The sequence below is a fragment of the Streptomyces hyderabadensis genome (genome assembly GCF_020404845.1).
GTDB classification, from domain to species: Bacteria; Actinomycetota; Actinomycetes; order Streptomycetales; family Streptomycetaceae; genus Streptomyces; species Streptomyces hyderabadensis.
In genome coordinates, this window is sequence record NZ_JAIOJZ010000005.1 from 168,385 (window position 1) to 210,750 (window position 42,366).

28 protein-coding genes (1 of these 28 only partly in view) are annotated in these 42,366 nt (G+C 70.2%); 11 read left to right on the forward strand and 17 right to left on the reverse strand.

Annotated features, from left to right (window positions below):
- Positions 1 to 963: the 5' portion of a uroporphyrinogen decarboxylase gene (gene hemE, locus K7854_RS06610; protein WP_226025413.1), read on the reverse strand. The gene continues 105 nt to the left of window position 1, outside the view; 963 of the gene's 1,068 nt are visible here — the first part of the coding sequence; its start codon is at positions 961 to 963; its stop codon lies beyond the left edge, outside the window.
- Between the two features lie 151 nt (positions 964 to 1,114).
- On the opposite strand from hemE, the gene K7854_RS06615 reads away from it, so the two are divergent.
- The 5 genes from K7854_RS06615 (at position 1,115) to K7854_RS06635 (ending at position 7,817) form a co-directional block, all read left to right on the forward strand.
- Positions 1,115 to 1,831 (forward strand): DUF3000 domain-containing protein, encoded by a 717-nt coding sequence (locus K7854_RS06615; RefSeq protein ID WP_226025414.1) that lies wholly within the window; start codon positions 1,115 to 1,117, stop codon positions 1,829 to 1,831.
- A gap of 290 nt (positions 1,832 to 2,121) precedes the next feature.
- Entirely contained in the window at positions 2,122 to 2,784 is a 663-nt protein-coding gene (locus tag K7854_RS06620) for a response regulator transcription factor (protein ID WP_003972894.1), read from the forward strand.
- A 155-nt stretch (positions 2,785 to 2,939) separates the two neighbouring features.
- On the forward strand, positions 2,940 to 4,226 hold the full coding sequence (locus tag K7854_RS06625; RefSeq protein ID WP_226025415.1) for a ribonuclease D: 1,287 nt from the start codon (positions 2,940 to 2,942) through the stop codon (positions 4,224 to 4,226).
- A gap of 247 nt (positions 4,227 to 4,473) precedes the next feature.
- Positions 4,474 to 5,691, forward strand: coding sequence for a thiolase family protein (locus tag K7854_RS06630; RefSeq protein ID WP_226025416.1), 1,218 nt, complete (start codon positions 4,474 to 4,476; stop codon positions 5,689 to 5,691).
- Positions 5,688 to 7,817 carry a 3-hydroxyacyl-CoA dehydrogenase NAD-binding domain-containing protein gene (locus tag K7854_RS06635; protein ID WP_226025417.1) on the forward strand — a complete coding sequence of 710 codons (2,130 nt, stop codon included), beginning with the start codon at positions 5,688 to 5,690 and terminating at the stop codon, positions 7,815 to 7,817. The genes K7854_RS06630 and K7854_RS06635 overlap by 4 nt, the downstream gene beginning before the upstream one ends.
- Positions 7,818 to 7,898: 81 nt before the next feature.
- On the opposite strand, the gene K7854_RS06640 is transcribed toward K7854_RS06635, so the two are convergent.
- From K7854_RS06640 to K7854_RS06660, 5 genes are read right to left on the reverse strand one after another with little or no spacing between them, the layout of a single operon-like run.
- Positions 7,899 to 9,293: a GDSL-type esterase/lipase family protein gene (locus K7854_RS06640; RefSeq protein ID WP_226025418.1), complete on the reverse strand. Its 1,395-nt coding sequence runs from the start codon at positions 9,291 to 9,293 to the stop codon at positions 7,899 to 7,901.
- A gap of 13 nt (positions 9,294 to 9,306) precedes the next feature.
- Positions 9,307 to 11,400 (reverse strand): glycosyltransferase family 4 protein, encoded by a 2,094-nt coding sequence (locus K7854_RS06645; protein ID WP_226025419.1) that lies wholly within the window; start codon positions 11,398 to 11,400, stop codon positions 9,307 to 9,309.
- Entirely contained in the window at positions 11,397 to 13,157 is a 1,761-nt protein-coding gene (locus tag K7854_RS06650; protein ID WP_226025420.1) for a stealth family protein, read from the reverse strand. Before K7854_RS06650 ends, K7854_RS06645 begins: the two co-directional genes overlap by 4 nt.
- Positions 13,154 to 14,776, reverse strand: coding sequence for a sugar phosphotransferase (locus K7854_RS06655; RefSeq protein WP_226025421.1), 1,623 nt, complete (start codon positions 14,774 to 14,776; stop codon positions 13,154 to 13,156). Before K7854_RS06655 ends, K7854_RS06650 begins: the two co-directional genes overlap by 4 nt.
- Positions 14,777 to 14,791: 15 nt before the next feature.
- Positions 14,792 to 16,435 carry a stealth family protein gene (locus tag K7854_RS06660; RefSeq protein ID WP_264086981.1) on the reverse strand — a complete coding sequence of 548 codons (1,644 nt, stop codon included), beginning with the start codon at positions 16,433 to 16,435 and terminating at the stop codon, positions 14,792 to 14,794.
- 432 nt (positions 16,436 to 16,867) lie between these two features.
- On the opposite strand from K7854_RS06660, the gene K7854_RS06665 reads away from it, so the two are divergent.
- The gene (locus K7854_RS06665; protein WP_226025423.1) at positions 16,868 to 17,968 is read left to right on the forward strand and encodes an LCP family protein; all 1,101 of its coding nucleotides are present in this window, start codon (positions 16,868 to 16,870) and stop codon (positions 17,966 to 17,968) included.
- Between the two features lie 82 nt (positions 17,969 to 18,050).
- Here K7854_RS06665 and K7854_RS06670 read toward each other — a convergent pair whose 3' ends face one another.
- Both K7854_RS06670 and K7854_RS06675 read right to left on the reverse strand, forming a co-directional pair.
- Positions 18,051 to 19,172 (reverse strand): PLL family lectin, encoded by a 1,122-nt coding sequence (locus tag K7854_RS06670; protein WP_226025424.1) that lies wholly within the window; start codon positions 19,170 to 19,172, stop codon positions 18,051 to 18,053.
- Between the two features lie 225 nt (positions 19,173 to 19,397).
- Positions 19,398 to 20,423, reverse strand: coding sequence for a PLL family lectin (locus K7854_RS06675; RefSeq protein WP_226025425.1), 1,026 nt, complete (start codon positions 20,421 to 20,423; stop codon positions 19,398 to 19,400).
- Between the two features lie 98 nt (positions 20,424 to 20,521).
- On the opposite strand from K7854_RS06675, the gene K7854_RS06680 reads away from it, so the two are divergent.
- Positions 20,522 to 20,899, forward strand: coding sequence for a PIN domain-containing protein (locus tag K7854_RS06680; RefSeq protein ID WP_226025426.1), 378 nt, complete (start codon positions 20,522 to 20,524; stop codon positions 20,897 to 20,899).
- Positions 20,900 to 20,972: 73 nt separating this feature from the next.
- Here K7854_RS06680 and K7854_RS06685 read toward each other — a convergent pair whose 3' ends face one another.
- A complete protein-coding gene (locus K7854_RS06685; protein WP_226025427.1) occupies positions 20,973 to 22,484 on the reverse strand; it encodes an amino acid permease in 1,512 nt (503 codons plus the stop codon).
- A 244-nt stretch (positions 22,485 to 22,728) separates the two neighbouring features.
- Positions 22,729 to 24,657, reverse strand: coding sequence for a 1-deoxy-D-xylulose-5-phosphate synthase (dxs, locus tag K7854_RS06690; protein ID WP_226025428.1), 1,929 nt, complete (start codon positions 24,655 to 24,657; stop codon positions 22,729 to 22,731).
- Between the two features lie 383 nt (positions 24,658 to 25,040).
- Between dxs and K7854_RS06695 the strand changes: the two genes are divergently transcribed.
- A complete protein-coding gene (locus K7854_RS06695; protein ID WP_226025429.1) occupies positions 25,041 to 26,564 on the forward strand; it encodes a glycosyl hydrolase family 18 protein in 1,524 nt (507 codons plus the stop codon).
- Between the two features lie 129 nt (positions 26,565 to 26,693).
- Here K7854_RS06695 and K7854_RS06700 read toward each other — a convergent pair whose 3' ends face one another.
- The 7 genes from K7854_RS06700 to ngcE form a co-directional block, all read right to left on the reverse strand.
- Complete coding sequence (locus tag K7854_RS06700; protein WP_226025430.1) at positions 26,694 to 27,986, reverse strand: sugar ABC transporter permease; 1,293 nt, start codon at positions 27,984 to 27,986, stop codon at positions 26,694 to 26,696.
- Positions 27,983 to 28,774 carry an ATP-binding cassette domain-containing protein gene (locus K7854_RS06705; protein ID WP_059298203.1) on the reverse strand — a complete coding sequence of 264 codons (792 nt, stop codon included), beginning with the start codon at positions 28,772 to 28,774 and terminating at the stop codon, positions 27,983 to 27,985. The genes K7854_RS06700 and K7854_RS06705 overlap by 4 nt, the downstream gene beginning before the upstream one ends.
- Positions 28,775 to 28,931: 157 nt before the next feature.
- A complete protein-coding gene (locus K7854_RS06710; protein WP_226025445.1) occupies positions 28,932 to 30,035 on the reverse strand; it encodes an ABC transporter substrate-binding protein in 1,104 nt (367 codons plus the stop codon).
- A 133-nt stretch (positions 30,036 to 30,168) separates the two neighbouring features.
- Positions 30,169 to 31,380 carry an ROK family transcriptional regulator gene (locus tag K7854_RS06715; protein WP_226025431.1) on the reverse strand — a complete coding sequence of 404 codons (1,212 nt, stop codon included), beginning with the start codon at positions 31,378 to 31,380 and terminating at the stop codon, positions 30,169 to 30,171.
- A gap of 233 nt (positions 31,381 to 31,613) precedes the next feature.
- A complete protein-coding gene (locus K7854_RS06720; protein ID WP_226025432.1) occupies positions 31,614 to 32,522 on the reverse strand; it encodes a carbohydrate ABC transporter permease in 909 nt (302 codons plus the stop codon).
- Complete coding sequence (locus tag K7854_RS06725; protein ID WP_264086982.1) at positions 32,519 to 33,580, reverse strand: carbohydrate ABC transporter permease; 1,062 nt, start codon at positions 33,578 to 33,580, stop codon at positions 32,519 to 32,521. Before K7854_RS06725 ends, K7854_RS06720 begins: the two co-directional genes overlap by 4 nt.
- Positions 33,581 to 33,587: 7 nt before the next feature.
- The gene (gene ngcE, locus K7854_RS06730) at positions 33,588 to 34,931 is read right to left on the reverse strand and encodes an N-acetylglucosamine/diacetylchitobiose ABC transporter substrate-binding protein (RefSeq protein ID WP_308112528.1); all 1,344 of its coding nucleotides are present in this window, start codon (positions 34,929 to 34,931) and stop codon (positions 33,588 to 33,590) included.
- 678 nt (positions 34,932 to 35,609) lie between these two features.
- Between ngcE and K7854_RS06735 the strand changes: the two genes are divergently transcribed.
- The 3 genes from K7854_RS06735 to K7854_RS06745 all read left to right on the forward strand — a co-directional run.
- The gene (locus K7854_RS06735; protein ID WP_226025435.1) at positions 35,610 to 39,416 is read left to right on the forward strand and encodes a GH92 family glycosyl hydrolase; all 3,807 of its coding nucleotides are present in this window, start codon (positions 35,610 to 35,612) and stop codon (positions 39,414 to 39,416) included.
- A gap of 288 nt (positions 39,417 to 39,704) precedes the next feature.
- Positions 39,705 to 40,514 carry a hypothetical protein gene (locus tag K7854_RS06740; RefSeq protein WP_226025436.1) on the forward strand — a complete coding sequence of 270 codons (810 nt, stop codon included), beginning with the start codon at positions 39,705 to 39,707 and terminating at the stop codon, positions 40,512 to 40,514.
- Positions 40,515 to 40,552: 38 nt separating this feature from the next.
- Positions 40,553 to 42,366: non-ribosomal peptide synthetase (locus tag K7854_RS06745; protein ID WP_226025437.1), on the forward strand; the 1,814-nt coding region annotated here is incomplete at its 3' end.

Below are 42,366 nucleotides of genomic sequence, written 5' to 3' on the forward strand. Positions count from 1 at the left end.
GCCCGCCGCCGTGTCCAGGATCTCGCGGGCCTTGCTCTCGACCGCCTCCCGGCCGGCGAAGAGGACGGCCGGGTCCAGGTTGCCCTGGAGCGCCTTGCCGGGGCCGACGCGGCGGGCCGCCTCGTCCAGCGGGACGCGCCAGTCGACGCCGACGACGTCCGCGCCGGCCTCGCCGAGCAGGCCGAGCAGCTCGCCGGTGCCGACGCCGAAGTGGATGCGCGGCACGCCGTACCCGGAGACGGCCTCGAACACCTTGCGGGAGGCGGGCAGCACCGAGCGGCGGTAGTCCGCCGGGGCCAGCGCGCCGACCCAGGAGTCGAAGAGCTGGACGGCGCTCGCCCCCGCCTCGATCTGCACCCTGAGGAAGGCGGCCGTGATGTCGGCGAGGCGGTCCAGCAGGTCGGCCCACAGCTGCGGGTCGCCGTACATCAGGGCCTTGGTGTGCTCGTGGTTGCGGGACGGGCCGCCCTCCACGAGGTAGCTCGCGAGGGTGAACGGCGCACCGGCGAAACCGATCAGCGGGGTGGCGCCCAGCTCGCGGGTGAGCAGGCCGAAGGCCTCCGTGACGTAGGTGACGTCCTCGGGGGTGAGGTCGCGCAGCCGGGCCAGGTCCGCGCGGCTGCGGATCGGGTTCGCGATGACCGGGCCGACACCTGGCTTGATGTCGAGGTCGATGCCGATGGCCTTGAGCGGGACCACGATGTCGCTGAAGTAGATCGCCGCGTCCACGCCGTGCCGGCGCACCGGCTGGAGGGTGATCTCGGCGACGAGTTCCGGACGCGTGCAGGACTCCAGCATCGGGATGCCCTCGCGCACCTTCAGGTACTCCGGCAGTGAGCGCCCGGCCTGCCGCATGAACCAGACGGGGGTGTGCGGCACCGGCTCACGCCTGCACGCCCTGAGGAACGCGGAGTCGTACGTGGCGGTCGGCTGCTGGCCCGCGGGGCTCTGGTTGGCACTCACACCGGCAAGTCTCGCATGCCCCCCGGACGGCACCGGACCACGGGTGGGGCGGCTCCCGCGCGCCCCCGCGAGGCCGCGTGATCCGGACATCGCGCCCGCACGCGGGTGTCCCTCCCTGCGCCGGGCCGCCGTTCCGCTTAATGTTCCCCGCATGGCTGCGGCTCAGGGACGACTGTCGGACGGCGCTGGCGGAATGGACGACGCGAAGGGGACCGAGGAAGAGGCCCGGCACAAGGGGAGTCACCACGGAAGTGGCGGAAGCGGCGGGAACGGCGGAAGCACGGCACCGCCGGCCTTCGCGGCCGCCGTGGAGGCGCTGCGGGCCGCGCGGCTTCGGCCGCAGGTCGAGGTGGAGGCGACCCGCGCACCGCAGCGGCTCGCCCCGCACGCGTTCGCGCTGGAGGCCGCGGTCGTCGACGGCGACGAGGACCTGGCGGACGGGCGGCTGGTGCTGCTGCACGACCCGGCCGGGCACGACGCCTGGCACGGGACCTTCCGCCTGGTGACGCTGGTGCGGGCCGAGCTGGAACCGGAGATGGCGGCGGATCCGCTGCTGCCGGACGTGTGCTGGTCCTGGCTGACCGGCGCCCTCCAGGCCCGCGGGCTGGCGTACGGCGAGCCCAGCGGCACGGTCACGCGTGCGAGTTCCCACTACTTCGGAGGGCTCTCGGCGCGCCCGTCCGCCTCGCAGATCGAGATCCGGGCGTCCTGGACACCGCGCGAGGGCCTGGGCGGCGTCCCGGACACCGCGGCGCACCTGTCCTCGTGGTGCGACCTGCTGGCCCAGGTCGCGGGCCTGCCCCCGGCGGCCCCGGGTGACGCCTCGGTCGTGACGCTGCCCCAGCGGCGCGGCCCGCAGTCGCGCTGATCCCACCAGCGGTCGTTCCTCGTTCCGGGCATGGGGCCCCGCACGCCCGGACGGGGTTCCGTCACTTTGTCGACACGACAACTTTCGGGCTCGTATCGACAAAGTGCGAAACCGTTCGATCTTCGAATGATCGACAGCGTGTCCGAATTGCTCGGATTGTTACTCACCAGATCGTGATCATTCTCTAAAGGCGGACGCCTTCGGTGCCGAAGACGACTGTGACCTTGAAAGCACGGTTCGTCCCGGCTTCCCCCATGAGCCGGCCCCGTCCCCGCACCCCAGGAGGCCTGGTGTCCGTTCTCCTCGAGCAGCCTGCAAGCCTGGTCGCCTACCGCCCGAACAAGCCGACCGCCATGGTGGTCGTGGCCGACCCGCGCGTCCGATCCACCGTCACTCGCCATCTGTGGGCGCTCGGTGTGCGCGACGTCATCGAGGCCTCGTCCGTCGCGGAGGCTCGTCCCCGCATCGGCAACCCCCGCGACATCTGCGTCGCCGACGTCCACCTCCCCGACGGCTCCGGCCTGACCCTGCTGTCGGAGACCCGCGCCGCGGGCTGGCCCAACGGCCTCGCCCTGTCCGCCGCCGACGACATCGGCGCCGTGCGCAACGCCCTGGCCGGCGGCGTCAAGGGCTACGTCGTCACCGGCACCCGCACCAACGTCGGGCTCCCCACCCGGCCGGGCGCCGCCCCCATCGGCGCTGCCGCCGCCCGCCTGCACCGCCGTCCCCCGGGCGCCCCGAGCCACCCGGGCGGCTACCGCGAACTGTCCGGCCGCGAGGTCGAGGTGCTGCGGCTGGTCGCGGAGGGTCAGTCGAACAAGGCGATCGGCGTCTCGATGGGCCTGTCCGCCCTCACCGTCAAGAGCCACCTGGCCCGTATCGCCCGCAAGCTCGGCACGGGCGACCGCGCCGGGATGGTGGCGGTGGCCCTGCGCACGGGCATCATCCACTGACCGCCCCGACTCCCGCTCCCTACTCCCCCGCACTCCCCTGCCGCCGCTCACATGACACCGAACTTTCACTGACCTGACTGGTTTACGACCCCCCGAAGCCCGCCGACGGAACGTTCCGTCGGCGGGCTCGGTCGATCCACCGATACCCTTGACAGGTGACCGACGCCCACGAAACCGCAGCAGACCGTCCACTGCGCACCACCGGAGGCGCCCCTCCGGACGACGCCGGATCTTCTGCGAGTCAGGCGCCGACCCCCTTGCTCGAACCGCGCGAGGGCATTCCGCCGGTGATCGCCGACGCGGACGCCCTCGCCGAGGTGACCGCCGCCTTCGCCGCCGGGAGCGGCCCCGTCGCCGTCGACGCCGAGCGCGCCTCCGGGTACCGCTACGGCCAGCGCGCGTACCTGGTGCAGCTGCGCCGCGCCGGCGCGGGCACGGCGCTGATCGACCCGGTGGCCTGTCCCGACCTCTCCGGCCTCGGCGCCGCGATCGCCGACGCGGAGTGGGTGCTGCACGCGGCCACCCAGGACCTGCCGTGCCTGCGGGAAATAGGGATGATCCCCGCCCGCATCTTCGACACCGAGCTGGCCGGACGGCTCGCCGGGTTCCCGCGCGTCGGCCTCGGCGCCATGGTGGAGAACGTCCTGGGCTTCGTCCTGGAGAAGGGCCACTCGGCCGTCGACTGGTCGACCCGCCCGCTGCCCGAGCCCTGGCTGCGCTACGCCGCGCTCGACGTCGAGCTGCTGGTCGACCTGCGGGACGCCCTGGAGAAGGAGCTGGACCGCCAGGGCAAGCTCGAGTGGGCCCGGCAGGAGTTCCACGCGATCGCGTCGGCCCCGCCGCCCGAGCCGCGCAAGGACCCCTGGCGTCGTACGTCCGGCATGCACAAGGTGCGCCGGCGCCGCCAGCTCGCCGTGGTGCGGGAGCTGTGGCAGGCCCGGGACCGGATCGCGCAGCGCCGGGACGTCTCTCCTGGCAAGGTGCTCGGGGACGCGGCCATCGTCGAGGCCGCGCTCGCGCTGCCGCCCAACGCGCACGCGCTGGCCGCGCTGAACGGCTTCGGGCGGGTGAACCGCCGGCAGCTGGAGCAGTGGCAGCTGTCGGTCGACCGGGCCAGGGCGCTGTCCGAGTCGCAGCTGCCGCAGCCCGGCCAGCCGGTGACCGGCCCGCCGCCGCCGCGGGCCTGGGCCGACAAGGACCCGGCCGCCGCGGCCCGGCTGACCGCGGCGCGCGCCGCGGTGACGGCGCTGGCCGAGCGGCTGGGCATGCCCCAGGAGAACCTGATCACGCCGGACACGGTGCGCCGGGTCTGCTGGGAACCGCCCGCGGTGGTCGACGCCGAGTCGGTGGGCGCGGCGCTGGCCGGACACGGGGCCCGGCCCTGGCAGGTGGAGCAGGTGACACCGGTGCTGGTGGCGGCGCTGAGCCGGGAGGCGTCGTAGCAGGAGCGGCGGATTCCGGCCAAGGTCGCGGTGAGGTACGGCGGCCCGGGGCGACCCGGGGGCGGGCCGCCCGGGTGAGCGGTCCGCCGGTGGAGTGACGGGGGCGTGCCGGGGGTGTGACCTTCGCCGCTCCCGCCGGGGGGACTGGGCAGCTACGTTACTCATAAGTAGCATGGGACTGAGCGCGCGCTCAGTGCATGCGTGCGTGTCGCAGCAGTGCCATCCCGCACCCTGGAGGAGAGCCATCGTGCCTCGTACCGTCAGGGACGTCGTCTTCGTCGACGGCGTCCGCACCCCGTTCGGCAAGGCGGGCCCGAAGGGCGTCTACCACGAGACCCGCGCCGACGACCTGGTCGTGAAGGCGATCCGGGAGCTGCTGCGCCGCAACCCCGGCCTCGACCCCAAGAAGATCGACGAGGTCGCCGTCGCCGCGACCACGCAGATCGGTGACCAGGGCCTGACCATCGGCCGCACCGCCGGCATCCTGGCGGGCCTGCCCACCTCGGTCCCGGGCTACTCCATCGACCGCATGTGCGCCGGCGCCCTGACCGCCGTCACCACGGTGGCCGGCTCGGTCGCCTTCGGGGCGTACGACGTGGCGATCGCGGGCGGTGTCGAGCACATGGGCCGCCACCCGATGGGCGAGGGCGTCGACCCGAACCCGCGGTTCGTCAGCGAGAAGCTGGTCGACGAGTCCGCCCTGTTCATGGGCATGACCGCGGAGAACCTGCACGACCGCTACCCGAGCATCACCAAGCAGCGCGCCGACGAGTACGCCGTGCGCTCCCAGGAGAAGGCCGCCAAGGCGTACGCCAACGGCCAGATCCAGGCCGACCTGGTGCCGGTCTCGGTGCGCCGCACCAACGAAGAGGCCGGCGAGACGGGCTGGGGCCTGGTCACGGCGGACGAGCCGATGCGCCCCGGCACCACGCTGGAGAACCTGGCGGGCCTGAAGACGCCGTTCCGCGTGCACGGCCGGGTCACCGCGGGCAACGCGGCCGGTCTCAACGACGGCGCCACCGCCTCCCTGATCGCGAGCGAGGACTTCGCCCGGGAGAACAACCTCCCGGTCAAGATGCGCCTGGTCTCGTACTCCTTCGCGGGCGTCGAGCCGGAGGTCATGGGCTACGGCCCGATCCCGGCCACGGAGAAGGCCCTGGCCCAGGCCGGGCTGTCCATCTCCGACATCGGCCTGTTCGAGATCAACGAGGCCTTCGCCGTCCAGGTCCTCGCGTTCCTGGAGCACTACGGCATCGCCGACGACGACGCCCGGGTCAACCAGTACGGCGGCGCCATCGCCTTCGGTCACCCGCTGGCCTCCTCCGGCGTCCGCCTGATGACGCAGCTGGCCCGCCAGTTCGAGGAGCAGCCGCACGTCCGCTACGGCCTGACCACCATGTGCGTCGGCTTCGGCATGGGCGCGACGGTCATCTGGGAGAACCCGCACTTCGAGGGGGACAAGTGAGCACCACCGCAGAGCTGCTGAAGGGTGCGGCCGAGCTGTTCCCCGGCGAGGTCGTCACCAGCGCCCACGTGCGCCACTTCGACCTCCCCCTGGGCGCCGGGCGCTTCGCGCTCATCACCCTGGACAACGGCCACGACCACACCAAGCCGACCACGCTCGGCCCGCAGTCGCTGGCGAACATCGACGCCGCGCTCGACCAGGTCGAGAAGGAGGCCGCGGACGGCGACATCGTCGGCGTCGGCGTCACCGGCAAGCCGTTCATCTTCGCGGTCGGCGCCGACCTCAAGGGCGTCGAGCTGCTGAAGCGGCACGAGGACGCGCTGGCCATCGGCAAGGGCGGCCACGACGTCCTCAAGCGCCTGGCGAACCTCGCGGTGCCCTCCTTCGCGTACTACAACGGCGCGGCCATGGGCGGCGGCGTGGAGATCGGCCTGCACTGCACCTACCGCACGGTGTCGGCGGCCCTCCCCGCCTTCTCCCTCCCCGAGGTCTTCCTCGGCCTGGTCCCCGGCTGGGGCGGCTGCACGCTGCTGCCGAACCTGATCGGCGCCGACAAGGCCGTCTCGGTCATCATCGAAAACAGCCTCAACCAGAACAAGCAGCTCAAGGGCAAGCAGGTCTTCGAACTCGGCATCGCGGACGCGATCTTCGAGGGCGCGGACTTCCTGGAGCAGTCGCTGCTGTGGACGGCGTCCGTCCTCAAGGGCGAGATCACCGTCGAGCGTCCGCTGATCGACCGCGGCGAGGCCTGGGACCAGGCCGTCGCCAAGGGCCGCTTCATCGCCGACGGCAAGGTGCACGGCGCCGCCCCGGCCGCCTACCGCGCCCTGGACATCATCGCCGCCGCCAAGAACGGCGACCTGCAGCAGGGCTACGACGCCGAGGACCGGGCCCTCGCCGACCTCATCATGGGCGGCGAACTGCGCTCCGGCATCTACGCCTTCAACCTGGTCCAGAAGCGCGGCAAGCGCCCGGCGGGCGCGCCCGACAAGTCGCTGGCCCGTCCGGTGACGAAGGTGGGCGTGGTCGGCGCCGGCCTGATGGCCTCCCAGCTCGCGCTGCTCTTCCTGCGCCGCCTGGAGGTCCCGGTCGTCCTCACGGACATCGACCAGGAGCGCGTCGACAAGGGTGTGGGCTACGTCCACGCCGAGATCGACAAGCTGCTCGGCAAGGGCCGCATCAACCAGGACAAGGCCAACCGCCTCAAGGCCCTGGTCACCGGCGTCCTGGACAAGGCCGAGGGCTTCGCGGACGCGGACTTCGTCATCGAGGCCGTGTTCGAGGAGATGGGCGTCAAGCAGAAGGTGTTCGCCGAGGTCGAGGCGGTGGCCCCCGCGCACGCGATCCTCGCCACGAACACCTCCTCCCTCTCCGTCTCGGAGATGGCGTCGAAGCTCAAGCACCCCGAGCGGGTCGTCGGCTTCCACTTCTTCAACCCGGTCGCGATCCTCCCCCTCCTGGAGATCGTCCGCGGCGAGCAGACCGACGAGGCCTCGCTGGCCACGGCGTTCGGCGTCGCCAAGAAGCTGAAGAAGACCGCGGTCCTCGTGAAGGACGCCCCGGCGTTCGTCGTGAACCGCATCCTGACCCGCTTCATGGGCGAGATCCAGAACGTCATCGACGAGGGCACCCCGGTGCCGGTGGCGGAGAAGGCGGTCGAGCCCCTCGGCCTGCCGATGTCCCCGCTGGTCCTGCTGGAGCTGGTCGGCCCGGCCATCGGCCTGCACGTCTCGGAGACCCTCAACCGGGCCTTCCCCGAGCGCTTCACGGTCTCCCCGAACCTGAAGGCGGTCGTCGAGGCGGGCAAGCGCGGCTTCTACGTCTACGACAGCGGCAAGCCGGAGCTGGACCCCGAGGTCGCCGCCCTCCTCAAGCAGGGCGACACCGTCCTCACCGAGGAGCAGGTGCGGGCGCGGGTGCTCGACGCGGTGGCCCAGGAGATCGGCCTGATGCTCGACGAGGGCGTCGTCGCCGAGGCCCAGGACATCGACCTCTGCCTGATCACCGGCGCCGGCTGGCCCTTCCACCTGGGCGGCATCACGCCGTACCTGGACCGGGAGGGCGTCTCGGAGCGGGTGAACGGGAAGCGGTTCCTGGCGGCGGGGGTGGCGTCGGTTCCGGCGTAGCATCGCCCCGCCACGCGCGAACGGGCCGTACCGGGAAGTCCGGTGCGGCCCGTTCGGCTTCCGACCGGCTGCCCGGCGTGACTACCAGTCGCCGCTGAAGGGCCGGTGCTCGCAGACGTCGCCGCACGCGTGGCGCGATACGCCGAATGAGCGGATGGGACTGTTCTCCGGGATACCGACGACCTTGAAGGTGGTGCTGGTCGGCGCCGACTCCGTCGCTCCGAACAAGGCGACGACATCGACCGTGTGAGTACCGGACCGCCAGGGGTGTGCGTGACTGAACGCCCACTCCCCGTTCTCGTTGACGCCGGTGGCTCCTATGAGGATGCCTCGTTCCATCAGTACGACCTTGGTGGTGCCGGGTTGGGCCTTCCCCGAGAAACGCGGTCGAGGCCCGGAGAACGCTCCGTCGACGGGAGCGGAAACCGTCGGCGCCGCCACCTCTGTCTGCACGGTGAAGCGATGTTCCAGCACGGGGGAACAGCCGTCGCCACGCAGTCCGACACAGTGGACGATGTGCTCGCCGGCCTCCCAGTTGACGGAGCGGCGCCAGGTCCACTGACCGGTGCCGCCCACCTGGGCACCTCCGAGGTACTGCCCCCGCTCGAAGAGGAGGACGTAGTCGGTACCGGGCGAGGCGTTGCCGGAGAACTTCACCATGGGACCGGCCAGTCCGCCGGCCGCCGGCTTGGAGATGGCGGGCGGCTCGCCCACCGGCTGCGCGTAGTGCAACGCCGACTCGGGGGACTGGATGGTGAACTCGGTCGAGACCGGCGGCAGGGCCGGTGGTGTCATGAGCGCCGTGACGTCCACGTCCGCCTTGTCGAGGACACCCAGATTGCACAGTCCCGCGACCACGATACGCGCGACTTCATAGGCGCCGGTGTGGTTCAGGTGGGTCGAGTCGATGACGCCCTCGGGATGCAGCGGGTGTTCCCCCGCGTCGGTCCAGCAGAAGTAATGACGCAACCGGGTGGGGCCCATCTCGGCCCACAGTTCCATGGTGCGGCTCGTCAGATCGACCACCGGTGCCCCGAACTCCCGTGCGACCTCCAGCATCGCCCGCGGGTAGGGCCCCAGCGTGTTGAGCACCTCTCCGGCGCTGGAGAAGGCGTAGCGCGCACACGGGGTGACCAGGACGGGTGTGCCGCCCTCCGCGTGCACGTACTGAACGAACAGGCGCAGGAACTCCTGGTATTCAGGTACCGGCACATACCGCGTGCCGTTGTGGATCATGTGGTCCACGCAGCCGAACCCGATGAGTACGACGTCCCCGCGCCGCATGCGGTTCAGCATCGCGGGGAAGCGTTCGGTGAAGTACTTCCGAGTGGTCATCGCGCTGCGGGCGTAGTTGGCCACGGCGACAGGCCCCACCAGGAGGTCCTCGATCTTCTGCCCCCAGCCCGCCATCGGGGCCTCTTGGTCCGTCCGCGGAGCGGGCACGGAGTCCCCGAGGACGAAGATGGTTCGGTTCACTGGATTTCCATTCCTAGCGGTCGACCACGTTCATGGCCATGGCTCCTGAGGCGGAGCAGTAGGGCCGCACCCACACCGGCCGGGCCGGATGCACCACGGCGAGTTCCGAGACCGCGTCCCCGGCCAGCGGCACGGACGGGTACGCGTAGGCGCCCTTGACGTCCGGGAAGTCCTCCAGCAGGTGGCACACACGGACCTTGCGCCGGTCGTTCGGGTCCGGTTGCAGCCACCAGTCCCAGTCTTCCCAGCGTTCCAGCCGGTGGTCGACGACGCGTCGCACCGGCACCTCCGCCCGGAAGGCATGGCGACCGAGGACCTGCACGGGCACGGTGAAGTTCTTACCGTGGGGACCACGGCGGCTCACGACGAACAGCGCACCCGGCTCGATCCGGCGGCCCCCGCACAGTACGCCGCGCAGCGTGATGGCGCCGTCCCCCAACTCGACGTTCGCGCACTCGGCGTGCTCCTCGCGCAGCACCGTGCGCAACATGAGCCGGCCGTTGGGCTGGGCGTACGGGAGGTTCCAGGCGACCGGTCCGGTCGGCGGGCGGCCCACCACTTCCGCGCGTGCGTCGATCAGTGCCCGTGTGTCCCGGATGCCCGCCTTCATGTGCACAGTCCTCGCCTTGACCGAACGCATCGTCACCTGCCAGCGTCCGTCACCGAGTTCGTCGAGGGCGGACGGGCCGAGCGCAGCCGTGTACCGGGTGCCTCCGTTGTCGAGGTGGGTGCGAGAGGTCCGTACGGGTACGTCGGGCTTCCGATTGCCGTCGGACGGCTTGTGGCGCAGCACGAACTGCCAGCGGTGACGGCCGTCCCCCGGGCCTTCGGCGGTGAAGCGCAGCCAGCCCGCGCCGTCGGCGACGACGTCCACGGTCGCCGCGCCGACGCTCACGGGAGGGACGGTGGCCGGAGCCGCCGTCCGGCGGGCTCCGGTCGGCGCGCGGTACCCGCGGACAGCGGCGGCGCGACGGCGGGCAGCGTCCTCGAAGAGCCCCACGTAGCGGTCCGCGACGGCCGCCGGGTCGTAGCGGGCGGCGTTGCGCAGAGCCGCCTCCCCCATGTCACGACGAAGGACCTCGTCGGCCATGAGGCGCCGCAGTCCCCAGGCGATCCCCGCCACTTCGCCGGTGGGCACCAGAAAACCGTCCTCGCCGTCGCGGAGGATCTCCCGGGGACCGACCGGGCAGTCGGTGGATACCACGGGCAGTCCGCACCGCATCGCCTCCACCAACGTCATACCGAAGGACTCCGCGCTGGAGGTGACCGCGGCGATGGAACCCTTCGCCCACTCGGAGTCGATGGGCGAGAACCCGCCCATGAGCAGCACCCGGCCGGCCAGCCCCAGTTCGGTGACGAGCGCGCGCAGCTTTCCGGCCTCGCCACCGTCGCCGTAGATGCGCAGCTGCCAGTCGGGGAATTCCTCGGCAAGACTGCCGAAGGCGCGAATCAGCAGATCGTAGCGTTTGATGTGGTGCATGCGGCCGGCGCTGACCACGATCTTGCGCGTGCAGTCGGAGGGCTGCACAGACGGTCGGGGCACGCTGTTGGGGATGCCGACCACGGTGATACCGGGGATCGGCGTGTTCTCCATGAAGGACTTGGCGTCGGCCTCGGTGACCGTCGTGATCGCGTCCAGCCGCGGGTAGACCCGGGCCATCTCGGCACGCACCGCCGGCGGGATGGCGAGGTGCGTCATGTGCTCCTGGGCGACGCGCAGTGCGCCCTCCCGGGTGTGGGCGGCCACGAAAAGGTTGAGGCTCGGCCGGGTACCGACCACCACGTCGGCGTCGGTCTTGCGCAGGTCCCGGATGATGCGCTCGTCGGTGAACCGGTTGTACTGGGCGAAGAACTCCTCCTGCCGCGGTACCACTTCGCTCGGTTCGTCGCTGCCGACGGCACCCCGGTCGGACGAACCGGGACGCAGGTCGACGAGGGCCCGGACGCCGATGCGCGGTGAGATCTCGAACTTGGTGGTGTTCGCCCGCCGGAAGACCGAGACGATTTCCACCTCATGGTGAACGGCGAGCGCCTCGGCGAGGTTGATGACCGTTCTGTTGGTACCGCCGATGCCGTAGATGTTGTTGATCAGGAAGGAGATCTTCACCGGACCTCGCGCTCCTTCCGCTCGAAGGGACTGGGTACCGGGTAATAGGAGCTGAGGAACGTGCCGAGCATCTCCGTCTGACGGTCGATGTCGTGACCGTCGGACAACGTGTCGTTGATGCAGAACGCCTGCCGGTCGCGGCGGGCCAGCAGAATGCCCAGCCGTCGTGCCACCTCGGGCCTGGCCAGGTCCAGATAGGCGAACCGGATGTCAGACGGCACCGCGCGGCCCGTGAAGTAGGCGTAATAGTGGTACAGCGACGACGGGATGGAGATGTCGGTGGGGCTTCGGAACCGGCTGTGCGATGTCTGCCAGTGCGCCTCGCGGTACTCGCGTTCTATCTCCTCCAGCACACTCCGCCGCAGTGCGTAGGGTGCGTGCCGGAGTTTCTGGACGATCACCGAACCGAAGTTTTCCAAGAGGAGCCGCCGGTTGTTCTTGCCGGCCGCGTCGACCGGACGGTCCACCGGGCTCGGGCTCCAACGGGGTACTTGGGACGGCGAGAAGAAGGTCCGGGTCATGCCGTTCGACAGGAAGAAGTCCTGCGGCGTGACGGGACGGCCCAGGAACATGTCGTCGTTGAGGTAGAGGAAGTGCTCGGACAGGCCCCGGATGTGGTGGAGCCGACTCTCGATGGCATGCGAGTTGAAGGTGGGCAGCGCTGCCGGATCGGCGAAGATCTCGGAGTGGTCGACGACGGTCAGGCGCGGATGGCTGTCGTTGAGCCAGGCCGGACGCTGCCCGTCCGTGACCAGGTAGACGTGTCTGACCCAGGGGGCGTTCTGCTCCAGTGCCCGCAGCGAATAGCGCAGTTCGTCGCGGCTGATGTAGCGGGCCGCGTTCGCCGACTCGGTGTGGTAGCCGCCGTCGTAGGCACTGCGGCGGCGCTGCCAGGCGGGGTCGTTGCCGTCGACCCACGTGTAGACGACGTCGATCGGGAAGCGCACGTCCTCGGGCAGCGCGTCGGCGCATGCTTGAACTGTGCGCACCGAACGGGTGCGTCTGGTGTGCAGTGCGGCGAAGCCGGTCAGCCGGCTGACCGGCACGGTGACGCGCGCCTCGCGTATCGACACGTCCTCGGTGACGCGGTTGGGGCGCGGCGCCACGAGGCGTCCGGCCTCGGGCTTCCAGAACTCGATGTCGCAGCTGTGCTCGAGTCCGAGTACCAGTGAACCGGTGGGGTCGCTCCAGACCATGCCGATCTGGAGGACCGCGGCGTTCCGGGCTTGTTGCCGACCGGGGCGTGAGCCCGCCAGCACCGCCCGGGCCTGCGGTGTCTCGCCCCGGCACGCACGCACGTAGACGGGGCTGTGCGCGGCACATCGCTCCAGAGCCCGGCCCACCTGCTCGCGATCGGACTCCGCGACGGCCAGGGCGGAACGGAAGTCGGAGTTTCCACGGATGGCGAAGTAGTCGACCCCTGCCTCCTCCAACGCGGTCACGACCAGTTCGAGGTTGGCCTCACGCAGGCCGAGCGGGGAGACGGTGGGCCGGACCAGAGCGATCCGGTCGCCGGGCCCGGCGAGGGCCGCGAGCCGCTCTTCCGCACGGAAGAGATGCGGCCAACGGCGGCGGGCCCGGAAGCCACGGAACAGCCGGGACGCGAGGGAGAGAGCGTGCAGTCGTCGAAGCAGGTGCTTGAGTACCGTGCGCAGCCGTATCGGGACGCGGCGTGCGATACGGCGTCTGATGCCCGCCGGGACCAGGCTGCGATACGCCCCTACCGCGGCGGAGGCCTCGGGGTTGCCTGTGCTCACGAATGTCTGTCCGGCTCTGTGTCGGTCTGCGGGCGGTCGTACTCGAAGACGCTGGGGACGGGGTAGTACTGGTGCAGGAAGCTGACGACGGCACCGGTCCCTCCTCGGGACCTCGCCTCGTCCGTGCCGAGACCGAAGAACTGGATCTGTTGCGTGTCACGCCGCACGAGCAACCGTTCCAGGTCGGTGCGGATGCCGGGCAGCGCCGCATGGAGCGCCACCGATGCCTCCCCCGACGGGTCGGCGAGACCTGCGACGTGTCCGAAGTGGTGGACCATGCCGTCCATGGGGTGGGTTCCGGGCACGCGGGGCATGGCCTGGTCGTTGGCCAGGGGAAGGGATCGCGCCCCCGCTTCTCCGAGCCGGGTCAAGATGTCGGCCCGGTACGGCTGGGGCCCCGCCGCGTAGCCGTGACCGGCAGCCCGGCCCGTGACGGAATAGGCGGCGCGGACCCATTCCGCGAACGACTCCGACGCGTTCCAGGGGCCACGCCGCGGACGTGTCCCGCCGCTGGGGGTGAAGTAGTCGAAGGGGCGCACCGGCCGGCCGAGCAGAGCGCCGGGACGCATGAGCAGGAAGTGTTCGGCGACGTCGGGCAGCTGGTCCAGCTGCCACTCGGCCCCCGGCCCGGCGCGGACGATGCTGATCCGCTCGTCCGTCTTCAGCCAGGCCGGCGGCTCCGCTTGGGCCACCACGTGGACGACGTCGGTCCACGGCGCGTACTGGTGCACGGAGCGCAGGGCGGCGCGCAGCAGTTCCTCGCCCCACGGTGTGGGGTGCTGCCACAGCAGGACCGCGTCCACGGGGAAGGTGATCTCCTCGAGCCGTACGACGTCGAAGTTCTCGAGTGTGATCGTCGGGTCCATGTCACCGTCGATGTCGCAGTAGCCGGACAGCCGGTCGAGGCCGATCTCGATGCCGGGTGCCTCGGCGGGTACGGCACGTTGGACCCGGTTGGGGCGGGGACCGATGAGCCGCTCGTAGGGCAGGTCGGTGTTGGCGGTCCAGAACTCGATCTCGATGCCTTGGTCCTCACCCACCCACAGGTGCTCCGTGGGATCGGTGCGGAGCCAGGTGAGACGGATCACCTTGGCCTTGCCGTAGTGCTTCCAGGCCTTCATGTGACTGCCCGGAATCTCACGGGTGTCGGCCGCGGACGGGGACACGGAGACGACGTAGCCGGTGTGTTCCTCCAGCAGGGCGCGCAGCACCCGGCGCACGGTGCCCTTGTCGCGCACCTCCACGGCGAGGCACAGACGTCGGTCGTCGAGGGCGGGCACCGCGAACCAGGGCACCTCGGCGGCGTCCAGCGCTTGGGTGACCAGGTCGTGATCGAGTCGGCGGGCGAGGTCGACGGTGAGCCCGGTGTGCACGTGACCGATCCTGCCGTCGGGGGCCTGCGTGCGACGCTCGGACTGCCCGAGGCCCGCACGGCGGACGCGACGCAGGGCCCTGCGGTGCAGGCGGGCCTCGCGGCGGCTCAGGGTGCGCGCGAGGCCGCCCTTCACCTTGCGCCGCACGCCCGCGGGAACGGTGGTCGCGGCCGCGGAGCGCACCGGCTGGGGGACGAACCTTCGGTAGACATGGACCGCGGAACTCATCGACGTCGGATTGGGCACGTCATGAACTCCGTCTCATCGTTCGAAGGGGCTGGGGGTTGGGAAGTACGAGGTGAAGAAGTCGTCCAGCAGCTCTTGCTGGGCCTCCGTGTCCTCGGGGGTCGAGAAGGCGTCGTTGAGACAGAAGGAGTCCCGATCCCGGCCGTCGAGCAGCCGTTGCAGCCGGTCCGCCAGGTCGGGCACGGCCAACTGGATGTACGTGAAGGGCATCGACCCCGGCTGCGCCCGGCCGGTCAGCGCCGCGTAGTACAAAGCGAACGACGAGGTGGGCGAGAGATCGGTCATGGCCCGGAACCTGCTGGCCGACGTACGCGCCCACGCCTCGGGGAACTCCAGTTCGGCCTCCTCCATCGCCGAGCGTCGCAAGGCGTAGGGGATGTGCTCCATCGGCTGAGTGATGACCTTGCCGAAACGTTCGTGCAGTAGCGCCCTGTTGTTCTTGCACGCCGCGTCCACCGGGGTGTCGGTCTCGGCGACCGGCCCCTGCGGTATCCGGTTGCGCGACGGGAAGTAGCGGGCCGTCCCGCTCGGCGTGAAGAACGCGTGGGGGGCGACCGGGCGACCGATGAACATGTCGTCGTTGAAGTAGAGGAAGTGCTCGGCGAGCCCCTCGATGTGGTGGAGCTGACTCTCGATCGAGTGCGAGTTGAACGTGGGCAGGTCCCCCGGGTTGCGGAAGATCTCCCGATGGGTGGCGATGCGGGCTCCGGGCACGTCCTCGCGCATCCACTGCGGAACCTGGTCGTCGGTGACGACGTAGATGTTCCGGATCCAGGGCGCGAACAGATGGAGCGAACGTATCGAGTAGCGCAGTTCATCCCGGCTGATGAACCGCGCGTCACTCGCCGACTCGGCGTGGTAGACCTCGCCCTTGGCCTGCGCCTTGCGCCTCTTCCACGCCGGGTCGTTGCCGTCGACCCAGGTGTAGACGGCGTCGACGGGGAAGGCGATGTCGTCGGCGCAGTTCACCAGGAACTCGGGCCGGGTCGGCAGCGCCGGTGCGAGGAGTTCCGGGGTCCAGTCCGACACGAAGCGGCTGAACAACCGAGCCGCGCCCATGACGTTCTGCCCCTCGCCGGCCACCGCCCAGGTGGCGCGATTGGCGCGTGGAGCGACGAGGTACGTGCCCTGCCGCTGCCAGAACTCGACGGCGCAGCCGTACTCGTGTCCGAGCAGCATGTGTCTGCCGGGGTCGGTGCGGTACCAGCTGACTTGGAGGATCCTGGCGCCGACCACCTCACGCCAGGCCCGCGGGTCGCGCGACGAGACCGGCTTGGCGAGCCGGGGCGCGTCCGGGTCCACGACGGTCAGGTGACCCGGGTACTGACCGAGCCCGCGGAAAACCGCCTGGAGCACCCGCTCCCGGTCCTCCTCGGCGACGCCCACGACCGTGCCGTGGTCGACCGTGCCGCGTACGGCGAAGTGGCCGACGCCGGCCGCGTCGAGCAGGGCGACGAGTGCCGAGCGGTTGGCCTCACGGGCGGCCAGCGGAGTCAGCCCCGGCTCGACGTAGACGTCGCCGTGCTCCTCCGTGAGCGTCGTGGGCGCACTGGCGGCGGAGCGCCACGGTCGGGCCGTGACGTCCTCCCGGGCCGCGACGCTCGGAGCGGTCTGATGCCCGGTGAAGTCAGATACGGTCGTCACGCCACCGAACCTCATAGGACGACGCACGCAGCGGCACAGCCACCCACCCTCTCCTCACTCAAGCCGTGCCGGAGTGAGTAACCAGTGACCGTGAGCCCTCGCGCCCCCCCGGGCTCGATTCACGACCACACCAGGCACCGACCGACCGGCCAGTGCCGTCCACACCGAAACTTCAACGTTCACAGGACCGCCACATCTTCGCCAAGGTCCCGATAGCTGTCAACAGCAGTCACTTATGACAGAAAATACACTGCTCTCTGACATGCCCCTGAACACCGGACATCAGAAAGATGTCCAGTGCCACCGACCGACCCATCGGGCAATCGGTCTATAGTTCGGAAACGCTTCGGCGACCATCGCCGCGGCGGGGCCCGGCCTCTCCCCCCACTCGTGCCCTGCATTCATGACCGGACAAGCGCTCCGGCCGACAAGAGAGGACCGAGGTCCATGACGCACGCCCCGACGGAGACGAGCCCCCGCCGGTCCAGGCGTGCACCCACCGGCCGCCGGTCGGCCCGGCCGCCCAAACGGCGCCGCGCCTGGCGCTGGGTCGGGCTGAGCCTCGTCCTGTTGCTGCTGGTCGTGGGCGGTGTCGGGTACTGGTTGTACAGCGACCTCAACGGCAACATCAAGGGCGTCGACATCAACGAGGCGATAGGCGACGACCGCCCCGAGAAGCTGCCCACCTCCGGCCAGAACATCCTGGTCCTGGGCTCCGACTCCCGTGCCGGGGACAACGCCGAACTGAACACCGGCAAGGTCGCCGGGGCGCGTTCGGACACCGCGATGGTGATGCACATACCGGAGGGCCGCACGGAGGCCGTGGCCGTGAGCATCCCTCGTGACACTCTCGTCACCCGTCCCGAGTGCAAGAAGCAGGACGGCAGCGAGGTCGCCTCGGCGAAGCGCGTGATGTTCAACTCCATCTACTCTCAGGTCGGTCCGGCCTGCGTGGTCAAGACGGTGGAGCAGATGTCCGGCATCCGCATGGATCACTACATGGAGATCGACTTCGCCGGCTTCAAGGACCTGGTCGACGCCATCGGTGGCGTCACGGTCACCGTGGAGGAGGACATCCACGACCCGTCCAGCGGTCTTGACCTGACCGCCGGGACGCACAAGCTGAACGGCACCGATTCCCTCGCTTTCGTCCGCACCCGGCACGGCGTCGGCGACGGCAGCGACCTCGGGCGCATCGGTCTCCAGCAGCAGTTCATGCTCGCTCTGCTGAGTGAGATCAAGCGCCAGGACCTGCTCGGCAGCCCCACCAAGACCTACAAGATCGCGGACCAGCTCACCTCGGCGCTCACCACCGACTCCGACCTGGCCTCCCTGACCAAGCTGGCCGAGTTCGGACGCAGCCTCAACGGCGTCGATCCGTCCAGCATGGAGACCATCATGCTGCCGGTCGCCTACGACACCCAGGACCCCAACCGGGTGGTGGCGGCCCAGCCGCAGGCGGAGCAGCTCTGGGAGGCGCTCCGCAAGGACCAGGACATTCCGGAGTCGGCCAAGAAGTCCCCCGCCAAGGGTGGCGGCTCCTCCTGAACCGCCGGTGGAAGCACGGCAGCGGCCGGACACGATAACGAAACGATTCGTCACCGTGTCGGGCCGTCGCCCGCAGCACTCCTCAGACGCTCGTCGGGGGATCGAACGCCAGTCCCGGACCAGTGCCCTGCCGCGCGACGCGCAGCCTGCCGTCGGGGCTGATCAACGCGAGGACGATCCTGCCGTACGCGTCCAGAGCCAGCGCGGGCGCGCCCACACTCGCTCCACCGGCCGGCGACCACCACAGACCCGCGCCTTCGTTCTCGGTGCCGCAGGCGGCCACCATGACCTCGCCGTCGGGTCCGCGATGGGCCAGCACCGTGCAGTCGTAGCCGTCGAGTACCGCCCGCAGCACCGCGACCCGTTCCCCGCTCGAGGCTCCGCCGAGTGGGATCACCCAGCCGCCGACCCGGTGGGCGACGAGTTGCCCGGTGTCCTCGTCGGCCCAGAAGTAGGTCGACCGCTCCGGCGCGGTCTCCAGCACCGTGGCGGTACCGGCCGCCACGCGCAACGGGAGGTTGGGTTCCTGCACGAAGTCCCCGTCGGCCCGGGGTTGCGACCAACGCATCACGAGTTGCGCGTTGCTCGCGAACACCTCGATCCGCCCCGAGGGGTGAGCAACCGCGGTGAATCCGTCCCGCACGCCGCTGCCCTTGAGATCCAGCCAGGGATCCCATTTGCCGCTGGGCCCCTCGCGACGCAGCATCAGGCCGCCCCCGGCGTTGGGCACGAGAACGTGAACACGTCCGGTCGGGCTCACCGCGGCCACCGGAGCGCCGAGACGGGCGGCCTTCTCCCGCTGTGGGTGGGGATTGCCCAACGACCTCCACTCGGTGACCGGTCGGGCGGTCTGGTACTGAATGGCGTGGACGATGTCGACGGTGGGCAGGCCCTCGCCGCCCGCGCGGGCCCGTCGCCCGAGGAAGTGGACATAGGTGTCCGCGCCCTGGGCTACCGAGAGGTCCGTGAGGTCGGGCACCGGAATGAAATCCGGCTCCGACCAGTGCGGGCCACCGGGCCTGGTCTCCGTCCAGCGCAGCAGCCCGGTGCGGGAGCGCGCGTAGGCGGTCAGCCTGCCGTCCTTGCCCAGCACGAGCCAGCGGCCGTCGAGACAGCTCTCGGCGACCTGCTGCTCCCTGTCCGGCTCGACGACCCGGCCGGCCGATCTTCCTCGGGCGGCGCCGCGCCCGGATCTGGTCCGCATGACGTGACCTGCCCCTCCCGCCGCCGAAACGCGGCTGACCCGCTCCCCTCCGCGGGATCTGCCCTACGCGGAGGCTGAGCGCGAACCATCATAGATCGAACGTTCGACGAACATGATGTGACAACCTCGTGCACGGCTCTTCCTACGCGGCAGCCGAACGGACTGCGGTCGGGCGCGTCGGACTCACGTACCGCTCCCCGTCATGGACCGGCTCGCAGGGCGGGCTCAGACCGCCTCCCAGGCCCCCAGCGCCAGCCCCGCCTCGTCCTTGCGCCGGCTCAGCAGCAGCTGCCCGGTCGACGGGGAGAGGGTCGCCGCCACCAGGCGGCCGTCGGCGTCCGGGGTCAGGGAGACGGTCGCGTCGGACGGCAGGGCGGGGCCCGACTCGGTCCAGGCCGCGCCCAGCTCCTCCAGTTCCGAGGGGTACGCGGCGAAGGCGACGCGGCCGCTGCCCGCCGAACGCTGGGCGAGCACCGTGCAGTCGTGGCCGTCTATGACGGTGCGGACGGCGGCCACGGGGCCGGGGCCGACGGCGGTCACCAGGGGGGTCGGTTTGCCACCGGGGCGCCAGGCGCACAGTTCACCCGTGCCGGCGTCGGTGTAGAAGACCGTGGTGTGCTCGGCGGAGGTCGCCAGGGCGCGCAGGGTGCCCGGGCGGACGGCGGCGCGCAGGTGCTCCCCCAGCACCATGCGGGTGCCCGGCGCCTCCTGGCTCCAGTGCTGGATGCCGCTCTCCACGGGCGCGTACAGCTCGACCAGGCCGGCCCAGGTCGTCAGGGCCACGGGCGACTCCTGGACGTGGCTGCCCTGCAGGTCCCGCCACGGCGCCCAGCCGCCCTTCTGCCGCTGGGCCACCATGTTCATGCCGCCGCCGGCATTGCGGACGAAGACGTGAGCGCGCCCCTGCGCGTCGACCGCGACGGCCGGGGTTCCGGTGCGGTCGCCCTGCTTGTCGGGGTGGCCGACCGGCTGCCAGTCGAGGGGCGCGAGCAGGGGCCGGAAGTGCGTGGTGTGCGTGAGGCCGCAGCGGCCGGCCCCGGTGGGGTGCCAGGCGACCAGGTGGGCGTAACCGTCGAGGCCCTGCCCGACCGCGAGGGGGCCCGGGCACAGTTCCTGGTCGCCGCCGATGCGGCGCGGGGCCTCCCAGGGCCCGGCGGGCGTGCGTTCGGCGCGCCACAGGGCGGCGCCGTCCGACGGGAGGTACACACTGAGGCGGCCGTCGCGGCCGAGGAGAAGCCAGTCGCCATTCACCGCATCACTCTAAGCGGGGCGGTCGGCTCCGTGTCGTTCGGGTACGGCCGTCGCGCTCGGAGCCTGGCGCGGCGCCGGGCACGTGCGACCCTGGCGGGATGGAAGAGAACGCGTCCCTGCTCGTGGTCGTCGACGCGGCGAACGTGGTCGGCTCGGTGCCCGACGGCTGGTGGCGGGACCGGCGGGGGGCCGCGGAGCGGTTGCGGGACCGGCTGGCGGCCCACGGGGTGCCGGGGCGGGCGGGTCCGGCGGAGGTCGTCCTGGTCGTCGAGGGCGCGGCCCGCGGGGTGGAGTCCGTGACCGGCGTACGGGTGGAGTCCGCGCCCGGCAGCGGGGACGACCACATCGTCGAGCTGGTGGCGCGGGCGGCGGACGGCCGGCCGGTCCTGGTCGTCACGGCCGACCGCGAGCTGCGCCGCCGGGTGACCCGGCTGGGGGCGCAGGTGGCGGGGCCCAGGACGGTGCGGCCCGGGTGAGGGGCGGCCGCGTACGGCGCCGGGGCCCCGCACGGCGTGTGTGCGGGGCCCCGGCGCGTCGGGTCCGGTGGCGCTACGGGCCCTTCGGGGCGGACGGCGCGGCCGGGGTCTCCTCGCCGCGGGCCAGGCGGCTGTGCGTGCGGCCGTAGAGGAAGTACACGACGAAGCCGATCGCCATCCAGATGCCGAAGCGGACCCAGGTCTCGGCGGGCAGGTTCAGCATCAGCCACAGCGAGGCCGCCACGGACACGATGGGCAGCAGCGGGACCAGCGGGGTGCGGAAGGCGCGGGGCAGGTCGGGCCTGGTCCGGCGCAGGATGATCACGCTGATCGCGACGACGACGAAGGCGAACAGCGTGCCGATGTTCACCAGCTCGGCCAGCTCGCTGAGGCTGGTGAAGCCGGCCACGATCGCGATGATCACGCCCAGCAGGATGGTCGGCCGGTAGGGGGTGCGGAACCTCGGGTGGACGTGGGAGAAGAAGCGCGGCAGCAGTCCGTCCCGGCTCATCGCGAAGAAGACGCGGGTCTGGCCGAGCAGCAGGATCATGCAGACCGTGGTCAGGCCGACCGCCGCGCCGAAGCTGATCACGCCCGAGAAGAAGGGGTGCCCGGTGGCCTTGAACGCGTCGGCGAGCGGGGCGTCGATGGACAGCTGGGTGTAGTGCTGCATGCCGGTGACGACGATGGACACGGCGACGTACAGGACGGTGCAGATGGCCAGCGAGCCGAGGATGCCGCGGGGCATGTCGCGCTGCGGGTTCTTGGTCTCCTCGGCGGCCGTGGCGACGATGTCGAAGCCGATGAAGGCGAAGAAGACGACCGAGGCGGCCGTGAAGATGCCCATCACCCCGAAGTTGGACGGCGCCCAGCCGAACATCAGCTGGATCAGTGGTGAGTGCAGTCCCCCGCCCGCCTCGACGGGCTGCGACTTCGGGATGAAGGGGTCGTAGTTGGCGCCCTTGATGAAGAAGGCGCCCGCGATGATCACGATGAGGACGACCGCCACCTTGATGGCGACGACGAGCGAGGTGATCCGCGCCGACAGCTTCATGCCGAGCACGAGGATGGCGGTGAGCACCAGCACCAGGGCGGCCGCCAGGATGTCGAAGCCGAAGCCCTCGGCGCCGTCCCTGCCGCCCAGCTCGGCGGGCATGTGCCAGCCCGCGTTGTCCATCAGCGAGCGGATGTAGCCCGACCAGCCGACCGCCACCACCGCGGTGGCCAGCGAGAACTCCAGGACCAGGTCCCAGCCGATGATCCAGGCGGGCAGTTCGCCGAGCGAGGCGTAGGAGAAGGTGTACGCGGACCCCGCCACCGGGACGGTGGAGGCAAACTCCGCGTAGCACAGCGCGGCGAGCGCGCAGACGGCACCGGCCACGGCGAAGGCGAGGGCCACGGACGGCCCGGCGTTGTTCTTGGCGACCGTGCCGGTCAGTACGAAGATGCCGGTGCCGATGACGACGCCGATACCGAAGACCGTCAGGTCGAGCGCCGACAGGGACTTCTTGAGCTGATGCTCGGGCTCCTCCGTGTCACGGATCGACTGCTCGATCTTCTTGGTCCTGAACAGGGTGTTGCTCACGGGGACCTCCCACGCTTGTCGTCCTCGACATGATCGAGAGGGGGCGTACTGCGTATGCCCCGGCGTGGGCGATTTCACGCGGATGGGCCGGTTCCGCCACTGCAACGAGTGGCGGAACCGGCCCGTCCGGCGGAGTGCCGAGTGCGCGCGGAGTGCGGCGTGCCGAGTGCGCGCGGAGTGCGGCGTGCCGAGTGCGCGCGGAGTGCGGCGTGCCGAGTGCGCGCGGAGTGCGGCGTGCGCGGTGTCAGTCGCGCGCGGCCTGCACCTGGTCCACCTCGGCGCCCGCCCGGTCGTACCTGCCGTCGAGCTTGGCGACCAGGCCGGTGACCTGGCGCGCGATGTCCGGCGCGGTGAGCCCGATCTCGGCCAGCACCTCGGCGCGCGAGGCGTGGTCGAGGAAGCGCGGCGGGATGCCGAAGTCGCGCAGCGGCACGTCGACGCCGGCGTCGCGCAGGGCCTGGGCGACGGCGGAGCCGACGCCGCCGACGCGGGAGTTGTCCTCGACGGTGACGACCACGCGGTGCCGCTCGGCGAGCGGGGCCATGGCCTCGTCGACCGGCTTGACCCAGCGCGGGTCGACCACGGTGGTGGAGATGCCCTGCTTGTCCAGCAGGCCGGCGACCTCCAGGCACATCGGCGCGAGGGCGCCGACGGAGACCAGGAGCACGTCGGGCGTGTCGGTCCCGGGGGCGCGCAGCACGTCCATGCCGCCGACCCGGCCGACGGCGGGTACGGCGGGGCCGACGGCGCCCTTGGAGAAGCGGACCACGGTCGGCGCGTCGTCCACCGCGACGGCCTCGCGCAGCTGGGCACGGACCTGGTCGGCGTCGCGCGGGGCGGCGAGCCGCAGGCCCGGCACGACCTGGAGGATCGACATGTCCCACATGCCGTTGTGGGAGGCGCCGTCGGTACCGGTGACGCCGGCCCGGTCCAGCACGAAGGTCACGCCGCACTTGTGCAGGGCGACGTCCATCAGCACCTGGTCGAAGGCGCGGTTGAGGAAGGTGGCGTAGACGGCGAAGACCGGGTGGACGCCGCCGTGGGCGAGGCCGGCCGCGGAGACCGCGCCGTGCTGCTCGGCGATGCCGACGTCGTAGACGCGGTCGGGGAAGGCCTTGGCGAACTTCTCCAGGCCGACCGGCTGGAGCATGGCCGCGGTGATGGCGACCACGTCCTCGCGCTCCTTGCCGAGCTTGAGCATCTCGTCACCGAAGACGGACGTCCAGTCGGCGCCGGAGGTGGCGATGGGCAGGCCGGTGTCGGGGTGGATCTTGCCGACGGCGTGGAAGCGGTCGGCCTCGTCCTGGAGGGCGGGCTGGTAGCCGCGGCCCTTCTCGGTGAGGCAGTGCACGATCACCGGGCCGCCGAAGCGCTTGGCGCGGGTGAGGGCGGACTCCAGGGCCTCCAGGTCGTGGCCGTCGATCGGGCCGACGTACTTCAGGCCGAGGTCCTCGAACATGCCCTGCGGGGCGATGAAGTCCTTCAGGCCCTTCTTGGCGCCGTGCAGGGTGTCGTAGAGGGGGCGCCCGACGACCGGGGTGCGCTCCAGGACCTCCTTGGTGCGGGCCAGGAAGCGCTCGTAGCCGTCGGTGGTGCGCAGGGTCGCCAGGTGGTTGGCGAGGCCGCCGATGGTGGGGGCGTAGGAGCGCTCGTTGTCGTTGACGACGATGACCAGGGGGCGGTCCTTGGCGGCGGCGATGTTGTTCAGCGCCTCCCAGGCCATGCCGCCGGTGAGGGCTCCGTCACCGATGACGGCTACCACGTGGTCGTCGCGCCGCAGGACCTGGTTGGCCTTGGCGATGCCGTCGGCCCAGCCGAGGACGGTGGAGGCGTGGCTGTTCTCGATGACGTCGTGCTCGGACTCGGCCTGGGAGGGATAGCCGGACAGGCCGCCCTTCATCTTGAGCCTGGAGAAGTCCTGGCGGCCGGTGAGCAGCTTGTGCACGTAGGACTGGTGGCCGGTGTCCCAGAGCACCTTGTCCTTCGGCGAGTCGAAGACCCGGTGCAGGGCGAGGGTGAGTTCCACCACGCCGAGGTTGGGGCCGAGGTGGCCGCCGGTCTTGGAGACGGCGTCGACGAGGAAGGTACGGATCTCCTCGGCCAGCTGAGTCAGCTCTTCCAGGCTGAGCCGGTCCAGATCGCGCGGTCCCGTGATGCGGGTCAGCAGCGGCACCCGTGCCTCCTTGCAGTAGAGCTGTTGCCGGGCTCGTCGAGTCTAATGTTCCGCTCCGGCGGAACGTGTCCGGGCGGTGCGTCGTACGTCACGCGTTCGGCCTTACCCACGGACGGGCCGTTCTACGTCTTCCCGGTCCGCGTCTTCCCCGTTTGCGCGCGGGGGCACGCCGCCGCGCGGCTTGGTGACACCTTTACCCGGCTGGTCCAGTCCGCGGGGCGCGCGGTGTCCAGGCCCGGAGGCGTCCGGTCCGGCGTATTGGTCTAGTCCCATTCTGGTCCAGACCATTGCGTCCCCCGTCGCCGCGGCGATATCCCCGTACCCGGCAACACCCCAGCACAGCACGGGAATCGACGTTCCACCCCACACACACCGGGACTGACATGAGACGCATGCGTTCCATCCGCGCGGCCCTCACCGCGGCCGCGACCGCCGTGGCCGCGGTGGGCCTCGCCCTGTCCGGCACCGGCGCGGCCCAGGCGGCGACCCCGCTGCCGGACCGGGTCTTCGCGCCGTACTTCGAGGCCTGGACCGGCGAGAGCCCGGCGGCGCTGGCCGCGCAGTCGGGGGCCAAGCACCTGACCATGGCCTTCCTCCAGACGGCGACCCCGGGTTCCTGCACCCCGTACTGGAACGGCGACACGTCGATGCCGATCGCGCAGTCGACCTTCGGCGCCGACTTCGACACCATCCAGGCGAACGGCGGGGACGTCATCCCCTCGTTCGGCGGCTACACGGCCGACACCACCGGGACCGAGATCGCCGACAGCTGCACCGACGTCCAGCAGATCGCCGCGGCCTACGAGAAGGTCGTCACGACCTACGACGTCAGCCGGCTCGACATGGACATCGAGATCGACGCGCTGGACAACACCGCGGGCATCGACCGCCGCAACAAGGCCATCAAGCTGGTCCAGGACTGGGCCGCCGAAAGCGGCCGCGACCTGGAGATCTCCTACACGCTGCCCACCACCACCCGCGGCCTGGCGAGCAACGGCGTCGCCCTGCTCGAGAACGCCGTCAAGAACGGCACCAAGGTCGACGTCGTGAACCTGATGACGTTCGACTACTACGACAACCAGCCGCACGACATGGCCAAGGACACCCAGACGGCCACCCAGGGCCTGCACGACGTGCTGGCCCGGCTGTACCCGGACAAGTCCGCCGCCGAGCTGTGGCACATGATCGGCGTCATCGAGATGATCGGCGTCGACGACTTCGGGCCGGCGGAGACCTTCACCCTGGACAACGCCCGCACCGTCTACGACTGGGCCCTGGACCAGGGCATCAACACGCTCTCCTTCTGGGCGCTGCAGCGGGACAACGGGAGCTGCGCGGGCGGCGGCGCGGCCGACAACTGCTCCGGCATCCAGCAGAACACCTGGGACTTCTCGCACATCTTCGCGCCGTTCACCAGCGGCGGCACCGTCCCGGACAACGACTTCTCCCTCTCCGCCGCCCCGGCCTCGGGCACCGTGACCGCGGGCGCCTCGGCCACCACCACGGTGAAGACCGCGGTGAAGACGGGCGAGGCGGAGACGGTGCAGCTCAGGGCGAGCGGCCTCCCGGCGGGTGTCACCGCGTCCTTCAGTCCCGCCTCGGTCACCGCGGGCGGGCAGTCGACGCTCACCCTCGCCACCACCGGCCAGACGGTCTCGGGCACCTACTCCGTCACCGTCACCGGCACCAGCCCGTCCGGCAGCCACAGCACCACGTACACGCTGACCGTCACCGGCGGCAACGGCAACCAGTGCACGGCCGCCCCGTGGGACTCGGGTGCCGTCTACACCGGCGGGCAGCAGGTCTCGCACGAGGGGCACACCTGGAAGGCCAAGTGGTGGACGACCGGCGAGGAGCCCGGCACCACCGGCCAGTGGGGCGTCTGGCAGGACCTCGGCGCCTGCTGACGGCCACGAGGCGCCCGCTGACGACCACGACGGCACGCAAGGCAGGACCGGCAGCGGAGGAAAGCGAAACGGCCCGCCCGCCCAGGATTCAACTGGGCGGGCGGACCGTCGTCGGCCGTGCGGAAGGTGTTACGCGCGGCCGGCCGTCTTCTGCGTCTTGCGGGTGATCGCGTCGATGACGACCGTCGCCAGCAGCACACCACCGGTGATCATGTACTGGACCGGCGAGGCGATGCCCTCCAGGGCGAGGCCGTACTGGATCGAGACGATGACCATCACACCGAGCAGCGCGTCCCAGGTGCGGCCGCGGCCGCCGAACAGGGAAGTACCGCCGATGACGGCCGCGGCGATGACGTTCATCAGGAACTCACCGGTGCCCGCGCCCTGGTTGGCGGAGGCGATCTTCGAGGCCACGAAGAGGCCGCCGATCGCCGCGAAACCGCCGGCGATCGCGAAGACCGAGATCCGGATCAGCTCCACGTTGATACCGGCACGGCGGGAGGCCTCGACACTGCCGCCGAGCGCGAAGATCTTCCGACCGTAGGCGGTGCGGCGCAGCACGAAGTCCGTGAGCAGCAGGAACGCCAGGAAGATCACCACGGCCAGCGGCAGGCCCTTGTACTGGTTGAAGACGATCGCCACGGCGAAGGCCAGGATGGCGAGCAGCACCGTGCGCACGATGATCTCGTTCAGCGGCCGGGACGGCACCCCGGCGGCCTCGCGGCGGCGGTTGTCGAAGAACGCGGCGAGGAAGTAGCCCGCCGTCACCACGACCGCCAGACCGTAGGCGGCGGCCACGTCGCTGAAGTAGTAGCTCGTCAGCTTGACGACGACGCCCTCGGAGTCGAGGTTGATCGTGCCGTTGTCGCCCAGGATCTGCAGCATGAAGCCCTGCCAGAACAGCAGTCCGGCGAGCGTCACGGCGAAGGCCGGGACACCGATGCGGGCGAAGACGAAGCCGTGGATGGCACCGGCGACGGTACCGGTGAGGATCGCCAGCAGCAGGGCGAGCCACTCGTTCATCCCGTGCGTGACGCTCAGCACCGCGAAGGTGGCGCCCGCGACACCGCTGACCGAGCCGACCGACAGGTCGATCTCGCCGAGCAGCAGCACGAAGACGATGCCGACGGCGATCATGCCGGTGCCCACCATGGCGACCGACATGTCGGAGAAGTTGCCGGCGGTGAGGAAGTTGGAGTTCAGGCTGGTGAAGATGGCCCAGATGATCAGCAGGCCGACGACGACCGGTATGGACCCGAGGTCACCGGCCTTCATCTTCCGCTTGAACTCGCCGATGTAGCCGGCGAAGCCCTGCTCACGCACGAGCAGCCGGGGGTCGACGGCGGTGACGGCGGCGGCCGCCGCGTCGGTGTTCTCCGCCGCGCTGTCCGCGGCAGGGGTGGAGGTCTTGTCGATGCTCACTTCTTGATCTCCCCGTTTGCGCGCGCCGCACGACGGGTCACGGCGTTCTCCGTGGCACCCGTGATGGCGGAGATGATCTCTTCCTGCGAGGTCGACTTGACCTCGAAGACACCGTTGTTGCGCCCGAGGCGCAGGACGGCGACCTTGTCGGCGACCGCCTTGACGTCGGCCATGTTGTGGCTGATGAGGATGACGGCGTGGCCGCGCTCGCGCAGCCGCTCCACGAGGTCGAGGACCTGCGCGGTCTGCTCGACGCCGAGGGCGGCGGTGGGCTCGTCCAGGATGACCAGCTTGGGCTCGCCGAGCATGGACCGGGCGATCGCCACGACCTGGCGCTGACCGCCGGAGAGCGAGGCGATCGGGATGCGGACGCTGGGGATGCGGATGGACAGCGTGTCCAGCAGCTCGCGGGAGCGGCGCTCCATCTCCACCTCGTCCAGGACGCCGCGACGGCGGATCTCCCGGCCCAGGTAGAGGTTGCCGACGACGTCGATGTTGTCGCACAGCGCGAGGTCCTGGTAGACCGTCGCGATGCCGAGGTTCTGGGCGTCGTGCGGCCTGTTGATCGAGACGGCCTTGCCGTCCCACTCGATGGCGCCCTCATCGATGGGGTGCACGCCGGCGATCGTCTTGACCAGCGTGGACTTTCCGGCGCCGTTGTCGCCCACCAGGGCGACCACCTCACCGGCGTGGACCTCAAGCTCTACCTCGGTGAGCGCCTGGACGGCACCGAATCGCTTGGAGACCCCGCGCAACGCCAGCACGGGCGTAGCGGACACGTGAACCATCTCCTTCGCCGCCTGACCCGGCGGGAGGTTGTGCAGAAGTTTGGGGGGTGTTCCGTCCGGCGCCCCGCGTAGCTTGCGGGGCTGATGGGTGCGGGGCGCCGGAGGAGCTGGGGCGGCCGGTCCCGGGCGGCTCAGTCGGCTCGGGACGCGGGTCCGCTTACTTGAGGCCGATCTTGTCGCAGGCGGCCTTGTACTTGTCCGTGCAGATCTCGTCGATCGTGTAGAAGCCGTCCTTGATGACGGTCTCCTTGATGTTGTCCTTGGTCAGCGAGACGACCGGGACGATGACCGCGGGGATGTCCTTGGCGGTGGCGGAGTCGACCTTGTCGTTGGCGATGGAGTCGAGCGACTCGCCCTTGGCCAGCGCGACGGCCATCTCGGCCGCGGTCTCGGCCTCCTTCGGGTACGACTTGAAGACGCTCATGTACTGCTCACCGGTGACGATGCGCTGCACGCCCGCGAGCTCGGCGTCCTGGCCGGTGACCGGGACGTTGGCGATCCCGGCGGCCTTCAGGGCGGTGATGATGCCGCCCGCCATGCCGTCGTTGGCGGAGTAGACGCCCTGGATCTTGTCCTTGCCGAGGGCGGAGATGGCGCCCTCCATGTTGGCGTTGGCGTTCTCCGGCTTCCACTCCTTGGTGTCGTACTCGCGGCCGACCTTCACCTTGCCGTCGAGGGCGGCGTGCGCGCCCTCCTTGAACTGGGCGGCGTTCGGGTCGGTGGAGGAGCCGTTCATCATGACGATCTGGGCGTCCTTGGCCTTGTCGCCCAGCGCCTCAAGGAGCGCCTCGCCCTGCGTCTTGCCGACGGTGACATTGTCGAACGAGGTGTAGGCGTCGATCGGGCCCTCCGCCAGGCGGTCGAAGGCGACGACCTTGATGCCGGCGTCCTTGGCCTTCTTGACCGAGCCCGCGATCGCCTTGTAGTCCACCGCGTCCACGATCAGCACGTCGACCTTGTTGGTGACCATCGTGTCGACCTGCTGGTTCTGCAGGCTGGCGTCCTGCTTGGCGTTGGCGTAGACGACCTCGCCCTTGTTGTTCGTCAGCTCCTTGACCTTCTTCTCGATCATGGGCTTGTCGAACTTCTCGTACCGCGCGGTCTGGTTCTCCGGAAGGAGCAGACCGACCTTGATGTCGTCGCCCTTCTTCGCGGCCGAGTCGGACGAGTCGTTGTTGTCGCCGGACTCCTTGGCGCTGCCACAGGCGGCGAGCGAGACGGCCATGGCACCGGCGGCGAGGGCAACGGCGGCACGACGCATACGCGTGTTCACTTCACAAACCTCCCTGACGAGGCCGCGTCGTTGCGGCCGAGGTGGCTGGAAGTCAACTCGGCCGCACGTGCGACGTCAAGAAGTAAATCCTTAACGAGATGACAACGGTGCCATCCGTGCTCTAAGTGAAGGCAGGCGTGGCCGCCGGCAGAGCGCCGGTCGCAGATCCGTCCAAGAGCGTCGAATCGCCCATCTCGCTGAGCGCGAGGGCGAGGGCCCCCAGCACCTCCGCACGGCCCCCGAGGGCCCCGGGAAGCACCGAGAGCTGCCGCGCCGCGCTGGGGATGGCGTACCGCCCGACGGACTCTCTTATCGGCCCGAGCACCAGCTCACCGGCCTCGGCGAGATCGCCGCCGAGGACGACTCGGCTCGGGTTGAGCAGGTTGCAGAGATTGGCGACTCCACTGCCGATGTGGCGGCCGACGTCGGCGATCACCCGACGGCAACCGGGGTCACCGTCCCGGGCCAGCCGCACCACGCCCTCCATCGTCAGATCGGTGCCGTGGCTGGGCTGGAGGAGCGGAAGCACATAGCGTGCTGCCGCGAAGGTCTCCAGGCAACCCCGGTTTCCGCACCGGCAGACGGGACCGGCCTCGTCGAGGGTGATGTGCCCGATTTCGCCCGCGGTGCCGCCGGGTCCGCGATAGATCTTCCCGTTGATCACCAGACCGGCGCCGACGCCGCTGGCGACCTTGATGTACGCCAGGTCCCGCACCCCCCGGCCGCTGCCCCAGACCAGCTCGCCGAGGGCCCCGAGGTTGGCGTCGTTGTCCACGTGCACCGGCACGCCGAGCCGCCCCCGCAGCTCCTCGGCGGGCCGGGTGCCGCCCCAGCCGGGCAGGATGGCGGTCGAGCCCAGCGTCCCGGACTCCACGTCGATCGGGCCGGGCACGCCGAGGCCCACCCCGGCGATCTTGGCGCGGTCCACGCCGGTGGCCGCGATCAGCCTGCTGACCAGCTGTTCCGCCCGGTCGAAGCCCTGGTCCGAGGAGGCGTCGACGTCCAGCGGCTCGGACTCCTCGGCGAGCACCTGGTGCGCGAGGTTGCCGAGGGCGACGCGCAGGTGGGTGTGGCCGAAGTCCACGCCGATGACGATGCCGGCGTCCCCGCTCAGCGACACGCTGCGGGCCCGGCGGCCGCCCGCGGAGGTGGGCGTCACCTCGACGGTGCCGCCGTCCTTCAGTTCCCGGACGATGTTCGAGACCGTGGCCGCGGACAGGCCCGTCGTCCTCGCGATCTCCGCCTGCGTGAGCGAACCGGCGAGTCGTACCGCGCGTACGACGCGTTCCAGGTTGGCTCGGTGCAGCGACGACTGCGACCCGGGAGTCTCCATTGACTCTCACCCTCATCCCCTGGGTCCGCGTCACCCTGTGCGATGCGGACCTTGTACAAGTTATGAACCCCAAACTCCGCTGAATCGCCCAGTGACGTCAAGCCCTTGAAAGAAATCGGTTCCAGGCCGTCTCCAGGACCGGCTGCCGGTGGTACGCCGCAGGGGTCCGTCCCCGGAGAGCTGTCTCTCCGGGGACGGACCCCTGCGTACGCCGGGTGGAGCGGCGGTCGGCGTCAGCGGAAGGTGCCCTGCGACACCGAACCGGCGATCCGCCGCTGGAAGACGCAGTACACGAGCAGTACGGGCACCACCGTGATCACGATCGCCGCGAACAGCGCACCGTAGTCGATGTCGTAGACCTGCGAGGACGCGTAGGCGGCCATGCCCTGGGTGAGGACCCACTTGTCCTGGTCGGTGTTGAGCGCCACCGGCAGCAGGAACTGGTTCCACAGGCCCAGGAAGTTGAAGATCGCCACCGCGGCCATGCCCGGACGGGCCATCGGCAGCATCACCTGGAAGAACGCCCTCCAGTCCCCGGCACCGTCGATCAGCGCGGCCTCGTACACGTCGTGCGGCAGCGACCGGAAGAAGGAATATAGGAAGAACATCGTGAACGGCAGCGCGAACGCGACATAGGTGAGGATCAGTCCGGGACGGGTGTTCAGCAGCCCGAAGTTCTGCAGCTGGAAGAAGAGCGGAACGATCGCCAGGAAAACCGGGAAAGTCAGGCCGGCGAGCATCACGTAGTAGATCAGCCGGCGTCCGGGGAACTCGAACCGGGCGAGGATGTAGGCGCACATCGCGCCGAGCAGCATCACCAGGACCAGTGCCGAGACCACGACGATCACGGAATTCAGGAAGTACTTTCCGATGTTCGCGTCGGTCCACGCGTTCGCGTAGTTCTCGAAGCGCCAGTGATCCGGCAGCGAGAACGGCGAGGAAAGGATCTCGCCGGTCGATTTGAACGACGACATCAGCACCCACAGCATGGGCACGATCACGATCACGGACCACAGGATCAGCAGGGCGTGCGAGATCGCCGCGAATCTGCGGTCGCTGCTCGCGGCGGCCCTCGTCAGCTTGCGGTCGCTCGCCGGTTTCCGGTCACTGGCCGGCTTCCGGTCGGCGGCGATGACGCTCACCGGGCACCTCCCTTGGCTGCGGCACGCCGAGCCCTGGACCCAGGTGCTTTCCTCTTGCTCTCGCCCTCGCCGCCGCCGGTGAGGCGGTTGACGAGGAACACCAGCGCCGCGAACACCAGGGTGACTACGGCGAGGACGACGCCCATCGCGGTGGCGTAGCCGAACTGCTGCTTGGCGAAGGCGACGTTGAACAGACGCTGGCTGATGGTCAGGGTCGAGTTGTCCGGGCCGCCGTTCGGCACCATCGCCTGGACGTAGACGAACGCGTCGAGGGCGGCGATGCCCAGGTAGATGTACGCCGTCTGCACGCTGTCCCGGATCGCCGGCAGGGTGATCGAGATCGTGGTGCGCAGCCGGCCGGCCCCGTCGATCTTCGCCGCCTCGTACAGCTCACCGGGAACGCCCTTGATCGCGGCGATGAAGAGCACCGCGTAGAACCCGACGAGCCCCCAGATGATGACGAACATCACGGCCGGCATCGCGGTCGCCTTCTCGCCCAGCCACGCGAACGTGTCGAAGTGGTCGAGACCGAGGCCGGTGAGGACGCCGTTGAGCAGGCCGGCGTTCGGGTCGTACATCTGCGCCCAGATCAGACCGACGATGATCGCCGGCACGACGTAGGGGAAGAACGAGATGATCCGGTAGAACGACGCCCCCCGGATCCCTCGGACGGGGCCCTTGCTCGGCCCGCCCAGGGTGATGGCCACGGCGACCCCGAGGGCCAGCGTCAGCGTCACCAGCGGCACGAAGGCGGCGAGGAGTGCGACGTTGCGCAACGCCTTCAGGAAGATGTCGTCCTGGAACATCTTCGTGAAGTTGTCGAAGCCGACGAAGTTGTAGTCCGGGCTGAAGCCGCGCCAGTCGGTCATCCCCCAGAAGATCGCCTGGCCGAACGGGATCAGCACGAAGATCACGAAGATGGCCAGTGGGACACCGAGGAACGCGAGGAAGAACGTCACCCGGTCGAACGTGAGCTTGCGGCGCCGTGGCCGCCCGCCGCGAGCGGCCGGCTCGGGCCGGCGGCTCGCGGTTTCGGCAGTGGGGATCGTCTCTTTCATCGCGGTGCTAGCTGACCTTGACCTTGTCGACGGAGTCGTCTTCCCGGACCTTGTCGGAGATCTTCTGCAGGGCCGAGGTCAGCCCCTTGCCGTCGAGGTCACCGGCGAGGAACGAGTTCCACGGCACCAGCTGGTCGGTGTTCAGCCCGTAGGTCTCGACGAACATGTAGTTGAAGATGTTGGTGCCCGCGGCCTCCAGCATCTTCGTCTGCGAGACGAGCGCCGTCGATCCGTAGCCGTCGGCGGGCACCGTGCCCTTGACGATCGTCGGGGCCAGCTTCGTCTTGGAGAAGTTGGCGGCCGCCTTCTCCGACAGCATCGCCCGGAGAACTTCCTTGCCGCCGGCCGGGTTCTTGCCCTGCTTGGGCACGATGAACGGCTCGCCGGCGGCCGCGCGGAGCGCCTCGTAGGGCATCGCCGGCTTGTCGGTGAGCGTCATCGACGGGATTCCGGTCATCTGGAAGTCCGCCTTGGTGGCCTTCTTCATCTCGTTCTCGATCCAGCCACCGGACGGGTAGAGCAGCGCCTTCTGGTCGTTGCTCCAGATCGCCTGCGCCTTCTGGAACTGGGTGCCGGAGCCGCCGGGGACGAACATCTTCTGCTTGACCATGGTCTCCATGACCTTGATCACGCCCTGCACGGCCGGGTGCGACCAGCAGCCCTTCTCCAGGTTCTCCAGGGCGAGCCGAACCTCGTCGCCGCCCTCCTTGATCGCCGAGTCGATCAGGAGCGTGCGGTAGTAGGTCGCCGCCTCCTTGCCGTGGACGAAGAGGTACTTGCCCTTCTTCTTCGCCTGCTGGCCGAGGTCGAGCGCCTCGTCCCAGGTCTTCGGCGGGGTCCAGCCGTTCTCCTCGAAGAGCGTCTTCGAGTACCAGACGCCGTACACCGTCATCACGTAGTTGAGCGCGACGAACTTGTCCTTGAACGTGCCGGGGGTCTTGACGCCGGGGTAGACGATGTCGGCGATCTTCTTGCCCTCGTAGGTGCTGGCCTCGAAGAGGTCGTCCAGCTCCTCCAGCTGGTCGAGGATGCCGAGGAAGCCGATCTGGTCCTCACCGGAGTTGTCGATGAGGTCCGGCGGGTTGCCGCCGACGAAGCGCGGCTGCAGCTGGGGGGCGATGTCGACGACCGGCTTGACCTGGACCTTGAGGCCCTTGACCTGGCTGCCGAGCACCTGGTTGGTGTAGTCGACGTAGTCGGTGCCGTAGCCGCCGTCGAAGATGGCCGCTTCGACCGAGGAGTTCGCGGCGGCACCGAACGGGTTGTTGGCGCTCTTCTCGCCCTTCGGGCCGCCGTCGCCGTCGCCGTCCTCGCTGGAGGGAGAACTGCAGGCGACCGCGAACGAGCCCACCGCCGCGGTGGCGATGGCGCCGCGCAGGAGTGTCCGCCTGTCAAGAGAGCCGGCACGAATGGTCATCTTTGCATCCTCACTGATCGATTGGTTCTGTCCGGGTGTGCTGCGTGTGCGGCCGCCGTGACCGGGCCGGTCCTGATGCCGGCCGCACGTGAGGCGTTGTCGCCGTCGTCTCGGAGCCGCGGTGCGGCGCCGATGATCAGCTGAGCGATGCCGGCACAACAGTCGCCGGGGCCGGAGCGGCGGTCGCGCTCCGCCTGATCAGATCGTGATGGCCCACGCCGGTGGTGGATCCCATGCTCAAGTCCTCGCCTTCTCCAGGACTCAGGCGGTGAACCGGATCCTCCCCGGCACCGCGTTCGGGTCAAGCTGGGTCGTGCAGGAAATGCGGCCGTACAAGGTCGGGTGCGGTGAAGATGCCCCGGAGTGCCGACAGGTATAGTCCACTTTCACTTGGCGGAGCAAGATCGAATGCAAGGTTCGCGGTACGTCTTTTCCGAGTTGAGACCTCCCGGAAATATGAGCGGCCTGTGCGCGGCATGCCGTAGGAATACCTGCCATAAGCCCCGAACGCCACATCCAACACCCTTGACATCACATGCCACTTGACCCCTACTGGTCCTTGCGCAGTTGATTTGACAACGTTGTCCCACGCGCAGGGAGGGTGGCCAGGACATGCAGTACAGAGTTCGGCACAGATGGGGTCCGGCGGTCGTCATGACGACCGCCTTCGCCTTGGCGGTGGGTTCACAGGGGGCGGCGGTCGCACTGCCGGGCGCGCCCGCGAAGGCCGACCGGGAGTTCGCGTCCTCGTTCGAGGCGGACGACCCGGCTCCGGACTGGACCGACACCGTGGACACCGGCGCGGACGGCCGCAAGCGGGCCTCCGGGGTGGACGGCGGGTACAGCACCGGCATACCCGGCAACGTCACCGAGAACGTCACCGGCGTGCGCGCCAGCGCCGAGAACACGGGCGGCCGGGAGGTGAAGGAGAACCTGGTCGACAACGAGCCGGCCACCAAGTGGCTCACCTTCGCGCCCACCGGCTGGGTCGAGTTCGACCTCGACGCCCCGACGAAGATCGCCAAGTACGCGCTCACCTCGGCCAACGACCACGACGAGCGCGACCCGCTGGACTGGACGCTGAAGGGCTCGGCGGACGGCGAGACCTGGCAGACGCTGGACACCCGCTCCGGGGAGCACTTCGGCGAGCGCTTCCAGACCAAGACGTACGAACTCGCCGAGACCGCCGAGTTCCAGCACTTCCGGCTGGAGATCACCAAGAACAACGGGGCCGGCGACGCGCTCCAGCTCGCCGACGTGCAGCTGGCCACCAGCGACACCGAGGTCCCCACGCCGGAGGACATGCTCTCCTACGTCGACGAGGGCCCGGTGGGCTCGCCGACCGCGAAGGCCAACGCCGGGTTCACCGGCACCCACGCGCTGCGCTACGCGGGCCGGCACACCGCGGACGGCCGGGGCTACTCGTACAACAAGGTCTTCGACGTCGACATCAAGGTCGACCGGCGCAGCGAGCTGTCGTACAAGGTCTTCCCGTCGATGGCGGACGGCGACCTCGACTACGACGCCACGAACGTCTCCGTCGACCTCGCCTTCACCGACGGCACCTACCTGAGCGACCTGAAGGCCACCGACCAGCACGGGTTCCCGCTGACGCCGCGCGGTCAGGGCGACGCCAAGGTCCTCTACGTGAACCAGTGGAACAGCGTGAAGTCCGGGATCGGTTCGGTCGCGGCCGGCAAGACGATCGACCGGATCCTGCTCGCCTACGACTCCCCCAAGGGCCCGGCGAAGTTCCGGGGCTGGCTGGACGACGTGAAGATCGAGCGGGCCGCGCCCGAGCGTCCCAAGGCCCACCTGTCCGACTACGCGCTCACCACCCGCGGCACCAACTCCAGCGGCAGCTTCTCGCGCGGCAACAACTTCCCCGCGACCGCCGTGCCGCACGGCTTCAACTTCTGGACGCCGGTGACCAACGCCGGTTCGCTCAGCTGGATCTACGAGTACGCGAGCGGCAACAACGACGACAACCTGCCCACCGTGCAGGCGTTCGCCGCGAGCCACGAGCCGAGCCCCTGGATGGGTGACCGGCAGACGTTCCAGGTGATGCCGTCGGCCGCCTCCGGCACCCCGGACACCGGCCGGGACGCCCGCGAGCTGGCCTTCCGGCACGAGAACGAGACAGCCAGGCCGTACTACTACGGCGTGCGGTTCGAGAACGGCGTCAAGGCCGAGATGGCGCCGACCGACCACGCGGCGATGATGCGCTTCACCTATCCCGGTGACGACGCGAGCGTCATCTTCGACAACGTCGAGGACAACGCCGGTCTGACCCTGGACAAGGAGAACGGCACCTTCACCGGCTACTCGGACGTCAAGTCCGGCGGCTCCGCCGGTGCCACCCGCCTGTTCGTCTACGGCGAGTTCGACTCCAAGGTCACCGGCGGCGACTCCAGCGGCGTCAAGGGCCACCTGCGCTTCGACGCGGGCCGGGACCACGCCGTGACGATGCGCATCGCCACCTCGCTGATCAGCGTCGACCAGGCGAAGGACAACCTGCGCCAGGAGATCCCGGAGCGCGCCTCCTTCGACAAGGTCAAGCGCGACGCCCAGAAGCAGTGGGACAAGATCCTCGGCAAGGTCGAGGTGGAGGGCGCCACGCAGGACCAGCTGACCACGCTGTACTCCGGCCTCTACCGGCTGTACCTGTACCCGAACGCGGGCCACGAGAAGGTCGACGGGACGTACAAGTACGCCTCCCCGTTCTCCAAGGCGGTCAAGGAGAACACGCCGACCGAGACCGGCGCCAAGATCGTGGACGGCAAGGTCTACGTCAACAACGGCTTCTGGGACACGTACCGGACCGCCTGGCCCGCGTACTCCTTCCTCACCCCGTCCCAGGCCGGTGAGCTGGTCGACGGCTTCGTGCAGCAGTACAAGGACGGCGGCTGGACCTCGCGCTGGTCCTCCCCCGGCTACGCGGACCTGATGACCGGCACCTCCTCGGACGTGGCCTTCGCCGACGCCTACGTCAAGGGCGTCGACTTCGACGCCAAGGCGGCGTACGACGCAGCGGTCAAGAACGCCACCGTGGTGCCGCCGTCCTCGGGCGTGGGCCGCAAGGGCATGGAGACCTCGCCGTTCCTCGGCTACGCCGGTACCGAGACGCACGAGGGCCTGTCGTGGTCGCTGGAGGGCTACCTCAACGACTACGGCATCGCGAAGATGGGCGAGAAGCTCTACAAGGAGACCGGCCAGAAGCGGTACAAGGAGGAGTCCGCGTACTTCCTCAACCGCGCCCAGGACTACGTCAACCTCTTCGACGCGCAGGCCGGTTTCTTCCAGGGCAAGGACACCAAGGGCAACTGGCGCGTGGACTCCGAGAAGTACGACCCGCGGGTGTGGGGCTACGACTACACGGAGACCAACGGCTGGGGCTACGCCTTCACCGCCCCGCAGGACAGCCGGGGCCTGGCCAACCTGTACGGCGGCCGGGACGGTCTCGCCGACAAGCTCGACGAGTACCTCTCCACCCCGGAGACGGCCTCCCCGGACCTGAAGGGGTCCTACGGCGGGGTCATCCACGAGATGGTCGAGGCGCGGGACGTCCGCATGGGCATGTACGGGCACTCCAACCAGGTCGCCCACCACGCCCTGTACATGTACGACGCGGCCGGGCAGCCGTACAAGACGCAGAAGAACATCCGCGAGGTGCTCCAGCGGCTGTACACCGGCAGCGACATCGGCCAGGGCTACCACGGCGACGAGGACAACGGCGAGCAGTCGGCCTGGTTCCTCTTCTCCTCGCTCGGCTTCTACCCCCTGGTGATGGGCAGTGGCGAGTACGCCATCGGCTCCCCGCTGTTCAAGAAGGCGACGGTGCACCTGGAGAACGGCCGCGAGCTGGTCGTCAAGGCGCCGAAGAACAGCACGAAGAACGTCTACGTGCAGGGCCTGAAGGTCAACGGCAAGCGCTGGAACTCCACTTCGCTCCCCCACTCGCTGATCGCCAAGGGCGGCGTCCTGGAGTTCGACATGGGCGCGAAGCCCTCCTCGTGGGGCACGGGCGAGAACGCGGCGCCGCCGTCGATCACCCAGGACGACGAGGTGCCGACCCCGCGCACCGACGCCGTCACGGGCCAGGGCCCGCTGTTCGACAACACCTCGGCGACCGACGCGAGCGTGACCTCGGTGGACCTGCCGGTGTCCGACAAGGGTGCCAAGGCGGTCCAGTACACGCTCACCTCGTCGGCCGACCGCACCAAGGCCCCGGCCGGCTGGAAGCTCCAGGGCTCGGCCGACGGCACCACCTGGAAGACGCTGGACGAACGCTCCGGCGAGTCCTTCGCCTGGGACCGGCAGACCCGGGCGTTCTCGGTGAAGTCGCCGGGCTCGTACGCCAAGTACCGGCTGGTCCTGGACGGCGCGCACACGCTGGCGGAGGTGGAGCTGCTGGCCTGAACCTTGAGGTGAGCACGGAATGACCTTGCGGGGTACGCCTGGTGACGGGCGTGCCCCGCACATGGTTGTACGGCCCCACGTCCCGCGTCAGAGGGCGTACGCGACGCCTCTTCGAAGGGGACGAACGCGAGGGCCGCAGGCCGCCCGGGACCGCAGGTGTCGCCCCCGCCCCTCCGCTGGGGCCACTAGGGGGGCGACTGGGGTTTGTCCGCGGGTGCGGGGCACCTAGGGTCGCGTTCGAACGCTGCTGAACGGCGTTCGATGACTCTTGGGGGAGGCAGGCGCGTCATGAACGGGAGCGGATCCTGGACGGTCCGGTCCGGAGGGACGGCGGACGGCATCGTTCTCGCCGTCGACTTTCCGGGCACGGGACGGCGAGAAGCCGGTTTCACGGAACTCGCCGAGCGGCTCGAGATCCCGTACGCCCTCTGGGAAACGCTGCCGCCGCCACTGGCCTCCGGCACCACGCCGACCGGTGCCGAGTGGCTCGACCGCTGGACGGCGGGCGTCGAGGCGAGCGGGCGCCCGGTGCGCGCGGTGATGGGTTTCTGCGCCGCCAGTCCGTACGCGGCCGTCCTGGCGCACCGTGTCGGGGCGCTGCAGGGCGAGACACCGGACACGGTCTTCTTCGACCCGGACATCCCGCAGGAGTTCTTCCTCTACTGGCAGTACCAGCAGATCATGGAGCGCTTCCTGCCGGAACTGACCGCCGAGGAGAAGGCAGCAGCACGGCAGCGGGGAGAGCGGGCGCGCGAGCAGGCCGGCGACCTCACCGCCCTGGGTAAGCAACTCAGCCGTCTGTTCCGCGAGTACGGCGAGCCCGCGTGCCGCCGCGCCGGCCTCGACGACGAACGCACGGCGGAATTCCTGGGCGGCTTCTCCACGTACGTGTCCTTCGTGTGCGGCTCCGGCGAGATCGCGGCACAGGAGCCGGAGGCCCTGGTCGGCACCTGGTCCACCGCGACCGCCGTGACCTCCGCGGGCGGCGGTGAGGCGGGGCGTCTGGTCGCCAAGGAGATCCCGTTCCCCGACGTGGCGCACGTCGACCTGCTGGCGTCCGACGAGGTGGCCGCCGCCGTCTCCGCCCTCCTGCAGTGACCCCCGCCCCCGACCGCGAGGACGACACCGTGGCAAACGTGGCACGTCCGGCTGCCCCGCACGCGCTGACCGGTCCGCTGCTCCCGGTCCCCGGCACCCTCCTGCCCGATCTGCTGGGCGCTGTGACCGTGGCGTGGCGCGACGAGACAGCCCTGGTCGCCCCGGACACGACGTACACCTACGGCGCCCTGCACGCCCGGGTCCAACGACTGGCCCGCCGACTGCTCGACGACGGAGTCGGCGCCGAGGACTTGGTCGCCGTACTGCTGCCGCGCACCGCCGACTCGGTCGTCGCCATGCTCGCCGTGCTCACCGCAGGCGCCGTCTACGTACCCGTGGACAGCGGCTACCCGCAGCGGCGCATCACCGGCATGCTCGCCGACGCCCGTCCCCGCCTGCTGCTCACCACCCGCGCCCTCGCCGACCGGCTCGCCCCGGACGTGCCCGCCCTGTGCCTGGACGACCCCGAGACGGCCGCGGCAACGGCCGCCCTGTCCCCCGGACCGGTGCGGGACGGGGACCGTACCCGCCCCCTCACTCCGCACGACGCCGCGTACGTGCTGTTCACATCGGGCTCGACCGGCCGGCCCAAGGGTGTGGTCGTCGAGCACCGCTCCCTGATGAATCTCGTCGCCTCGCACCGCGAGCTGTTCTTCGGGCCGGCGACCGAGCACCTCGGACGCCCCCGGCTGCGCGTGGCGCACACCGCGGCCCAGTCCTTCGACGCGGCGTGGGACCCGGTGTTGTGGCTGTTCGAGGGACACGAGCTGCATCTGGTCGACGATCTCACCCGCCGGGACCCGGCGCTGCTGGTCCGGCACATCGCCGAACACCGCATCGACGTGGTGGAGACCACGCCCACCTTCGCCGAACAGCTGGACCTCAGCGGCCTGTTCGACGCCTCCCGCCCGCATCGTCCCGGGGTGCTCGCACTCGGCGGCGAGGCCGTCGGCCCCGTCCAGTGGGAGCGGCTGCGCGCGCTGCCGCATCTTCTCGCGTTCAACCTGTACGGGCCCAGTGAATGCACCGTCGACGCGTTCATGGCGCCGCTGGCCGCACACCCGGAGCCCACGCTCGGGCGGCCCGTCGCCAACACGCGTGCCTACGTCCTGGACGAGCGGGGCCGGCCGTGCGCGCCGGGCGAGACGGGCGAGCTGCACCTCGCGGGCGCGGGTGTGGCCCGCGGCTACCTGGACCGCCCGGACCTGACCGGCGAACGTTTCGTGGACGACCCGTGGCAGCCGGACGGCGGCCCCGTGTACCGCACCGGCGACCTGGTGCGGCAGGATGCGGACGGCACGCTCGCCTTCGTGGGCCGCGCGGACGACCAGGTCAAGCTGCGCGGCCAGCGGCTGGAACCAGGCGAGGTCGAGCAGGTGCTGCTGGGCCACCCCGACGTGCGGCAGTGCGCGGTCCTGCTGCGCGAGGACGCCCCCGGCGTGCAGCACCTCGTCGCCTACGTGGTCGGTGCGGGGTGCGTACCGGCGGACCTGCGGGCCCACGCCGCCGCATCACTCGCCCCCTACATGGTGCCGTCCGCGGTCGTTGTCCTGGACGCGCTGCCGCTGTCCCCCAACGGCAAGCTGGACCGGGCCGCCCTGCCGTGCCCGGACTTCGGGGCGCCGGGAGGCGGACGGGCTCCCGCCACGCCGGCGGAGAAGCTGCTGTGCCGGCTGATCGCGGACGTTCTCGGCGTCGAGGACGTCGGCCCCGAGGACGACCTCTTCCAGCGCGGCGGGGACAGCATGGGCGCCATCCGTCTCGTCGCCGCAGCCCGTGCGGAGGGGCTGACCCTGCGGCTGCAGGAGGGACCGCGAAGGCGGTCGGTGAGTGGCGGGGGACGCGGCGTGGC

Bases quoted from the DNA above. Each gene is read 5' to 3' on its own strand.
- K7854_RS06660 (WP_264086981.1), bottom strand. From the start codon at position 16,435: ATGAGGTTCGGTGGCGTGACGACCGTATCTGACTTCACCGGGCATCAG.
- K7854_RS06705 (WP_059298203.1), bottom strand. From the start codon at position 28,774: ATGGTTCACGTGTCCGCTACGCCCGTGCTGGCGTTGCGCGGGGTCTCC.
- K7854_RS06735 (WP_226025435.1), top strand. From the start codon at position 35,610: ATGCAGTACAGAGTTCGGCACAGATGGGGTCCGGCGGTCGTCATGACG.
- K7854_RS06715 (WP_226025431.1), bottom strand. From the start codon at position 31,380: ATGGAGACTCCCGGGTCGCAGTCGTCGCTGCACCGAGCCAACCTGGAA.
- K7854_RS06665 (WP_226025423.1), top strand. From the start codon at position 16,868: ATGACGCACGCCCCGACGGAGACGAGCCCCCGCCGGTCCAGGCGTGCA.
- K7854_RS06670 (WP_226025424.1), bottom strand. From the start codon at position 19,172: ATGCGGACCAGATCCGGGCGCGGCGCCGCCCGAGGAAGATCGGCCGGC.
- K7854_RS06710 (WP_226025445.1), bottom strand. From the start codon at position 30,035: ATGCGTCGTGCCGCCGTTGCCCTCGCCGCCGGTGCCATGGCCGTCTCG.
- K7854_RS06615 (WP_226025414.1), top strand. From the start codon at position 1,115: ATGGCTGCGGCTCAGGGACGACTGTCGGACGGCGCTGGCGGAATGGAC.
- K7854_RS06680 (WP_226025426.1), top strand. From the start codon at position 20,522: ATGGAAGAGAACGCGTCCCTGCTCGTGGTCGTCGACGCGGCGAACGTG.
- K7854_RS06740 (WP_226025436.1), top strand. From the start codon at position 39,705: ATGAACGGGAGCGGATCCTGGACGGTCCGGTCCGGAGGGACGGCGGAC.
- K7854_RS06725 (WP_264086982.1), bottom strand. From the start codon at position 33,580: ATGAAAGAGACGATCCCCACTGCCGAAACCGCGAGCCGCCGGCCCGAG.
- K7854_RS06695 (WP_226025429.1), top strand. From the start codon at position 25,041: ATGAGACGCATGCGTTCCATCCGCGCGGCCCTCACCGCGGCCGCGACC.